This is a genomic window from Dickeya oryzae (assembly GCF_020406815.2).
GTDB lineage: Bacteria > Pseudomonadota > Gammaproteobacteria > Enterobacterales > Enterobacteriaceae > Dickeya > Dickeya oryzae.
Window position 1 is genome coordinate 4,325,355 of record NZ_CP162670.1, and the last position, 56,504, is coordinate 4,381,858.

Annotated in this window: 59 protein-coding genes (2 of these 59 cut by a window edge); 36 read left to right on the forward strand and 23 right to left on the reverse strand. The window is 54.8% G+C overall.

Going from position 1 to position 56,504, the window contains the following annotated elements:
• Window positions 1–581, forward strand: the 3' portion of a protein-coding gene (gene degS / locus LF929_RS19015; RefSeq protein ID WP_038909439.1) for an outer membrane-stress sensor serine endopeptidase DegS. Its footprint begins 484 nt before the window's first position; 581 of the gene's 1,065 nt are visible here — the last part of the coding sequence; its start codon lies off the left edge, out of view; the stop codon is at window positions 579–581.
• A 52-nt stretch (window positions 582–633) separates the two neighbouring features.
• On the opposite strand, the gene murA is transcribed toward degS, so the two are convergent.
• The 7 genes from murA to mlaF form a co-directional block, all read right to left on the reverse strand.
• Window positions 634–1,896, reverse strand: coding sequence for a UDP-N-acetylglucosamine 1-carboxyvinyltransferase (gene murA, locus LF929_RS19020; protein WP_012883047.1), 1,263 nt, complete (start codon window positions 1,894–1,896; stop codon window positions 634–636).
• A gap of 53 nt (window positions 1,897–1,949) precedes the next feature.
• Window positions 1,950–2,204, reverse strand: coding sequence for a BolA family iron metabolism protein IbaG (ibaG, locus tag LF929_RS19025; RefSeq protein WP_012883046.1), 255 nt, complete (start codon window positions 2,202–2,204; stop codon window positions 1,950–1,952).
• A gap of 143 nt (window positions 2,205–2,347) precedes the next feature.
• Window positions 2,348–2,641 (reverse strand): lipid asymmetry maintenance protein MlaB, encoded by a 294-nt coding sequence (gene mlaB, locus LF929_RS19030; protein ID WP_210174474.1) that lies wholly within the window; start codon window positions 2,639–2,641, stop codon window positions 2,348–2,350.
• Complete coding sequence (gene mlaC, locus LF929_RS19035) at window positions 2,634–3,266, reverse strand: phospholipid-binding protein MlaC (protein WP_038903084.1); 633 nt, start codon at window positions 3,264–3,266, stop codon at window positions 2,634–2,636. The genes mlaB and mlaC overlap by 8 nt, the downstream gene beginning before the upstream one ends.
• Window positions 3,267–3,277: 11 nt before the next feature.
• On the reverse strand, window positions 3,278–3,877 hold the full coding sequence (gene mlaD / locus LF929_RS19040; protein ID WP_038903083.1) for an outer membrane lipid asymmetry maintenance protein MlaD: 600 nt from the start codon (window positions 3,875–3,877) through the stop codon (window positions 3,278–3,280).
• A gap of 4 nt (window positions 3,878–3,881) precedes the next feature.
• The gene (gene mlaE, locus LF929_RS19045) at window positions 3,882–4,664 is read right to left on the reverse strand and encodes a lipid asymmetry maintenance ABC transporter permease subunit MlaE (protein ID WP_016943096.1); all 783 of its coding nucleotides are present in this window, start codon (window positions 4,662–4,664) and stop codon (window positions 3,882–3,884) included.
• 3 nt (window positions 4,665–4,667) lie between these two features.
• The gene (mlaF, locus tag LF929_RS19050; protein ID WP_038903081.1) at window positions 4,668–5,477 is read right to left on the reverse strand and encodes a phospholipid ABC transporter ATP-binding protein MlaF; all 810 of its coding nucleotides are present in this window, start codon (window positions 5,475–5,477) and stop codon (window positions 4,668–4,670) included.
• A 278-nt stretch (window positions 5,478–5,755) separates the two neighbouring features.
• Here mlaF and LF929_RS19055 point away from each other — a divergent pair, with 278 nt between their 5' ends.
• From LF929_RS19055 to rnk, 12 genes are all read left to right on the forward strand, one after another.
• Window positions 5,756–6,718 carry a calcium/sodium antiporter gene (locus LF929_RS19055; protein ID WP_038903080.1) on the forward strand — a complete coding sequence of 321 codons (963 nt, stop codon included), beginning with the start codon at window positions 5,756–5,758 and terminating at the stop codon, window positions 6,716–6,718.
• Between the two features lie 30 nt (window positions 6,719–6,748).
• Complete coding sequence (kdsD, locus tag LF929_RS19060) at window positions 6,749–7,735, forward strand: arabinose-5-phosphate isomerase KdsD (protein WP_210177018.1); 987 nt, start codon at window positions 6,749–6,751, stop codon at window positions 7,733–7,735.
• 49 nt (window positions 7,736–7,784) lie between these two features.
• Window positions 7,785–8,351: a 3-deoxy-manno-octulosonate-8-phosphatase KdsC gene (kdsC, locus tag LF929_RS19065; protein WP_016943100.1), complete on the forward strand. Its 567-nt coding sequence runs from the start codon at window positions 7,785–7,787 to the stop codon at window positions 8,349–8,351.
• A complete protein-coding gene (gene lptC / locus LF929_RS19070; protein ID WP_019843565.1) occupies window positions 8,348–8,917 on the forward strand; it encodes an LPS export ABC transporter periplasmic protein LptC in 570 nt (189 codons plus the stop codon). The genes kdsC and lptC overlap by 4 nt, the downstream gene beginning before the upstream one ends.
• Window positions 8,895–9,473: a lipopolysaccharide ABC transporter substrate-binding protein LptA gene (gene lptA / locus LF929_RS19075; protein ID WP_012883036.1), complete on the forward strand. Its 579-nt coding sequence runs from the start codon at window positions 8,895–8,897 to the stop codon at window positions 9,471–9,473. The genes lptC and lptA overlap by 23 nt, the downstream gene beginning before the upstream one ends.
• A gap of 15 nt (window positions 9,474–9,488) precedes the next feature.
• Window positions 9,489–10,214 (forward strand): LPS export ABC transporter ATP-binding protein, encoded by a 726-nt coding sequence (gene lptB / locus LF929_RS19080; protein ID WP_012883035.1) that lies wholly within the window; start codon window positions 9,489–9,491, stop codon window positions 10,212–10,214.
• Window positions 10,215–10,262: 48 nt separating this feature from the next.
• A complete protein-coding gene (rpoN, locus tag LF929_RS19085) occupies window positions 10,263–11,696 on the forward strand; it encodes an RNA polymerase factor sigma-54 (RefSeq protein ID WP_038906789.1) in 1,434 nt (477 codons plus the stop codon).
• 24 nt (window positions 11,697–11,720) lie between these two features.
• Window positions 11,721–12,008 carry a ribosome hibernation promoting factor gene (hpf, locus tag LF929_RS19090; RefSeq protein WP_016943105.1) on the forward strand — a complete coding sequence of 96 codons (288 nt, stop codon included), beginning with the start codon at window positions 11,721–11,723 and terminating at the stop codon, window positions 12,006–12,008.
• Window positions 12,009–12,101: 93 nt separating this feature from the next.
• Window positions 12,102–12,593: a PTS IIA-like nitrogen regulatory protein PtsN gene (gene ptsN / locus LF929_RS19095; RefSeq protein ID WP_016943107.1), complete on the forward strand. Its 492-nt coding sequence runs from the start codon at window positions 12,102–12,104 to the stop codon at window positions 12,591–12,593.
• A gap of 137 nt (window positions 12,594–12,730) precedes the next feature.
• Window positions 12,731–13,585 carry an RNase adapter RapZ gene (gene rapZ, locus LF929_RS19100; protein WP_012883031.1) on the forward strand — a complete coding sequence of 285 codons (855 nt, stop codon included), beginning with the start codon at window positions 12,731–12,733 and terminating at the stop codon, window positions 13,583–13,585.
• A complete protein-coding gene (npr, locus tag LF929_RS19105) occupies window positions 13,582–13,854 on the forward strand; it encodes a PTS phosphocarrier protein NPr (RefSeq protein ID WP_015848125.1) in 273 nt (90 codons plus the stop codon). The genes rapZ and npr overlap by 4 nt, the downstream gene beginning before the upstream one ends.
• A gap of 190 nt (window positions 13,855–14,044) precedes the next feature.
• A complete protein-coding gene (gene rnk / locus LF929_RS19110; RefSeq protein WP_226093063.1) occupies window positions 14,045–14,455 on the forward strand; it encodes a nucleoside diphosphate kinase regulator in 411 nt (136 codons plus the stop codon).
• A 62-nt stretch (window positions 14,456–14,517) separates the two neighbouring features.
• On the opposite strand, the gene pmbA is transcribed toward rnk, so the two are convergent.
• Window positions 14,518–15,858: a metalloprotease PmbA gene (gene pmbA, locus LF929_RS19115; RefSeq protein ID WP_029456542.1), complete on the reverse strand. Its 1,341-nt coding sequence runs from the start codon at window positions 15,856–15,858 to the stop codon at window positions 14,518–14,520.
• 190 nt (window positions 15,859–16,048) lie between these two features.
• Here pmbA and yjgA point away from each other — a divergent pair, with 190 nt between their 5' ends.
• Window positions 16,049–16,597 carry a ribosome biogenesis factor YjgA gene (yjgA, locus tag LF929_RS19120; protein WP_012883027.1) on the forward strand — a complete coding sequence of 183 codons (549 nt, stop codon included), beginning with the start codon at window positions 16,049–16,051 and terminating at the stop codon, window positions 16,595–16,597.
• Between the two features lie 60 nt (window positions 16,598–16,657).
• Here yjgA and LF929_RS19125 read toward each other — a convergent pair whose 3' ends face one another.
• Complete coding sequence (locus tag LF929_RS19125; protein ID WP_226093062.1) at window positions 16,658–17,284, reverse strand: LysE family translocator; 627 nt, start codon at window positions 17,282–17,284, stop codon at window positions 16,658–16,660.
• Window positions 17,285–17,399: 115 nt separating this feature from the next.
• Here LF929_RS19125 and LF929_RS19130 point away from each other — a divergent pair, with 115 nt between their 5' ends.
• Window positions 17,400–17,900 (forward strand): DUF1543 domain-containing protein, encoded by a 501-nt coding sequence (locus tag LF929_RS19130; RefSeq protein ID WP_210174480.1) that lies wholly within the window; start codon window positions 17,400–17,402, stop codon window positions 17,898–17,900.
• Between the two features lie 6 nt (window positions 17,901–17,906).
• Here LF929_RS19130 and aaeB read toward each other — a convergent pair whose 3' ends face one another.
• The 3 genes from aaeB to aaeX are packed head-to-tail and all read right to left on the reverse strand — an operon-like array spanning window position 17,907 to window position 21,030.
• The gene (gene aaeB, locus LF929_RS19135) at window positions 17,907–19,859 is read right to left on the reverse strand and encodes a p-hydroxybenzoic acid efflux pump subunit AaeB (RefSeq protein WP_210174481.1); all 1,953 of its coding nucleotides are present in this window, start codon (window positions 19,857–19,859) and stop codon (window positions 17,907–17,909) included.
• A 12-nt stretch (window positions 19,860–19,871) separates the two neighbouring features.
• Window positions 19,872–20,795 (reverse strand): p-hydroxybenzoic acid efflux pump subunit AaeA, encoded by a 924-nt coding sequence (gene aaeA / locus LF929_RS19140; RefSeq protein ID WP_080647255.1) that lies wholly within the window; start codon window positions 20,793–20,795, stop codon window positions 19,872–19,874.
• A gap of 31 nt (window positions 20,796–20,826) precedes the next feature.
• Window positions 20,827–21,030: a p-hydroxybenzoic acid efflux pump operon protein AaeX gene (gene aaeX / locus LF929_RS19145; RefSeq protein ID WP_038906785.1), complete on the reverse strand. Its 204-nt coding sequence runs from the start codon at window positions 21,028–21,030 to the stop codon at window positions 20,827–20,829.
• A 342-nt stretch (window positions 21,031–21,372) separates the two neighbouring features.
• On the opposite strand from aaeX, the gene aaeR reads away from it, so the two are divergent.
• Window positions 21,373–22,317 (forward strand): HTH-type transcriptional activator AaeR, encoded by a 945-nt coding sequence (gene aaeR, locus LF929_RS19150; RefSeq protein ID WP_210174482.1) that lies wholly within the window; start codon window positions 21,373–21,375, stop codon window positions 22,315–22,317.
• Between the two features lie 45 nt (window positions 22,318–22,362).
• On the opposite strand, the gene tldD is transcribed toward aaeR, so the two are convergent.
• From tldD to csrD, 8 genes are all read right to left on the reverse strand, one after another.
• Window positions 22,363–23,808: a metalloprotease TldD gene (gene tldD, locus LF929_RS19155; protein ID WP_210177013.1), complete on the reverse strand. Its 1,446-nt coding sequence runs from the start codon at window positions 23,806–23,808 to the stop codon at window positions 22,363–22,365.
• Between the two features lie 46 nt (window positions 23,809–23,854).
• Window positions 23,855–27,691, reverse strand: a complete 3,837-nt coding sequence (gene yhdP / locus LF929_RS19160) for an AsmA2 domain-containing protein YhdP (protein WP_210177052.1) — start codon at window positions 27,689–27,691, stop codon at window positions 23,855–23,857.
• Between the two features lie 110 nt (window positions 27,692–27,801).
• Window positions 27,802–29,271, reverse strand: a complete 1,470-nt coding sequence (rng, locus tag LF929_RS19165) for a ribonuclease G (RefSeq protein ID WP_012883018.1) — start codon at window positions 29,269–29,271, stop codon at window positions 27,802–27,804.
• Window positions 29,261–29,854: a nucleoside triphosphate pyrophosphatase gene (locus LF929_RS19170; RefSeq protein WP_038906783.1), complete on the reverse strand. Its 594-nt coding sequence runs from the start codon at window positions 29,852–29,854 to the stop codon at window positions 29,261–29,263. Before LF929_RS19170 ends, rng begins: the two co-directional genes overlap by 11 nt.
• Window positions 29,855–29,878: 24 nt before the next feature.
• Entirely contained in the window at window positions 29,879–30,367 is a 489-nt protein-coding gene (mreD, locus tag LF929_RS19175) for a rod shape-determining protein MreD (protein WP_016943119.1), read from the reverse strand.
• Window positions 30,364–31,494, reverse strand: coding sequence for a rod shape-determining protein MreC (gene mreC / locus LF929_RS19180; RefSeq protein ID WP_210174484.1), 1,131 nt, complete (start codon window positions 31,492–31,494; stop codon window positions 30,364–30,366). Before mreC ends, mreD begins: the two co-directional genes overlap by 4 nt.
• Window positions 31,495–31,596: 102 nt before the next feature.
• Complete coding sequence (gene mreB, locus LF929_RS19185; protein ID WP_012883014.1) at window positions 31,597–32,640, reverse strand: rod shape-determining protein MreB; 1,044 nt, start codon at window positions 32,638–32,640, stop codon at window positions 31,597–31,599.
• A 314-nt stretch (window positions 32,641–32,954) separates the two neighbouring features.
• On the reverse strand, window positions 32,955–34,901 hold the full coding sequence (gene csrD / locus LF929_RS19190) for an RNase E specificity factor CsrD (RefSeq protein ID WP_038906781.1): 1,947 nt from the start codon (window positions 34,899–34,901) through the stop codon (window positions 32,955–32,957).
• A gap of 152 nt (window positions 34,902–35,053) precedes the next feature.
• Here csrD and LF929_RS19195 point away from each other — a divergent pair, with 152 nt between their 5' ends.
• From LF929_RS19195 to fis, 11 genes are all read left to right on the forward strand, one after another.
• On the forward strand, window positions 35,054–36,040 hold the full coding sequence (locus LF929_RS19195) for an MDR family oxidoreductase (RefSeq protein ID WP_226093061.1): 987 nt from the start codon (window positions 35,054–35,056) through the stop codon (window positions 36,038–36,040).
• Window positions 36,041–36,242: 202 nt separating this feature from the next.
• Complete coding sequence (gene msrP, locus LF929_RS19200) at window positions 36,243–37,244, forward strand: protein-methionine-sulfoxide reductase catalytic subunit MsrP (protein ID WP_012883011.1); 1,002 nt, start codon at window positions 36,243–36,245, stop codon at window positions 37,242–37,244.
• A 63-nt stretch (window positions 37,245–37,307) separates the two neighbouring features.
• Window positions 37,308–37,907, forward strand: a complete 600-nt coding sequence (msrQ, locus tag LF929_RS19205; protein ID WP_038906779.1) for a protein-methionine-sulfoxide reductase heme-binding subunit MsrQ — start codon at window positions 37,308–37,310, stop codon at window positions 37,905–37,907.
• Window positions 37,908–38,146: 239 nt separating this feature from the next.
• Window positions 38,147–38,599, forward strand: coding sequence for a type II 3-dehydroquinate dehydratase (gene aroQ / locus LF929_RS19210; protein ID WP_012883009.1), 453 nt, complete (start codon window positions 38,147–38,149; stop codon window positions 38,597–38,599).
• Window positions 38,600–38,634: 35 nt separating this feature from the next.
• The gene (accB, locus tag LF929_RS19215) at window positions 38,635–39,102 is read left to right on the forward strand and encodes an acetyl-CoA carboxylase biotin carboxyl carrier protein (RefSeq protein ID WP_038906777.1); all 468 of its coding nucleotides are present in this window, start codon (window positions 38,635–38,637) and stop codon (window positions 39,100–39,102) included.
• Between the two features lie 11 nt (window positions 39,103–39,113).
• A complete protein-coding gene (gene accC / locus LF929_RS19220) occupies window positions 39,114–40,457 on the forward strand; it encodes an acetyl-CoA carboxylase biotin carboxylase subunit (RefSeq protein WP_012883007.1) in 1,344 nt (447 codons plus the stop codon).
• A 173-nt stretch (window positions 40,458–40,630) separates the two neighbouring features.
• Window positions 40,631–40,873 (forward strand): YhdT family protein, encoded by a 243-nt coding sequence (locus LF929_RS19225; protein WP_016943127.1) that lies wholly within the window; start codon window positions 40,631–40,633, stop codon window positions 40,871–40,873.
• On the forward strand, window positions 40,863–42,314 hold the full coding sequence (panF, locus tag LF929_RS19230) for a sodium/pantothenate symporter (protein WP_038903058.1): 1,452 nt from the start codon (window positions 40,863–40,865) through the stop codon (window positions 42,312–42,314). Before LF929_RS19225 ends, panF begins: the two co-directional genes overlap by 11 nt.
• A gap of 14 nt (window positions 42,315–42,328) precedes the next feature.
• Window positions 42,329–43,216 carry a 50S ribosomal protein L11 methyltransferase gene (gene prmA, locus LF929_RS19235; RefSeq protein WP_038906776.1) on the forward strand — a complete coding sequence of 296 codons (888 nt, stop codon included), beginning with the start codon at window positions 42,329–42,331 and terminating at the stop codon, window positions 43,214–43,216.
• A gap of 333 nt (window positions 43,217–43,549) precedes the next feature.
• On the forward strand, window positions 43,550–44,515 hold the full coding sequence (gene dusB / locus LF929_RS19240) for a tRNA dihydrouridine synthase DusB (RefSeq protein ID WP_016943130.1): 966 nt from the start codon (window positions 43,550–43,552) through the stop codon (window positions 44,513–44,515).
• A 23-nt stretch (window positions 44,516–44,538) separates the two neighbouring features.
• On the forward strand, window positions 44,539–44,835 hold the full coding sequence (gene fis, locus LF929_RS19245) for a DNA-binding transcriptional regulator Fis (protein ID WP_012883002.1): 297 nt from the start codon (window positions 44,539–44,541) through the stop codon (window positions 44,833–44,835).
• A gap of 84 nt (window positions 44,836–44,919) precedes the next feature.
• Here fis and LF929_RS19250 read toward each other — a convergent pair whose 3' ends face one another.
• A complete protein-coding gene (locus LF929_RS19250; RefSeq protein ID WP_246753598.1) occupies window positions 44,920–45,303 on the reverse strand; it encodes an SDR family NAD(P)-dependent oxidoreductase in 384 nt (127 codons plus the stop codon).
• On the reverse strand, window positions 45,218–45,700 hold the full coding sequence (locus LF929_RS19255) for an SDR family NAD(P)-dependent oxidoreductase (protein WP_246753599.1): 483 nt from the start codon (window positions 45,698–45,700) through the stop codon (window positions 45,218–45,220). Before LF929_RS19255 ends, LF929_RS19250 begins: the two co-directional genes overlap by 86 nt.
• 247 nt (window positions 45,701–45,947) lie before the next feature.
• Between LF929_RS19255 and LF929_RS19260 the strand changes: the two genes are divergently transcribed.
• The 4 genes from LF929_RS19260 to LF929_RS19275 are packed head-to-tail and all read left to right on the forward strand — an operon-like array spanning window position 45,948 to window position 50,197.
• The gene (locus LF929_RS19260; protein WP_226093060.1) at window positions 45,948–46,580 is read left to right on the forward strand and encodes a molecular chaperone; all 633 of its coding nucleotides are present in this window, start codon (window positions 45,948–45,950) and stop codon (window positions 46,578–46,580) included.
• A complete protein-coding gene (locus tag LF929_RS19265; RefSeq protein WP_210174487.1) occupies window positions 46,573–48,870 on the forward strand; it encodes a molybdopterin-dependent oxidoreductase in 2,298 nt (765 codons plus the stop codon). The genes LF929_RS19260 and LF929_RS19265 overlap by 8 nt, the downstream gene beginning before the upstream one ends.
• Window positions 48,867–49,421 (forward strand): 4Fe-4S dicluster domain-containing protein, encoded by a 555-nt coding sequence (locus tag LF929_RS19270; RefSeq protein WP_210174488.1) that lies wholly within the window; start codon window positions 48,867–48,869, stop codon window positions 49,419–49,421. The genes LF929_RS19265 and LF929_RS19270 overlap by 4 nt, the downstream gene beginning before the upstream one ends.
• Window positions 49,422–49,423: 2 nt before the next feature.
• Entirely contained in the window at window positions 49,424–50,197 is a 774-nt protein-coding gene (locus LF929_RS19275; protein ID WP_038903051.1) for a DmsC/YnfH family molybdoenzyme membrane anchor subunit, read from the forward strand.
• A gap of 84 nt (window positions 50,198–50,281) precedes the next feature.
• On the opposite strand, the gene LF929_RS19280 is transcribed toward LF929_RS19275, so the two are convergent.
• Window positions 50,282–51,424 carry an endonuclease/exonuclease/phosphatase family protein gene (locus LF929_RS19280; RefSeq protein ID WP_210174489.1) on the reverse strand — a complete coding sequence of 381 codons (1,143 nt, stop codon included), beginning with the start codon at window positions 51,422–51,424 and terminating at the stop codon, window positions 50,282–50,284.
• Between the two features lie 245 nt (window positions 51,425–51,669).
• On the opposite strand from LF929_RS19280, the gene LF929_RS19285 reads away from it, so the two are divergent.
• From LF929_RS19285 to LF929_RS19305, 5 genes are all read left to right on the forward strand, one after another.
• Window positions 51,670–52,440 carry an amino acid ABC transporter substrate-binding protein gene (locus tag LF929_RS19285; protein ID WP_038906770.1) on the forward strand — a complete coding sequence of 257 codons (771 nt, stop codon included), beginning with the start codon at window positions 51,670–51,672 and terminating at the stop codon, window positions 52,438–52,440.
• A gap of 27 nt (window positions 52,441–52,467) precedes the next feature.
• On the forward strand, window positions 52,468–53,133 hold the full coding sequence (locus LF929_RS19290; protein ID WP_038906769.1) for an amino acid ABC transporter permease: 666 nt from the start codon (window positions 52,468–52,470) through the stop codon (window positions 53,131–53,133).
• Between the two features lie 122 nt (window positions 53,134–53,255).
• Window positions 53,256–53,948, forward strand: coding sequence for a CTP synthase (locus LF929_RS19295; protein ID WP_210174490.1), 693 nt, complete (start codon window positions 53,256–53,258; stop codon window positions 53,946–53,948).
• Window positions 53,949–54,248: 300 nt separating this feature from the next.
• Complete coding sequence (locus tag LF929_RS19300; RefSeq protein WP_023638688.1) at window positions 54,249–55,274, forward strand: amino acid ABC transporter substrate-binding protein; 1,026 nt, start codon at window positions 54,249–54,251, stop codon at window positions 55,272–55,274.
• A 72-nt stretch (window positions 55,275–55,346) separates the two neighbouring features.
• Window positions 55,347–56,504: the 5' portion of an amino acid ABC transporter permease gene (locus LF929_RS19305; protein WP_012882991.1), read on the forward strand. The gene runs 21 nt beyond the window's last position; only the first 1,158 of its 1,179 coding nucleotides appear in the window; it begins with the start codon at window positions 55,347–55,349; the stop codon falls past the right edge of the window.

Genomic DNA, 56,504 nt, shown 5'->3' on the forward strand with positions numbered 1-56,504 from the left:
ACCTGGGGCAGACGGTGACACAAGGGATCATCAGTGCTACCGGTCGGGTAGGATTAAGTGCGTCCGGCCGACAGAATTTTCTGCAAACTGACGCGTCCATCAACCACGGCAACTCGGGTGGCGCGCTGGTTAATACACTTGGCGAACTGGTTGGCATCAATACCTTATCATTTGATAAAAGCGATGATGGCGGCACGCCGGAAGGTATCGGTTTTGCGATTCCCGTCGCGCTGGCAACCAAGATCATGAATAAACTGATCCGCGATGGACGCGTGATTCGGGGTTATTTCGGTATCCGAGGGGCGCAACGCGAACGGCTGGGTAATCAAGTCACTGGCCTTGAGCGGTTGCAAGGTATCGTCGTCAACGAGGTCGATGCTGGCGGGCCTGCGGATAAAGCGGGGATTAAAAAAGGTGACCTGCTGCTGGAAGTGAACAATAAACCCGCGCGTTCCGTAATAGAAACCATGGATCAGGTGGCGGAGATTCGGCCGGGTTCAGTGATTCCTGTCGTTATTTCCCGTGATAATCAGGAAATAAAACTGAATATCACGATTCAGGAACACCCACCCAGCGATTAAATCGCGCCGGGTACGCCGGGTGATGCGATAGCAGAGCACCCGGCTATAACGATTAGTCGTTAGCGCTCACGCGCTCAATATTAGCGCCTAACGCACGCAACTTGTCTTCGATACGCTCATAGCCACGATCGATATGATAGATGCGATCGACCAGTGTCGTGCCTTGCGCAAGACATCCCGCCAGCACCAGACTTGCCGATGCTCGCAGGTCAGTTGCCATCACCTGTGCACCGGAGAGACGGCTGACACCATGACAAATCACGGTGTTGCTCTCGATTTCCGCCTGTGCTCCCATACGAATCAGTTCGGGGATATGCATAAAGCGGTTTTCGAAAATGGTTTCGGTGATAACGCCAGTACCTTCCGCCACCAGGTTCAGCAGGCTGAACTGTGCCTGCATGTCGGTCGGGAATCCCGGATGCGGAGCGGTACGCACATTCACCGCTTTCGGCCGACGGCCATGCATATCCAGGCTTATCCAGTCATCACCAATTTCGATATCAGCACCCGCCTCACGCAGTTTGGACAACACGGCATCCAGCGTATCCGGACGAGTGTGACGGCATACGACCTTGCCGCCGGAGACCGCCGCCGCGACCAAAAACGTGCCAGTCTCAATACGATCCGGCAGTACGCGGTATACCCCGCCCCCCAGACGATCCACGCCGTCGATAACGATCTTGTCGCTACCCGCGCCACTGATTTTGGCACCCAGCGTATTCAGGAAGTTCGCCGTATCAACAATTTCAGGCTCGCGCGCCGCGTTCTCAATAATGGTTTTACCCACCGCCAGCGTGGCGGCACTCATGATGGTCACCGTCGCGCCAACGCTGACTTTGTCCATCACGATGTGTGCACCTTTCAACCGGCCATCAACCGTCGCCTTCACATACCCTTCTTCCAGCGTGATGTGCGCGCCAAGTTGTTCCAGACCATTGATGTGCAAATCGACCGGACGGGCACCAATAGCACAACCACCCGGCAGCGACACCTGCCCTTGCCCAAAACGCGCCACCAGCGGGCCCAATGCCCAAATAGAAGCACGCATGGTTTTCACCAGGTCATACGGTGCACAGAACACATTCACCGAACTGGCATCAACATGCACAGAACCATTGCGCTCAACACGAGCGCCTAATTGGCTCAGTAACTTCATGGTGGTGTCGATATCACGCAGTTTGGGAACGTTTTGAATTTCTACCGGCTCTTCAGCCAGCAGGGCAGCGAACAGGATAGGCAGGGCGGCGTTTTTTGCGCCGGAAATAGTAACTTCACCAGCGAGCCGGGTTGGCCCCTGCACACGAAATTTATCCATAGTGACGATTTCTCAATATTCAGACTCAATAGCATGGCCGGATGGCCGCTAACTTACAGACCGCTTAGTTTACGGTCGCGTTGCCACTCTTCAGGGGTATAAGCCTTGATCGACAACGCATGAATGCGATTATCCGCGATGTATTCCATCAGCGGCGCATAGACCGCCTGCTGCTGTTTTACGCGGCTCATACCCTTGAACAACTCACCTATCACAATGACCTGAAAGTGGCTGCCGTCGCCAGAAACATGCGCATCTTCAAGCGCCAGCGCTTTCATCAGCACGTCTTTAATTTCGTCGTTTTCCATTGCTCTCGATTCTACGTCAGGGGGATGATAAACAGGGTGGTATCTTAGATGAATCTGTCGCTATCTTAAACAAAAGAAATCCCCCTTGCGCACAGGCGACAAGGGGGAACCTTAATCATGAAAGCGCACAGCGACAGGTCGACTCAATGGACCGGAATGATTTCATTCAGGTTATACAGTTGAATCAACGTACGCAGTCGCTCACTGGCACCGGTAATCGTCATCGGCGTTCCCTGCTGTTCCTGCTGGTGATAAAAATGCACCAACAGAGCCAGTCCCGCGGAATCGACCCGTTCTACCTGGCCGACATCCAGCACCCGGCTATCTGCCAGCAACGCATTACGCTGCTGCCAAAGCGGCAGTAAACTGTTTCGATCCAGACTGCCTTCCAGATACAGCGTGCCGTCAGTCTGTCGCCACTGCAGTGCATCAGCCATTTTTCTGATCCAGCGTAATCGGCTGCTGAGCCGCCGATTGCAGTTGCTTCGTCAACCCATCCACACCACTCTGACGCAACGTGGATGCCCATTCGTTCTGCTTAGTGGTAATCATGCTCACCCCTTCGGCGATCATGTCATAAGCCTGCCAGTAGCCGGTTTTGGTGTTTTTACGCCACTGAAAATCCAGACGAATCGGCGGACGACCACCATTGTCAATAATAGTGACGCGGATAGAAACAATCTCGGCATTGCCCAGCGGCTGCTCCGGTGCAATCTCATAAGTCTGGCCATGGTAAGACGCCAGCGCCTGACCATAGGCTTGCTCCAGATACGATTCAAACGCCGTGAAATAGGCTTCACGCTGTTCCGGCGTGGCACTCTTGTAATACTGCCCCAGCACCAGCGCACCGGCGTATTTTATCTGCACATAAGGCAGCAGTTCTTCGCGTACCACGGTGCGCAGATAGTTAGGGTCCTGCTGAATATGCGACTGTTCGTTTTTAAGACGATCGAAGGTTTTCTGCGCCGCATCGCGCATCAGGCTGTAAGGATTGGTTTGATCCGCTGCACTGACAAACGGGGCCACGACCAACAAAGCCACCATCAATAAACGTTTTAACATGCTGTGTCCTCTTAAGGCTGTTGGGCCGGTTTTTCGCTGGCTTCAGGTTTTGCAGTATCACCGTTTTTCTCAGCCGGTTTAGACGCGGCCGGTTCGGTATGCCCCTGATTCGCATTGTTCTGGCTGGCATTGTCAGTATTGTTGCCACCGCTCTTATATAGGAATTGACCGATAAGATCCTCCAGAACCATAGCAGGCTTGGTATCCTGAATTGTCCCGCCGTCCTGCAGAATCGAGGTACCCATGTCCTCGTCTTCAAAACCAATATTCAACGCCAGGTACTGTTCCCCCAGCAGACCAGAGGTACGAACCGCCAGCGAACTGGTATCCGGAATGTGGTTGTAGCGCTTATCGATATCCATCGCTACCCGCGGCAGATAGGTCTTGGTATCCAGCGAAATGTCCACAACACGACCAATCACCACACCACCGACTTTTACCGGCGAACGCACCTTGAGGCCGCCAATATTGTCGAACGTGGCATACAAACGGTAAGTCTGCTGTTGCCCGAGTGATTTCAGGTCTGCCACCTTCAGGCATAAAAAGATGATGGCGCACAGTGCGATCAGCATGAACACGCCAACCCCTATTTCATGTTTCTTTGTTTGCATCGACTTATTTCCCAAACATCAGTGCCGTCAGCACAAAATCCAATCCCAGTACCGCCAGCGACGAGTGCACCACCGTGCGGGTCGTCGCGCGGCTGATGCCTTCTGACGTCGGAATCGCGTCATAACCGTTAAACAGCGCAATCCAGGTAACGGTAATGGCAAACACCAGGCTCTTAATCACACAGTTAAGTAGGTCTTTCTGCCATTCCACCGCGTTTTGCATCGCCGACCAGAAAAAGCCGCTGTCGATCCCTTTCCAGTCCACGCCAACCAGTGCGCCGCCCCAAATACCTACGGCGACAAAAATCACCGTCAGCAAAGGCATGGAAATTACCCCGGCCCAAAACCGCGGCGCGACGACACGGCGCAACGGGTCTACCGCCATCATTTCCATACTGGATAACTGCTCGGTCGCCTTCATCAGTCCGATTTCCGCCGTCAGGGCAGAACCGGCACGCCCGGCGAACAACAACGCCGTCACCACCGGCCCCAGCTCACGCAACAATGACAGCGCCACCATCATGCCCAGGCTGGCTTCCGCACTGTAGGTGGTCAGGACCAGATAGCCTTGAAGACCCAATACCATGCCGATAAACAAACCGGAGACCATAATGATCAGCAATGATTGCACGCCAACGTTATAGAGTTGCTTATGCAACAGCGGCCACTGTCTGGCCGGTTCCGGCTTGCCCACCAGCGCATTGAACAACATCAGCCCGGCACGCCCGAAAGAGGCGCAAGCCTGAATGCCAACACGTCCCAGCGACGCTAATGCCTGTACTAGCATGAATTACTTACTCCCCAAACCTAACAGCCCACGTTGGTAATCGCCCGCCGGATAGCGGAACGGTACCGGGCCATCGGCGATGCCATCGAGAAACTGCCTGACACGCGGATCGCCATTCTGCTGCAATTCAGCCGGTGCGCCCTGTGCCACGACACGCTGATCGGCAATAATGTAGGCATGATCGGCGATACTCAAGACTTCCGGCACATCGTGAGACACCACGATACAGGTCACACCAAGCGCGTGATTTAATTCATCAATGAGCTTCACCAGCACCCCCATGGTGATCGGGTCCTGACCAACAAAAGGCTCATCAAACATAATCATTTGCGGGTCCAGCGCAATCGCACGCGCCAGTGCGGCACGCCTTGCCATACCGCCAGACAGCTCTGACGGCATCAGTTGCGCCGCGCCGCGTAATCCCACCGCTTCCAGCTTCATCATCACCGTGCTCTGTAGCAACGGTTCAGGCAGTTGCGTATGCTCCCGTAGCGGCCAGGCAACATTGTCAAACACATTCAGGTCGGTAAATAACGCGCCGGACTGAAACAACATGCTCATTTTCTTACGCGTTTCATACAAACGAGAACGGGAAAGCGTCGGAATATTTTCCCCGTCGAACCAGATTTCGCCGCTGTCTGGTTGCAGTTGACCGCCAATCAACCGCAACAGCGTGGTTTTACCGATACCGGACGGCCCCATGATGGCCGTAATTTTTTGCTTTGGCACATTCAGCGAGACATCCGAAAAAATCGGCCTGCTGCCTCGCCGGAAACTGAGCCCGCGAATTTCTACCAGATTTTCGTGGTTCATGGTCTATTCCTCAACGGTAACCCATAGTGGCCGCCCGTTTTCACATTTTCGCACCGTTACGCCCTGAAATCGCTTTTCAGAGTGTTACGCTTACTCTTCACTGTTACAGAATCAGGACACGAGGTCGTGACCAAAATTGCCATTGGTTTTACTTTTTCGCCCTGCGCAGTCAGAATTAGCGCCAACGAGGAAAAATGGCGGTTTTGTTTATTATTCGTCCAGAAATACTGGTTTGTGCGCCAATAAACCGGTGATTATACCTGAATAAAGGACGCTGCATGCTTTTTGCGACAGTACTGTTAATTGTTGGTTTAGTGTTACTGGTTTATGGCGCCGACCGAGTGGTGTATGGCGCGGCGGTACTGGCGCGCACATTGGGTGTACCGCCGATGATTATCGGCATGACGATAGTAGGCATGGGAACCTCGCTGCCCGAATTGATGGTCTCGGTGACCGCCGCGCTCAACCATCAGACCGACATGGCGGTAGGTAATGTATTAGGGTCGAATATCGCCAACATCCTGTTGATCCTCGGCAGCGCCGTGCTAATCCGCCCGCTGACGTTGCATTCCACGCTGCTGCGTCAGGAACTCCCACCGATGCTGGTGGTCACGCTGCTGTGTGGTGTTCTGCTGCATGACAGTTTCCTCAGCCGCCTGGACGGCGTGATCCTGCTGCTGACCGCCTGCGGTTGTATCCTGTTGATGTTACGTATGGCCCACGCTGCTCAGCGGCGTGGTGACGACAGCCTGACACGCGAACAAATGGCTGAGTTGCCCAGAGAGAACAACCAAACCGTGGCGTTGTTATGGTTGCTACTCGGCCTGATTATTCTGCCGATGTCGGCGCGTATTGTGATCGATAACGCCACAGTTATCGCTAATTACTTTAATATCAGCGAACTGACCATTGGGCTCACCGTGTTGGCCGTCGGCACCAGCCTGCCGGAATTGGCGACCGCTATCGTCGGCACATTAAAAAAAGAAGACGACATCGCGCTCGGTAACCTGATTGGTTCGAATATCTTTAATATCGTAATAGTGCTGGGCGTGCCCGCTCTCTTGTCCCCTGGCGCGGTAAATCCGCTCGCGTTTACACGCGATTACTGGGTGATGCTGGGTGTCAGCGCGCTCCTGACGGTTCTCTGTCTCCGCCAGAAACGGCGCATCGGTCAGGGTGCTGGCGCATTGCTGTTGTGTGCGTTCATCGCGTACCTTTCGGTGCTGTTCTTGTTCTCATAGCCAGAGCATTGGCAACGCAGGATGTTTTACATGTCACATTTCGAGTTACAACCGGGTTTCGACTTCCAGAGTGCGGGTCGGCAGGTTTTAGCCATCGAGCGCGACAGCCTCGCGCAGTTGGATCAGTACATTGACGACAATTTCTCCCGCGCCTGCGAGAAAATGTTTTATTGCCACGGTAAAGTCGTGGTGATGGGCATGGGGAAATCCGGTCATATCGGTTGCAAGATGGCCGCGACCTTCGCCAGTACTGGCACACCGGCTTTCTTTGTTCACCCCGGCGAAGCCAGCCACGGTGATTTGGGGATGATCACCGCCCAAGATATTGTGATCGCCATTTCCAACTCGGGTGAATCTCATGAGATTCTGGCGCTCATCCCGGTGTTAAAACGCCTGCAAGTGTGTCTTATCTGCATGACGGGTAACCCGGAAAGCACCATGGCGAAAGCCGCCGACATCCATCTTTGCGTCCACGTCTCCCAGGAAGCCTGCCCGCTGGGTCTGGCACCGACCTCTAGTACCACCGCGGCACTGGTGATGGGTGACGCGCTGGCGGTGGCGTTATTGAAAGCGCGCGGCTTTACGGCTGAAGACTTTGCGCTATCCCACCCCGGTGGCGCACTGGGTCGCAAACTGCTGTTGCGAATCAACGATATCATGCACACTGGCGACGAAATCCCCCGTGTCGGTCAAGACGCCTCGCTGCGCGACGCATTGCTGGAGATTACCCGCAAGAATCTGGGGATGACGGTCATTTGCGGTCCGGATGATCGCATCGAAGGCATTTTTACCGACGGTGACTTGCGCCGGGTGTTCGATATGAATATCGACCTCAACAGTGCCGGTATCGCCGATGTGATGACGCGCGGTGGTATTCGGGTGACGCCGCACACACTGGCGGTGGATGCCCTGAATCTGATGCAGTCCCGCCATATTACCTCGCTGCTGGTCGCAGAGGGCGATCGCCTGCTGGGGATTGTCCACATGCACGATATGCTGCGCGCAGGTGTGGTATAAACCTGACGCGCGCACGCCGCAGAGAATGAAAAACCAAGGATACGAGTGAATGAGTGAAACCCGGTCGCAAACCGATACCTGTTACGGGCCTGTCGATACCCTGGTAATGCAGCGTGCCCGTGATATACGTCTGTTAATCTGCGATGTCGACGGTGTCCTGTCTGATGGCCTGATTTACATGGGAAATCAGGGCGAAGAGCTGAAAACCTTTCATGTCCGCGACGGTTATGGCATTCGCTGCCTGCTGACGTCGGATATCGACGTGGCGATTATCACCGGCCGCTCATCGCAGTTACTCATCGACCGCTGCCAGACATTGGGAATACGCCACTTATATCAGGGGCAATCAGATAAGATTTTGGCCTTCCGCGAGCTGTTGGATACACTGTCGCTCACTGCCAGCCAGGTGGCGTATATCGGCGACGATCTGATCGACTGGCCGGTGATGGCCGAGGTAGGGTTAAGCGTCGCCGTAGCGGACGCCCACCCACTGTTGCTACCCCGAGCGCATTACGTCACGCGTATCGGCGGCGGCCATGGCGCAGTACGAGAGATTTGCGATCTTATTCTGCTGGCACAGGGTAAACTGGACTTTGCCAAAGGGCTGTCGATATGAGTAAAACGAAACGCTGGCTGACGTTGTTGCTGGCATTGATTGCGCTGGTGCTTATCGGGTTAAATTTGACGACCCGACGGGAAGGAAGCGGGCCGACTGAAGTACAAAATAATGACCCGGCCTACACCATGCAGCAAAACACCACGATGGTGTATGACCCGACCGGGAAACTGAGTTACAGGCTGGTAGCCGAAAAAGCCGAGCACTACAACGCCGAACAAGTCAGCTGGTTTACTCAACCGGTAGCGACCATGTTCAATGAACAAGCTATCGCGACCTGGTCGGTGCGCGCGGATCGCGCCAAGCTGACAAAAGATCGCATGTTGTATCTGTACGGTCACGTCGAGGTCACCAGCCTGACCGACGATTCGCAGTTAAAGCGGATTAAAACGGATAATGCACAGATTAATCTGGTTACGCAGGACGTGACGTCAGATGATGAGGTCACCCTGTACGGTGCCAGCTTTACCTCTAACGGACTGAAAATGCGCGGAAACCTGCGCAGCAAAACCGCTGAGTTGATCGATAAGGTAAAATCCTATTATGAAATCCAACCAAAAAATTAATGTGTTACACAGCATCCTGATCGCCAGCTCGCTTTTTGCCGTCAGTATTCCGGCACTGGCACTCACCGGAGATACCGAGCAACCGATCCACATTACGTCCGACCAGCAGGCGCTGGATATGCAAGGCAATGTCGTGACGTTTACCGGCAACGTTATCGTCACGCAGGGGTCGATAAAAGCACAGGCCGACAAAGTCGTCGTAACCCGTCCCAACGGCCAGCAAGGCCATGAAATTATCGAAGGCTACGGCAATCCGGCGACCTTCTACCAAATGCAGGACAACGGTAAACCCGTTAAAGGTCATGCACAGAAAATACGCTATGAAATGGACAAGCAACTGGTCACGTTGACCGGCAATGCTTATCTGGAACAGTTGGACAGCAACGTCAAGGGCGACCGTATCACCTATCTGGTACAGCAACAGCAGATGGAAGCGTTCAGCGACAAAGGCAAACGAGTCACTACCGTGCTGGTCCCAACACAATTGCAGGACAAAGGCGCGCAAAATGGCGCCAAGCCCGGCAGCAACACCGGCAAGCCCACCAAACAACAGTGAGTAACGCGCTAACCCATGGCAACACTAATCGCCGAAAATCTGGCCAAGGCGTATAAAGGCCGCAAAGTGGTGGAAAACGTCAGCCTGAATGTCAATTCCGGCGAGATCGTTGGGCTGCTTGGCCCGAATGGGGCCGGCAAGACAACCACTTTCTATATGGTTGTCGGTATCGTCCCGCGCGACGAAGGCCGTATCGTAATCGACGATGAGGACATCAGCCTGCTGCCGCTGCACGATCGCGCCCGCCGCGGTATTGGTTACCTGCCGCAGGAAGCCTCGATTTTCCGGCGACTGAGCGTCTACGACAACCTGATGGCGGTACTGGAGATCAGAAAAGATCTGACCCGCGAGCAACAGCAGGATCGCGCCAACGAACTGATGGAAGAGTTTCATATTGTTCACCTGCGCGATAGTCTGGGACAATCGTTGTCCGGTGGTGAACGCCGTCGGGTGGAAATCGCCCGGGCGCTGGCTGCCAACCCCAAATTCATCCTGCTGGACGAACCCTTTGCGGGGGTAGATCCGATTTCGGTTCTCGACATCAAGAAAATCATTGAGCATTTGCGCGATAGTGGGTTAGGCGTACTGATTACCGACCATAATGTCCGTGAAACGCTCGATGTCTGTGAACGTGCCTATATCGTGAGTCAGGGCCAGCTTATTGCCCACGGCTCCCCGATGGATATACTGGCGAATGAGCAGGTAAAACGAGTCTATCTGGGCGAAGGCTTCCGACTCTAACCACGTCATGTTTTAGGTTGATAATTCAAAAGGAAGTTAACGCGCGTTATGAAGCAAGGTTTGCAACTCAGGCTCAGCCAGCAACTGGCTATGACACCGCAGTTACAGCAGGCCATCCGCCTGCTGCAGTTGTCCACGCTTGAACTCCAGCAGGAAATCCAACAGGCGCTGGAAAGCAACCCGTTGCTGGAGCAGGCCGATATTCATGACGAAGTAGAGACCCAGGAAATCAGTGACAGCGAAACGCTGGACACCCGCGAGGCGCTGGAACAAAAAGAGATGCCCGACGAGTTACCGCTCGACGCCGCCTGGGATGAAATCTACACCGCCGGTACGCCCTCCGGCACCAGCACTGACTACCGTGATGAGGAATTACCGGTCTATCAGGGTGAAACCACGCAGACACTGCAGGATTACCTGATGTGGCAGGTGGAACTGACGCCGTTTTCCGATACCGATGCCGCTATCGCTACGTCCATCGTCGACGCGGTAGACAACACCGGTTACCTGACGGTATCGCTGGATGACATCCGTGAGAGCATCGGCAATGAAGAGGTGACGCTGGAAGAAGTAGAGGCGGTGCTCAAACGTGTGCAACGTTTTGACCCTGTCGGCGTGGCCGCCCGCGATTTGCGCGAATGCCTGCTGGTACAGCTATCGCAGTTCAACAGCGACATTCCCCGCCTGAGCGAAGCCAGGCTGATTGTCAGCGACTATCTCGATTTACTCGCCAACCATGACTTCCGCACCCTGATCCGTACCAGTCGCCTCAAAGAAGACGTATTGAAAGAAGCATTGGCGCTGATTCAGTCACTGGATCCACGCCCCGGGCAGTCTATCAATACCGGCGAATCCGAGTATGTCATACCAGACGTCCTGGTGCGCAAGGTCCAGGGTCACTGGACGGTAGAACTCAACACCGACAGCGTGCCACGACTGCAAATCAACCAACAGTATGCCGCGCTTGGCAACAATGCGCGTAACGACAGCGACGGGCAGTTCATTCGCAGTCACTTGCAGGAAGCGCGCTGGCTCATCAAGAGTCTGGAAAGCCGTAACGATACCCTGTTGAAAGTCACCCGCTGTATTGTGGAGCAACAACAGGCGTTCTTCGAACACGGTGAAGAATGTATGAAACCCATGGTGCTGGCGGATATCGCCCAGGCTGTGGATATGCATGAGTCCACCATTTCCCGCGTGACGACCCAGAAATTTCTGCACAGTCCGCGTGGTATTTTTGAGCTGAAGTATTTCTTTTCCAGCCACGTCAATACCGACAACGGCGGCGAAGCCTCATCCACCGCTATCCGTGCGCTGGTAAAAAAACTTATTGCAGCGGAAAATCCCGCTAAACCGCTGAGCGACAGCAAGCTGACCACGCTGCTTTCCGAACAGGGAATCATTGTGGCGCGCCGTACTGTCGCCAAGTATCGAGAGTCTTTATCTATCCCGCCGTCAAACCAACGTAAACAGCTGGTTTGACCCCTACATGAGAAGGAAGACGATATGCAGCTTAACATTACCGGACACCACGTCGAAATCACGGATGCTATGCGCGAATTCGTGACCTCAAAATTCGCCAAACTTGAGCAATACTTTGATCGTATCAATCAGGTGTACGTGGTACTGAAAGTGGAAAAGATCCTGCACATTGCAGATGCCACGATCCATGTCAACGGAGGTGAACTGCATGCCACATCGGAAGCGGGTGATATGTATGCCGCCATCGATCTACTGATCGACAAGCTGGCAAGGCAGTTAAACAAACATAAGGATAAACTGAAACAGCACTGATGTTGCCGTTTCAGGTGCAGGGACAGCAACCAGCCTGCTTGCTTTATGGCAGGCTGGTAACCGAAGGCAACCGTGTCGTTAAGTGAACGCATCATGAACAACGAGCCCGTTATGCAACTTAGCACCGTCCTCCGTAAGGAGTGTACGCGTAGCGCCGTCCACTGTCAGAGCAAAAAGCGCGCGCTGGAAATTATCAGTGAACTGGCCGCCAGACAGCTCAATTTGCCGCCGCAGATGGTGTTTGAAGCCATTCTGACCCGCGAGCGCATGGGCAGTACCGGAATCGGCAATGGTATCGCCATTCCGCACGGTAAGCTGGAGGACGACAATACGCTCGGTGCAGTCGGCGTCTTTATCCAGTTGGAACAACCGATAGCGTTTGATGCCATCGATAACCAGCCGGTCGATCTGCTTTTTGCCTTGCTGGTTCCCACTGAACAATGTAAAACCCATTTGCATACGCTATCGCTTGTCGCCAAACGACTGGCGGATAAAACCGTGTGTAAGCGCCTGCGCGCTGCCCAAAGCGATGAAGAGCTCTATCAGATCATGATCGAAGCGGATGATCTGCCCGACCAGCCCTGACGGCAGGCTTCGGACGTTATCCAACGTATGAATGGCTCAGGTGTAAGCCTGACAGATGCCGGCCTGGCCGGGAAAACGAAGTTAGCTAACTGTGGCGGCGGACATTCACCATCCCGCTGCCAAGGGGGAGTCGTCAGATGGTGCTGATGATTGTCAGTGGTCGCTCAGGCTCGGGAAAATCCGTAGCGTTGCGCGCGCTGGAAGACATGGGTTTCTATTGTGTAGATAACCTGCCGGTGGTGCTGTTGCCCGAGCTGGCGCAAACGCTGGCGGAACGGAATATTTCCGCTGCTGTCAGCATTGACGTGCGTAACCTGCCGGAAACGCCAGAAGTGCTGGAACATGCCCTGACTCGTCTGCCACAGAGCTTTTCACCGCAATTGCTGTTTCTGGATGCCGATCGCAACACCCTGATTCGGCGTTACAGCGACACCCGCCGTCTGCATCCTCTTTCCAGCAAAAACCTGTCGCTGGAAAGCGCTATCGACGAAGAAAATGACCTGCTGGAGCCGCTGCGCTCCCGTGCCGACCTTATCATCGATACGTCGGAAATGTCGGTACATGAACTGGCGGAAATGTTGCGTACCCGTTTGCTCGGCAAGCGCGAGCGTGAACTGACCATGGTATTCGAGTCATTTGGCTACAAACATGGCATTCCGATTGATGCCGACTACGTGTTTGACGTGCGTTTCCTGCCAAACCCGCACTGGGATCCCAAATTGCGTCCGATGACAGGTCTGGATAAACCGGTGGCGGCATTTCTTGACCGACACACCGAAGTCCACAATTTTATTTATCAGACCCGCAGCTACCTGGAACTGTGGCTGCCGATGCTGGAAACCAACAATCGCAGCTACCTTACCGTCGCTATCGGTTGTACCGGCGGTAAACACCGCTCCGTCTACATCGCTGAACAACTGGCGGACTACTTTCGCTCCCGTGGCAAGAATGTGCAGTCACGCCACCGAACGCTGGAAAAACGTAAATCATGACCGTCAGGCAAACTGTTGAAGTGAAAAACCGCTTAGGGATGCACGCGCGCCCGGCCATGAAACTGTTCGAGCTGGTGCAAAGTTTTGATGCTGAGGTGTTATTACGCAACGAAAGCGGCACCGAAGCTGATGCCAGTAGCGTCATTGCCATGCTGATGCTGGATTCCGCCAAAGGCCGCCATATCGAAGTGGAGGTCACCGGCCCGGATGAAGAGCAAGCGCTGGCTGCGGTCATTCAGCTGTTTGAAGCCGGGTTTGACGAAGATTAATCTGCCGCTGTCCCCTCCGATGGCGTAAGTCGCCATCTGTGATCCCTGTCTATTCCTGTTTATGCGGTACGTTTTTATGCGGTAAGTTCCCTGCATCCCTGATACCATCGGATTAACTTATACCCATTTATGCCCCTGCCCTTCACGGCGGGGGTGTTGTTATCTGCTATTGCAAAAACTGGAGAAACATATGGACAAACCGCACCTGACGATTAGCGAGCTGGATGCCGAACGCCTGGATGCGCTGCTGGAACAACCCGCTTTTGCCGATACAGAGGTTGCGCAGGCTCTGAGCGGGGAACTGGATCGGGCGGACATCGTTCAGCCGGTCGAGATGCCCGCTGATGTCGTCACCATGAACAGCAGAGTCCGGTTCCGCGATCTACTCACCGCAGAAGAACATATCCGCACGCTGGTCTATCCGGCCAGCCTGAAGGACAGCCGGGAACAAATTTCGGTGATGGCACCATTGGGGGCGGCACTGCTCGGCATGCATGTCGGCAACAGCATTGCGTGGCCGCTGCCTAACGGCGAAGAAACGCGTATTGAAGTAATTGAGCTGCTCTACCAGCCGGAAGCAGCAGGTGAGTACCACCGCTAATCAAACCGTTATCTGCCAAACGGCTGCCCTGATATCGGGCAGCCGATCAATAAAGCCAGACGTTATACCCCAGCAATCTTCATCGACGGCAGTAACACCGAACCGCACTGGATGTTACTGCGCGTTTCGATATCATCCCCGATGGTCACCATATTACGCAGCATATCTTTCAGGTTACCGGCAATCGTGATTTCACTCACCGGGTACTGAATTTCGCCGTTTTCTACCCAGAAACCGGAAGCACCGCGGGAATAATCCCCGGTGACCGCGCTGACCCCTTGCCCCATCAAACTGGTGACCAGCAGGCCGGTACCCAGCTCCTTGAGCATGCCGTCAAAATCCAGCCCACGTCCGGCAATGTGCCAGTTATGAATGCCACCCGCATGGCCAGTGCTCTTCATGCCCAATTTCCGACCCGCATAGGTCGTCAGCAACCAGGTTTGCAGCACGCCGTCTTTGACTATATCCCGCTGTTCGGTACGCACGCCCTCGCTGTCAAACGGCGTGGAGGCTAACCCTTTGCGCAAATGCGGCAACTCCTGAATGGTCAGCCATTCCGGCAAAATCTGTTTGCCCAGGCTATCCAACAGGAAAGTGGATTTCCGGTAGACGTTGCCACCACTGATAGCACCGACTAAATGACCGAACAGACCAGTTGCCACCTCGGCGGCGAACATCACCGGGGCCTGCATCGTCGCCAGCTTACGCGGCGACAGACGTGCCAGTGTACGGCGTGCGCACTCTTGCCCAACCCATGCCGGAGATTGCAAGTCGCCCAGCGCACGACCGATGGTGTAAGCGTAATCGCGCTCCATATCGCCGTTGTGCTCGGCAATGACGCTAACCGACATGGAATGGCGACTGGAACAGTAGCTCTGCAACATACCGTGGCTGTTGCCGAATACCTTGATACCGTAATGACTGTTGAAGCTGCCGCCTTCGGTATTGGTGATGCGTTTATCGGCTTTCAGCGCCGCCTGCTCGGCGGCGGCGGCCAGTTCGATACCGCGATCGGCATCCAATTCCGCAGGGTGGAATAAATCCAGGTCTGGCGCGTCAAACGCCAGTAGCTCCTTGTCTGCCGGACCGGCAAAAGGGTCAACCGAGGTATAACGGGCAATATCCAGCGCCGCCTGCACTGTGCGTGCGATAGCGTCCGGACTCATATCCGTGGATGACGCGCTGCCTTTACGCTGCTGATAGTAAACGGTAATGCCAAGCGCGCCATCGCTGTTGAATTCGACGTTTTCAACTTCACCATACCGGGAGCTGACGCTGATACCGGTTGTTTTCGTGACGGCAACTTCCGCCGCATCAGAACCGGCACGGGCCAGTTCCAGCGCCTGTGATACCGCCTGTTCCAGCACTTTACGCTGTTCTGCAACCTGAGTGATTATTGTCATCGATTTGCCATAATGAGTAAGAAAACATTCAGATAATCTATGATGCAACGAATGCCGTCCGCCTGCTATTCGTTACCTGACCTCAGTTTTACCATGAGGTAACCTGTGATTGAGTCTAACAGGATCGGCGGACAATTTCGCACAAAGCCCATAACCTGATAGGATCAGCCTCTTTTATTGGGGAGCTACCATGAACAAACATCCCGAAGACTGGCAGGACGAGATTCCTGACGCCAGCCAGGACGATGAAGACGAAGAGATAATCTGGGTCAGCAAAAGCGAGATTAAACGCGATGCCGAAGCCCTTAAAGCGCTGGGTACCGAATTGGTCGAACTGGGTAAAAACGCGCTGGAACGCATTCCACTGGATGACGATCTGCGCGCCGCGATTGAACTGGCACAGCGCATCACCAAAGAAGGCCGCCGCCGCCAGTTGCAGTTGATCGGCAAAATGCTGCGCGCCCGCGACCCTGAGCCGATTCAGACCGCACTGGACAAACTGCGTAACCGTCATAACCAGCAGGTATCACTATTCCACAAGCTGGAACAATTGCGCGACAGGTTGATAGCCGAAGGTGACGGCGCAGTTCCCGACATCCTTGCGCTTTACCCGCAGGCCGACCGCCAGCAACTGCGCTCGCTGGTGCGTAACGCCCAAAAAGAAAAAGCGGCCAACAAGCCCCCCAAATCAGCCCGGCAGATTTTCCAGTATCTACGCGAACTGGCAGAAGCGGAGTGATTTCAGACCGGCCTCGGTGAGACTGCCAACAAACAGCCTCACCGACACCGGGTAGGGGAATTATTTGGTTGATGCCACCAGTGCGGAGCCTGCAAAAATAAACAGGGTGCCGGTGGCACGGTTAAACAACCGCAAGCGTCGTGGGTGAGCAAACAGCGTGGAGACACGGTTCCCCATACAGGCGTAAGTAAACATGATGCTGCAATCCAGCACCGCCCAGGTCAACGCCAGCAATGCAAACTGCATCGCCTGCGGCGCACCCGTATCGATAAAATTGGGAAACAGTGCGGCAAAAAACAGGATGTCTTTGGGATTACTGACGCCCACCATAAAACCACGTCGATACAACCCCAGCGCCCCTGGTGCACTCTCTTCTACCTCAGAGGAAGGCGTCAGGGTGTTTTCCTGCGTTCGCCAGGCGGAAATACCGAGCCAAATCAGGTAGAACGCCCCCACGACTTTTAGTACCAGAAACGCCGTCGCCGATGCTGCCAGCACCGCCCCTAATCCCAGTGCCGACGCGGTCATCAGCAACAGTGAACCGGTCGCACCGCCCAATATAGTCGCCAGTGCACGTCGTTGCCCGTAGCGCAAACCATGCGTCATACTGAGTAAGGCCGATGGCCCCGGAACCGCAATCAACACGGTGATCACACCGAGGTAAACCAGCCAAAGATGCAGTGTCATTATCCTGTTTTCCGTTGATATCAATTTATTTTACAAGCGGTTAATTCAACCGTTTTGTTACACAATCAGTAATACAGCGAAAATAGCAGACCCAAACCAGGAGGAACCACGGCGCATGACAACGCTATTTATGTATTACGTGGGCGGGCGCGCCCAGGGTGCGAATATCGAATTGCATGACATCCAGTTCGCCGCAGTGGAACACCCGCAAGACGGTTTTCCCTTCTTAAAAGCCAACTGGTTCGGCGATAAAAACCAGATCCACGTCGATAGCTATACCCCCTGCCATTGGGCAGACGGCTATGATATCACGCTCAGCCGCCAGCCGTTTCAGGGCAGAGAAAAACTCTGGTTCATCAACATGGGGGGCTATCTGCCGCACAATCCGGCGGAGGTGCATCAGTTCGGGCTGTTTGTCGCAACGAACGCGGAGCTGGCTAAACAACGGGCCAAAGCGGTACTACTGACCGACGTGTTCCAGCAGCACAAGGACGACCTGCGCGATGTGGACGACTGCCTGCCGCTCACGCTGCTGGACCGCTGGTATATCCACCTCACCGCTAGCCCTGCCGGGCAGGTTTCATCGCCGCAGTGGCAGGGTTATCACCCACTGTAAGCGGGATCAGTCGCCAAGCGCATGCTTATGACGATGCAACAGTACCGTCAGGCGGCCAACCGCATCAATCGCCTCATCCGACACCTGATGGTCGCGCAACAGTTGCTGGTACTCATCCATTTGTGCCAGTAATCGGGAAAAATGTTGGCTACGGTCGCGGGTGGCACCAATGACCTGCTCGGCCGTCGCACGCATCTGGCGATGAAAAGCGGACAGCGTCGGGCTGACCGGCAGCACCAACGTCCGCAGGCGCTGGTGCATCATGATAAGCGACAGCGCCAGACGATATTTACCGATTTCACCGGGAAACAGGTTGAGCAACAAAAACAGGTGCTGGTACAGCGCGGGCAGGTGGTTCTCCTGACGCCGTGCCGGTCGGGTCGATAACGCCGATACTGCGCCAAACACGAACCGGTTAAGCAGTGTACGGCCCGTTTGTTCACGGGTATTGTCACGAATAAGCAAGATAACGCTCAATGCCAGAATACAGCCGATCACCTGACCAATCGCATTATCCAGAAACTGGGACAGATTGAATTTCATCGGGTTGCTGAGTACCAGAATGTTGATGGTACTGGCCAACGCCCCCAGCGACCCCAGGCGTCGTTTCTGTACCTCAATACCTATCACAAACGCGACACCGCCGAGGCTCAAACAAAGTAACAGCAGGCTTTGCTGGGTAGACGGCAACACCAGCATGAACATCAACGCGCCCAGCGGCAGTGCCACCAGCGTACCGATCAGAAAGTCTTTTGCTGCCATCAGTGGATTGGGTAAGCGCATCGCCAGCGAGGTCACCACCGCCAGCATCACCATACAAACGCTGCCCGATGTCCAGCCGGTCCACAACCAGAACAGGCATCCGAGTCCTGTGGCGACAGTCGTACGTACGCCGTTGATCATGGCATGGTGGGTTTCCGCCGAGCTGGCCTTGACCGGGATATCAGCCTCCAGTAGTGCCGCTTCACTCTGGCTGATGCGTACGTTAGTTTTCACGCCTTTCGCCAATAATTGGTAGCGTGCCGCCGCCCCCAGCCAGCTCACCAGTGTTGGCGGCAGACTGCGGCTGTGCGCCGCTGCCAGATGGCGTAACTGCCGTAAACGCCGCTGTACATCGGCGGGGGTCTCTGCCGGTTGCTCCAGCATCACGGCGATCGCCCCTTTGACGGCGTCTGGGTGGTCTTGCAGCGTCAGTCGGGTTTCGCACGCCTGGGTAATCATGACCCAGGATTGGGTCAACAGCGTGGTTATGCGGCGGCTGGCACCCTGCCAACGTGACGATTCCAGCATCAGTACACTACGCATCCCGTTGATAGCATGCGTTTTACGCACCAGACCGTTCCAGACGACGTCCAGTTCCTCTTTTGATATGCCATTCACACAACGTTGCAGCAAGTGGTATTGCCCTACCAACAGCTCTTCCACCGCACGGTCGATCTCCTGTTTGATCGATCGGGGCGAAAACAGCAGGTCGGCCAGAATGGCACAAACGATACCCAGCACGATTTCGCTGCACCGTTCCACCGCAAATTGCAAAATACGCAACGGCTCGCTCTGGCTGGTCACGACAATAATCAGCGTCGTGTATCCCGCCAGCGCAAACACATAAGCGTTCTCTACTTTTACCAGCGACGAAATCCATACACAGACACCGGCCCACAAGCAGCACAGCAGCAGCATCAACGCGGGAGCACGAATAGTGGCGATGATAATCACCAACGCGCCAATACAGCCGATAAACGTGCCGATCACCCTGAGCATGCCACGGTGACGAATGGCACCAGAAAACGGGTCTCCGCCAGCCACAAAAGCCGGCGCGGCCGCCACAATGGCAGCGGTCAATGCCGCCCAGCGCGGGGTGTCCAGTTGCAGGTGAAAACCCAGCACCAGCGACAATACGATGGCGGTACTGAGTTTGAACGCAAACCGCAGACGCAAAAACGCGGGACTATTGATCATAAGAAAGCTCGCTTAGCCAAACTCACGCAGGCGGTGCAGCAGTTGCAACAGCGGCGACATCGGCGTGGTGTTGCGGGTATGTTCACCGGTCACCACCACGGTGGCGGTGGTTCCAGCCGGATACAGGTCGCCCCATTGCTGATCGAGGCGAATTTTTACCGGTACCCGTTGCGCCAGCCGCACCCATTCCAGGTTGGAGTCCACCGTCGCCAGACCTTTGATATCAGAGGAACTGCTGCTGTTGGTGACCCCCGCCGCTATGCTATCCACCGAGCCGAACAAAATCTGGTTGCTGCCCAGCGGCGTGATTTCCACCCGATAACCGGGGCGTACACCCGCCAGCTTGGTTTCTTCCATGTAGGCCAGCAGATAGAACGAATCTTTCTTCACCAGTGCTACCGCCGTAGAACCACGGGTAATGAACTCACCGGCATGCACATGTAAATTAGTGACCCAGCCATCCGACGGGGCTCTCACCACCGTGCGCGCCAAATCGAGCTTCGCCTGTTCCAGTTCAGCCTGTGCCTTCGCCAGTTGGTGCTGTGTAGTCTGCAACGCATTGCCGGATTGTTCTATTTCTTCGCGCGACATCGCCTGTACGCCTAAGTGTAAACGGCGCGCCGACTCTCGTTTTTTCTCATCGACCAGCGCCTGATAATAGCCCACATCAGCCTGAGCCTCTTCCAGCGCCTGCTGGTAACGTGGTTGATCGATGACGAACAACACATCGCCTTGTTTCACCGGCTGGTTATCCTGCACTTTTACCTCGGTCAACAGGCCGCTGACATCGGGGGCTATCGCGACGACATCGGCGCTAAAACGGGCGTCACGCGTCCAGGGGGATTCGGTGTAAAACGACCATACGCGCACCAGTGCTACCGCCGCCAACAACACCAGCAACAGTGTTATTGCCATGCGGCTGAATTTTTTGACCATCACTTTCACAACAGATGTTTTCACAACAACCTCAAAGACCGAAACGGAACAGCAGATAGAACAGGCAGATAAACAGTGCGGTATTAAACAAGGCTGGGTGCCACACCAGATCGTAGATACCGGTGGGATGCAGCAACCGGATACAGGCAAAAAATAACGCCAGCGCCACCAGCAGTACAAAAAATACTGGCGGAAACGACAAACCAAACAGCACCATCACAGGGAGTGAATTCATCCTCTTTTCCTTATATGTCCCATTTATCCCTCGCCACATCTGCCGTTCTCGCCCATTTCCTGAAACAGCGAGAGGAAGGGAAAAACAGAATGAACGTCTGTTCCTGCCAATAGGGTTACGGATAAAGACAGAGCATTAACTGAATAATCACGATGGCGGATTCTGATGTAATGGGTATCACTTGCAATACCAGGTCAGCATTTTTAACATTTTGAAACAGCCACCGCAGTGAAGACTGCGTAATCAAGGCCACGCGTGTAGCCAGACAGGCTATATTATGAAACGTTATTATTATGTTATCTACGCAGTGTGATCTAAATCACTTTTAAGCAAGGATTAACAATGGAACGATTAAAGAGTATGTCAGTGTTCGCCAAAGTGGTGGAATTCGGCTCGTTTACCGCCGCCGCACGCCAGTTGGCGATGAGCGTCTCTGCCGTCAGTCAGGCGGTAACCCGGTTGGAAGATGAGCTACAGGTGAAACTGCTCAACCGCAGCACCCGTAGCATCGGGCTGACGGAAGCGGGCAGGATTTATTACCATGGCTGCCGCCGTATGTTGCACGAAGCACAGGAAGTGCATGAGCAGTTATACGCCTTCAATAACACGCCAATCGGCACATTGCGTATCGGCAGTTCCTCTACCATGGCGCAAAACGTACTGGCTACGATGACCACAGAAATGCTAAAGGAGTACCCCGGATTGTCGGTTAATCTGGTGTGTGGGATCCCCGCGCCGGACCTGATTGCCGATGGGCTGGATATCGTTATTCGGGTCGGTGCGTTGCAGGATTCCAGCTTGTACAGCACTCGCCTTGGTTCGATGCCCATGGTGGTGTGCGCCGCCAAAAGCTACCTTGCCCAGCATGCCGCGCCGGAAAAACCCGGTGATGTGAGCAACGCGTCCTGGCTTGAATACAGTGTTCGCCCGGACAGTGAATTCGAGCTGATCGCCCCGGAGGGCATCACCACCCAATTGACACCGCAAGGGCGCTTCGTCACTAATGACCCGGTTACACTGATTCGCTGGTTGAAAAACGGTGCAGGCATTGCGTATATGCCGTTAATGTGGGTATTTGAAGAGATCAAAAGTGGAGAAATAGAGATCCTCTTTTCACGCTACCACTCCGATCCACGCCCGGTGTACGCGCTCTATACCCGCCGCGACAATCTGCCGCTGAAAGTACAGGTGTGCATCAACTACCTGACCGAGTACTTCAACAAGGTGGCGCTGATTTATCAGGGATACCGGCAGGAACACCCGCAAACCGGGCTGCCGCAGAAATAATTCAGGCCGCACAGGCGGCCTGAATTAACGATGCCGGGGAGCGACTTAAGCGGTACCGCCTACCGTAATGCTGTCCAGCTTCAGCGTCGGCTGACCGACGCCGACCGGCAGGCTTTGCCCTTCTTTGCCGCACACCCCGACGCCTCTATCCAACGCCAGATCGTTGCCAACCATCGAGATCTGCTGCATGGCCTCAATGCCGGAGCCAATTAACGTCGCCCCTTTCACCGGCGTGGTCACGCGCCCCTTCTCAATCAAATACGCTTCAGACGTGGAGAACACAAATTTACCGGAGGTGATATCCACCTGACCACCGCCAAAATTCGGTGCATACAGACCATATTCCACGCTGGCGATGATCTCCTCGGGGGTTGATTGACCCGCCAGCATGTAGGTGTTGGTCATCCTTGGCATCGGCAGATGCGCGTAAGACTCGCGGCGGCCATTGCCGGTCAGCGCGACGCCCATCAGACGGGCATTCAGTTTATCCTGCATGTAGCCTTTGAGAATGCCGTTTTCGATCAGCACATTGTATTGACCGGGAACGCCCTCATCATCCATCGCCAGTGAACCACGACGCCCTTCCAGCGTGCCATCATCCACCACCGTACACAGCTCGGACGCCACCAGTTTGCCGACCTGACCGCTGAACACCGAGGTACCACGACGGTTAAAATCGCCTTCCAGACCGTGCCCGACCGCTTCGTGCAACAACACGCCCGGCCAGCCTGCGCCCAGCACCACCGGCATCGACCCGGCAGGTGCCGCGACCGCCGACAAATTCACCAGCGCCATACGCACCGCTTCTTTAGCCCAGGCTTCCGCCCGCGCTTCGCCATCGGCCTGCTGCCAGAAATAATCGTAACCGGTACGTGCACCACCGCCGCTCGAACCACGTTCACGACGGCCATCCTCTTCCACCAACACACTGACGGACAAGCGTACCAACGGACGGACATCCGCCGCCAGCGTGCCGTCGGTAGCGGCCACCAATACCAGTTCATACACGCCGGTTAAACTGGCGGTGACTTCCTGTACGCGCGAATCGGCCGCTCGGGCGGTGGCGTCAACGCGTTGCAACAGGGCAATCTTATCTTCACGACTCAGACTATCGAGTGGATTAGCCTGCGGGTACAGGCCGCGATGCGGCACCTCACCCAGCGTTTTCACCGTGCCGTTACCCTGCTCACGCACAATGCTGCGTGCCGCTTGCGCGCTTTGCTGCAACGCATTGAGCGTTATCTGGTCGGCGTAGGCAAAACCGGTCTTTTCCCCGCTGATAGCGCGGATCCCGACCCCTTGATCGATATGATAAGAACCGTCCTTGATAATGCGGTCTTCCAGCACCCAGGACTCGTGGTAGCTCGACTGAAAATACAGATCGGCGTAATCAAGACGCCGCTCACTCAACGTGCCCAGAATGGACTGTAAATCCTGATGGCTCAGTTTATTGGCCGTGAGTAATTGCTCACTGACAAATGTCAGACTCATAGAATGTCACTCTTATTGTCAATGTCATCAGATAACCAGACCGCCGTTACTGGCCTGCCGCACCGGCGGCGTTGGCTTTTTGCGGTTCACGCACTACTTCCTGAATCTTCGGTTGATCCACACTACCGGAAATGTGGTAACGAATCAGGGAAATTTTACTCCACAGCGGCCCCAGCACTTTACTGGCGGCAAATACCGCCGCCCCGATAACCGGGTTCACCGCAAAGGCCGTGGCCACACCGACGGTAGCGGAAATTTCCGGTGCCACCACCGCCTCCATCGAAATATCACGCTTCACCAGGTCAACATCACCTTTCATGGCGATATCCGCTTCGAGGCCGTCCACCAGCAGATTATCGGTGTGCAGCACGCCATCTTTTATCCACGCCGTGCTGCGAACCGAATCAAAGTAAAACCCTTTACCAAACGTATCGCTGAAATCAAACTGTAGCTTACGCAGCAGCGCATCGAAACTCACCAGACGTAATAATTGCCCGGCCTGACCGGTGCCGACGTTAACAATCTCACCCTTGCCGATATCGGTTTTCAAAATACCGCTCAGGCTCGGGATATGCGGTGCCCACGGCGAGCCGCGCCAGTACAGGTCATAGTCAATTTTGAACGCCCCGGCGCGCAGCGGTGTTGCCAGCCCCAGCCAGTCAGCGTTATCACTCAGGTTGTTGCCAGACAACTGTCCTTTTATCGACGTGCGGGTGCCTTCGCCGCTTTCCTGCCAGCTGCCATCCAGCGTTAATTTGGCTTTGCCGTTATCAACCAGCCCGTTGGTCAGCACCAGCTTGTTGGGTTCTGGCTGTAATGCGCCTCTCACCTGCCCGATATTCTGCCCCATCAGCCAACATTCACGGCACTCGAACTGCAGTGCCGGTAAGTCTTCAAAGCGCATACTGGGATCGTTGAGCGGTGATTTTTTCTCCGCCAGCGCGGCTGGGTTGGTGGCGTCATCCCCCTGCCATTGCGGGTTGTAATACAAATAGCGCACATCGCTGCGCCACTGCCCGGCAGCGGGAATAAGCAATCGGCCGTCAATCTCCCTACCGGTAGCGGTGATTTCACGGCCGTCGTTCTGGGTACGACTGGTAAACATCAGGTCATGCCATTGCTGACCCAGCACCTTCAATTCCGGCGTCGTCAGCACAACCCGCTCTGGCCACTGGAAACGGCTGGCCCCTGCCTGCATGCCAGCGGCGTTGCGCACACCGGGCAACAGCGCCAGCCAGCGCTCGCCGTCCAACGGCGGCAATGCCAGTGTTAGCGATGAATCGTCCGGCAGCGAAGGCGGTTTCGCGCCTTCCTGCCAGGCAGCTCGTACCAGCATGACTTTGCTGTCTTTCAGCAGCCACTGGCTGTTGAAAGACTGTTTTTTCCCCAGGGTACCGCCAAGCGAGAAACCTCGCTCATCCCCTTTGGCATTCACCTGCAGCCCCAAGGCGCTGCCTCCCGCTTTATTCAAGGGCGACGGTAAGTGGCTACTTACTTCCTTGAGATCACCCTGCACGGCAACGTCATAACTGGCGGGGCCGCGACGTGGCAGTGTGACCTGTACGGTGCTCTGCCAGCCGGTATTGCCGTCTAACGACGCGGCTACCGGTTTGGGCAGCCCCGGCAGGCGGGACAACGCCCAACGGCCCTGTAACCCAACATTCACCAGAAACGCCTTTTCCTGCTCCTGGGTCGAAAAGTTGAACGTGAGCGGCTGCTCAAGCCAGCGCGCCTGCAACGTCTGGCTGGCAAGATTACCGTTATCGTAGTGGAATCGCCCGCTGACTGACTGGAGTGAGACATCCAATGGCTTGATAAACAGCGGGTTATTATTTAACGCAACATCGCCACTGGCTTTTACCTGCCCACCATTGAGCGGAATATCCAGATGCAGGTTACCCTGAACCTCTCCGCCAATCTGGATCTGTGTCAGCGCGCTGCCAATCGAGTCCTTCATGGGTGTTTGAGCGAAGTAATCGCTCACTTCTTTACCGCTGCCGCTGATATCACCGTCGATCAACAGCTTCTCTTTGCTGTAATCCGGAATGATGGCGTTGATGTTGCGCCCATCGGCATCGCCCAGCTTTATCTGCGGTGCCTGCATCCACAAGCCGTTGTTAAGGAAATTCAGTGTGATATTCAGGTTATCCAGCGCAGGCCAGCCGGGCTGAAACTCAAAGCGTGATTTCTCAAGCGGCACCCAAACCTGAAATTGCCCTTCCTGATGCTCGAACGGAAACTGCGCCGGATTCCCCGCGAATACCAGTGTGGCGTTGTCCACCTGACCTGATTTGATAGCACCCGTCAGGTAATCCACCAGGTTTTTACCCATAAAATACTCGGGGTAGTAGCGCCAGGCGTCAGCCGCGTCACCAAGCCGGATACCGGCAAGAATATCCAGCCGGGGTTCCCCCTGAGCCGGGTGACGGTAATGGAAACCCCCATTGGCCCACAGCGAATGGGAGCGCACGTCCAGCCCCTGCCCCCACAATTCCCAGCCTTGTGCATCATTACGCCAGTCCAGCGTGGCGTTCGCCTGCTGAATATCCAGCGGTGCACGGAACATGTCCTGATACGGTAACGTGCTCTGCGTCAGGCTCACCTGCGTCCGCCCACGCGCCAGACTCCCCACCGCATCACCAGAGACATGATTAGCCCCTGGCAGCAATTGCCAGTTTTTCCAACCGACATCCTGCCAGCTCACCTGAAAACGGGTTTGCTCCGGTTGTTGTAACGGAATATCCAACGCCAGCGTGGTCAGTTGCCCTTGCGGTTGCAACGCCTGCCAGCGGGTTTTTAACTCCGGCGTGGTGGTACTGAGCAGTGGCAGCAACGGCCCCAGCCGCTCCAACGCCAGGTGACGACCACGAATACGCAACTCAGCGGAGCGATCAGGCCCCAGCAGTTGGGTATCTTCCGGCAGCCACAGCGCAGACAGTTGCCCTTTCGGCCACGCGACACCATCGGTGGACAGATTCAGCGACGGTACATCCAACTGCCAACCGTTCTGATAACGACCGACGTGCAACGCCAGGCCGTTAACCCCTAACAGATGCAATGTGTCGCCATCACGCCAACTGGCATCCCCCTGATTGAGCAGTAGATCGCCGCCGTAGATATCGCCTTCTCGCACCTGCAACCAGGCTGCCAGACTGAACCTGGCACTCTCCAGACCGGTGTTACTGCGGATCCAACGGCCCAGCCACGGTTTCATATCGATGTTATCGGCTTGCAGATACACCACGCCGTTATTCAGCCAGCCCTGTTCATCACGCAAATCCATGCGGACCTGCACCACACCGTGCTGGCCATTGAAACTCGATAAACTAATCTGCCCTTCCGCACGGTGTCGGTTTTTACCGTTCAGCCAGGTCAATTGGGGGATTTGTAACTCAGCCTGAGTGCCCGACGGAGTCAGAAAGCGGATACGGCTATTGCGTAGATCGAAGTGATCGAACTGGCGCAGAAACAGTGAGCCAAGTTGATCCGGCTCCCAGCTGCGGGTGCGCTGTCTCTCAGGGTCGAGCGGTTTTTTGAGGTCGAGTTGCAGGTGATAAAACGTAAGATCGCGGAATTTCCACTTCAAATGCAGTAATGACTGCCAGACATCCAGCGCCACTGAAATGCGTTCGGATTGCCACTCGGCATCGGGATGATGAATACGCAGGTTAGTGATATCCAGCGTCGGCCCAAAGGTTTCCCAACTGCCGCTGAGGCTATCCACTTCCATCGGCAAACCGGTGGCAGACTGTGCCCAGGCCACGATCTGTGGCCGGAAAGTATCCAACGTCGGCAGCACCATTCTCAGGCCGCTGACCAGCAACGCAGCCAGCACAACCAGAACGGCCCCCGTCGCTGCTACTATTCCAGGCAATCGCTTTATGCCGGGCAGTCGCCTCACACCTGTCTCCTTCATTATTCATCACCGGCGACGAGCGAAAACCGTCACAGAGAAAACCCGTCAACCGGTATCCGGCGACGGGCGGCATGACGTTACATCATGACCACATCAAACTGTTCCTGACTGTACAGGGGTTCTATCTGAACCTTGACCTGTTTGCCGACGAAAATTTCCACCTCCGCCAGCGCATGTGATTCGTCGCTTTTCAGTGCCTCGCCCACCGCAGGTGAAGCGTAGACCAGGAAACGATCAGAGTCATAGGCATGATGCACACGCACGACTTCGCGCATGATTTCATAGCACACGGTTTCCACGGTTTTGACCGACCCACGACCGTGGCAGGTTGGACACTCGCTGCATAACACATGTTCTATGCTCTCACGGGTGCGCTTGCGCGTCATCTCCACCAGTCCCAATTGAGAGAAGCCGCTGATACCGGTTTTGACCCGATCCTTGCTGAGTGCCTGCTCCAGCGAATGCAGTACGCGGCGGCGGTGATCTTCATTCGCCATATCGATGAAATCGATGATGATAATGCCACCCAGATTGCGCAGCCGAAGCTGACGAGCGATCGCCTGCGTCGCTTCGATATTGGTGTTAAAAATAGTTTCGTCCAGATTGCGGTGACCTACAAACGCACCGGTATTGATGTCGATGGTAGTCATCGCTTCCGTCTGGTCGATAATCAGGTAGCCACCGGATTTCAGTTCCACTTTGCGATCCAGCGCCCGCTGAATCTCGTTTTCGACGTCGTACAGGTCGAAAATCGGCTGTTTGCCGCTGTAGTGCTCCAGCTTGCTGGTCATTTCCGGGATGTATTCCGCGGTGAATTCCAGCAGGGAATCGTACGTCAGCTTCGAATCAACGCGGATGCGATCCAGCGATGCACCGGCAAAATCCCGCAAAATACGGTGCGCCAGCGCCAGCTCGCCATATAATTTGCACTTGGTCTGGTTGCGTTTTTTGCGCTCCATCACCTTGGTCCACAGGCGCTTGAGGAACGCCGCGTCCTGTGCCAGTTCTTCTTCACCCACACCTTCAGCCGCGGTACGGATAATAAAACCGCCTTGCTCGTCGCAATAATCGGCCACCGTCTTTTTCAGGCGCTCGCGCTCAGCTTCACTTTCAATACGCTGAGAGACGCCGACATGCGAAGCCCCCGGCATGAAAACCAGATAACGCGACGGCAACGTGATATCGGTGGTCAGGCGCGCACCCTTGGTACCAAGCGGGTCTTTCACCACCTGTACCATCAAATCCTGCCCCTGACGCACCAGCTCGGCGATATCGCGTACATGAAAGTTTTTCTGCTCGTCGCCCGCTACGCATTCGGTATGCGGCATGATATCGGACGCGTGCAGAAACGCCGCCTTATCCAGACCGATATCGACGAAGGCAGCCTGCATCCCCGGCAACACACGGCTGACGCGGCCTTTATAAATATTGCCGACAATCCCGCGCCGGGCTTCACGTTCAATATGGATTTCCTGCAAGATGCCGCCGTCAATATAGGCGACACGCGTTTCTGAAGGGGTAATATTTACCAGCAATTCAGCGGTCATGGGTTCCTCGTTCTTTACGCTGTGCAGAAAAATGTGTGAACAATTCAAGCGTTTCCACCAATGGCAACCCTACCACGGCGTGGTAACTCCCGAAAATCGATTTAACGAAACATCCGCCTTTTCCCTGAATACCGTAAGCGCCCGCTTTATCCATCGGTTCGCCGCTGGCGATATAGCGTCTGATCTCATCATCGGCAAGCGTGCGGAATTGCACCTCGGTGACGACACGCGCCGATACGCTCTCACTGCGGTCTGCCAGCGTCAGCGCTGTCATCACCTGATGACGCTGACCCGACAACGACCGCAGAATGCGAACGGCATCGTCTTCATCCCGGGGCTTTTCCAGCACCTGACCGTTTAGCACCACAATCGTATCCGCACCCAGCACTGGCAAATCCAGCGGTGCCGCCGCGACGCCAGCCGACGCCTTGTCGTGCGCCAGACGGCTGACATACTGTTCCGGCGCTTCACCGGGCTGACGTTGCTCGGCGACATCAGTCTTCACGATATCGAACGACAACTCCAGCAGGGTTAGCAACTCTCGACGGCGGGGCGACGCAGAAGCCAGATACAGATCGATCATCACATTTCTCTTATTATTTTCTGGTTATTGAATAGCAAACTGGCGACGAATCTTGCGCATCAGCAGGAACAGCCACGGCCACAACACCCCGTCGACCACACTATTCCAGAAAATTTCCGGTCGTAAAGAGACATTGATCACCAGGAACTCAGCCCAAAACACCACTAAATCCAGCACCAGCGACAGCAGCATAACGATCAACGCCTGCTGCCATAACGCCATGTTACGGAACAACTGGAATTTGAACGCCACCAGATAGGCGACGATGCTAAGTCCCAACGCCCGAACCCCCAGCGTAGAACCGAGAATCAGGTCGGTTACCATGCCCAGAACAAACCCGGTTCCGACGTTAACCCGGTGCGGCAACGCCATCACCCAGTAAATCAACACCAGCGTCAGCCAGGAAGGACGGTACATGTAAAGATCGTCCGGCCAGGGCATGATCTGCAAGACCATCGCGACCAGAAAAGAGAGCCAGATAATCCAGTAACCTTGACGATGATAGCTACTCATCGGTTTCCTCCCGACGTAGCGGGCGCAGGCGTCGTTCCCTGTGGCGGCGTCGCCTGATTCGTCGGTTTAGATGGCGTATTACCATTCGCTTTCACGGATGAGGATCTCGTCGGTGACGCTTTCGCTGGAGCGGCTTTCGCAGGCGGTGCGGGCGGGCCGACAAAATCAGGCGCTGGCGTATTGGCTGACGCTGGCGCAGGCGGCCCCATTTCTTCCGGCGATGGCAGTACGTGCGGCATCATCTGCATCAGACGCTCATTCGCCACCTGATGCACCTCATCTGGCGGCAACGCAGCACGGGAATTGCTGTCTACACCCCACATCAGCAACAGATAACGCAAACGCTGCAATTCAGCGGTCGGGTGTGCCTGAATCACCGTATAAGCGCGCTGAGTATCCACCTTCACGGACGAGACCACGGCGACCGGGTACCCTTCCGGAAAACGTCCTCCCAAACCGGAGGTGACCAGAACATCGCCCACACGGATGTCGGTATTGTTGGGCAGGTGTTCCAGTTGCAAATCTTCGTTGCAGCCATTACCGGCGGCGATAACGCGGATATCGTTGCGCAGCACCTGAATCGGCAGCGCATGAGAGGCGTCACAAATCAGCAGTACGCGGCTGGTAAATTGCCCTACGGCGACAACCTGCCCCACCACACCTTTATCACTGATGACTGGCTGCCCTTCGTACACGCCGTTGACATTCCCTTTGTCGATCACCACTTGATCGCTGTAAGGGTCGGTACCCGAGGAGAGCACCTGCGTGACCATCTTCTGCTCTTCCTGACGCAGCGGGGAACCCAGCAGTTCACGCAAACGGGCGTTTTCCTGACGGAATTGCCCCATCAACAACAGATCGCTGTTTTTCAGCAACAATTCCTGGCGCAGCGCTGTGTTTTCGCGCTCCAGTTGCTCGCGGGAGGTCAGATCGGCAGACAGTTTATCCAGCATGGCACGCGGGCCATTAGCCAGAAAATAGAAGGGGCTGACGGCAGTGTCCATGTACGTTCTGATTTTGACAAACGTACCGAGCCGACTGTCAGCAAAGATAATCACAATTGCGGTAATGACAGTAAGAAAAAGGCGCAGTTGCAGGGAGGGGCCCCGGCTAAAAATCGGCTTCATAAAATTGCGTATTCCTCGACAATAAAAAGGGGGCTACCACGCGGGATGAATCCAACAGATTTTCATCCATGCGATAGGTCCCCCTTATTTATTCTGGCCGGTTTATTCTTCGCTGAACAAATCGCCGCCATGCATGTCGATCATTTCCAACGCTTTACCACCGCCGCGCGCTACGCAGGTCAACGGGTCTTCCGCCACCACGACCGGAATGCCGGTTTCTTCCATCAGCAGGCGATCAAGGTTGCGCAGCAACGCGCCACCGCCGGTCAACACCATACCGCGCTCAGAAATATCGGACGCCAATTCCGGCGGGCACTGCTCCAGTGCCACCATGACGGCGCTAACGATACCGGTCAGCGGTTCCTGCAACGCTTCCAGAATTTCATTGGAGTTGAGGTTGAAACCGCGTGGTACGCCTTCTGCCAGGTTACGACCGCGCACTTCGATTTCGCGCACTTCGTCGCCCGGATAGGCAGAACCGATTTCATGCTTAATACGTTCAGCAGTAGCTTCACCGATCAACGAGCCGTAGTTACGGCGCACATAGTTGATGATGGCTTCATCGAAACGGTCACCACCGATACGCACAGAGGAGGAGTACACCACGCCGTTCAGGGAGATCACCGCGACTTCGGTCGTACCACCACCGATATCCACCACCATAGAACCGGTTGCTTCAGATACCGGCAAACCTGCACCAATTGCGGCCGCCATCGGTTCCTCGATCAGGAACACTTCACGGGCACCAGCGCCCTGAGCGGATTCGCGGATAGCACGACGTTCAACCTGGGTTGCGCCTACCGGCACACACACCAGCACACGCGGGCTCGGGCGCATAAAGCTGTTGCTGTGCACCTGCTTGATGAAATGCTGCAGCATTTTTTCGGTAACGAAGAAATCGGCGATCACACCGTCTTTCATCGGACGAATGGCTGCAATATTACCCGGTGTACGGCCCAACATTTGTTTGGCTTCATGACCAACGGCGGCCACGCTTTTAGGAGAACCGGCACGATCCTGGCGAATAGCCACCACGGAAGGCTCGTTCAGTACAATGCCTTGTCCTTTTACATAAATCAGGGTATTGGCGGTACCCAGGTCGATGGACAAGTCGTTGGAAAACATGCCACGAAATTTCTTAAACATAACTAAAGGATAATCCTGCAAGCTGGGGGCGGAAATGAAATCCGCTTACTGTACCAACCACACGCAGCAGCGACAAGGCGCTAACCGGTTCTGCTACGGTGAAAAAATGATGTTTACGTAAATTGCCATGATAATGAATGCCTGCAGAACGGCTACCCTTCTGGCAGCGACTGGGGTTCTCACGAGCTGCCCCCGAAAATTGCACGAACCACCGACATAAAATCTAACATTTTCGTGCGTGCCAGCCCGTTCAGCAAACCGGTCAGCGACGCTATGGCGCCGACATTCTACGCTAGTTTATTCGGATTTTGACATCAAACATGCGTGCGTGGTGAATATTTTTTCAGCGTGTTACTCACCGGTTCCGACAACGCGAACAGATCACCCTGTCCACCGCAAACGCCTTTATCCAGCAACGTCTGCCACTCCTCACGCGTACGCACACCGGAGGCGAACACATGGGCGTTTGTGCCCTTGCACGCTTCGGTCAGGCTGCTGACAAACAGCTGATTCTCTGGCCGCTTATCCAGACTACGCACCAACCCCGGATGGAGCTTGATCACCTCCACCTGTAACGACTTGATGTAGGCGGTGCTGACCAGCGTCAGCCCGGCCTGCGTCACCGCCAGTCGGCACCCCAGACCCGTTATCATCGCCAGTATCGGGCGCAAACGGCCGATATATTGACACACATCCGCCTCGGCAAGTTCAAACAATAATCGCGTACGTTGCTTTTTCGGACACTGGAGTAAAGTTTCGCGCAGCCAGCGTAGGAACGGCCGTTGCAACAGCGAATCCACCGTAATGGGGAAAGCCAGTACCGAATCCTGCCAGCTGACGGTCAGGGCAATCACCCGGCTGATCAACTGCCGGTCATAACCGGAGGTCAGGCCAAGCTGACGCACCAGCGGCATGTACTCAGCCTCCAGCAGTTCCTGGGTGCCATCATAAATTCTGCTAAACATTTCCCGGTGGTGTACCCCGCCCTCACGGGTGATCGCCGGTTTTTGATACAGACGCGGCCCGCCACGCAACAAGGTATGTTCCAGCAGTGTTCGCCACCTCACGCTACCCCGGCCTTTTTCCGGCACCCGTCGGTCATACACACACCATCCATTCCCCCCCTGTAATACCGCGTTGCGGGTCGCGTCCTCCACACTTTCCATTACCTGTTCGGTGCTTTGTCCGCCGTGGTAGGCGGAGATGCCGATGTGCAAAATGTCTTCCCGATCGATAAGCGAGGTCGTCGGCAAGATATCGATGGCTTTCACCAGTTGGCTGGCGATGTTATCCGCTTCTTTCAGATTGCAATGCGGCAACAGTACCGTGAAATCGCTGTGGTAATAGCGCGCCAGCAGCGCGGCGGGGTAGCGTAAAACAAACGTAGACAACAGGTTAATCAGGGTATTGCGATACTCATCCAGCACCCCGCCATAACCGTGTGTTTCCTGCAAGGTGTCAAAGTCTGGCAGGCGGATCATCATCACCACGCCGTGGGTGCCGACATCTTCCGTGTCGTCCAGTTGCGTCGCGAGCTGATTTTCAAAAAATAACCGGTTATTCAAGCCGGTTTGCGAATCCTGCGCCGCGAATGATCGAATCAGGGTATCGACCCGGCTACGGGCCTCACGCGCTTCCGCCAAATCCAGCAGCAATTGGTCCAGCGCACCGCTGGCCATCGCTGGCCACTCATGCACCGAGCCATGCATCACGGTATCGCGCTCACCAGCCAAAATCCGCCGGGCGCGGGCCTCTAACTGCTCCTGCCCGGCCATCTGCCGTCGCAGCCAGCGCACGCCATGAAAGACGATTATCGCGATCAGCAGTATCGTCAACACAATCGACAACGTGGATTTAAGATAACGTGGCATGCCAAATAACGGATCAACGTAGGTGACGTTGACCTTGACGTCCGCGTGGTGCAACAGCGATAAGCTGGTGTGACGGTACAGCAAGGCTCGCTCCCCACCGTCAGACATCATTTCTGGCAACCGTAGCCAGTAGAGCCGTTCATGGCCGTCGCGCAGATCCAGTTCAACAATGCCAGCCGCCTTCATCACCGCAGGCAACCAGAACTGGATATTATCGGGAGCCTGAACCAACAGAGCCTGATCAATGCTCGCCGCCACAGCCCTGAGCTGATGATCCATGCGTTGCTGGCTATAACACACAAAACTAAAAATGCTACTGGCCAACACCAGACCTACGGCCAGTGTCGTCAGCAGCGTCATTACTATTGATATTCTGGCAGTCAACCCCATCCCTGCGCCTAACTCCGTATCAATGAATTGAAAAGTGCTTTCATGAGAGACTTTGTGTGTTGTTTGCGATTTATCAGTTCGCATACTACCCGTTACAAATATAGTCCTTAAATGATTTACCTCTATTTTTGTCCCCGATAAGGAGAGTTTTTATGCGCGCAATCGTGCTCGGGCAGCAAGATGGCCAGACAGTGGCCAACGTTAGCACTATTGAACCATCACAATTACCTGATGGCGATGTCACTGTCGACGTCGATTGGTCCGGCATTAATTATAAGGATGCATTGGCGATTACTGGCAAAGGTAAAATCATTCGCCAGTTCCCGATGGTGCCGGGCATCGATTTTGCCGGCACCGTGCGTCACAGCGCTCATCCGGATTTTCAGGCCGGGCAGTCTGTGGTACTGACCGGTTGGGGCGTGGGTGAAAATCATTGGGGTGGTCTGGCAGAACAGGCTCGCGTCCAGGCTGACTGGCTGGTGCCATTGCCACAGGGCCTGACACCGCGTCAGGCGATGATCATCGGCACTGCCGGGTTTACCGCGATGCTGTGCGTAATGGCGTTGGAAGAAGGGGGCGTCACCCCAGCGAGTGGCGATGTGATCGTCAGCGGTGCCAGCGGCGGCGTCGGCAGCACGGCGATTGCACTGTTGCATGCGTTGGGATATCAGGTAACAGCTATCAGCGGCCGGGCGGACAATAGCGCCTATCTGCAGCAACTTGGCGCCCATCAGGTACTGGACCGCGCAGAATTCGCCGCAGCCGGTCGTCCACTGGAAAAACAGCGTTGGGCGGGTGCTATCGACACGGCAGGCGACCAGGTACTGGCAACGCTGCTGGCCCAAATGCATTATGGTGCCACCGTTGCCGCCTGCGGGCTGGCGGCTGGCGTCTCACTGCCCACCACTGTGATGCCATTCATTCTGCGCAACGTGCGCCTGCAAGGTGTCGATTCGGTGATGACGCCACGCGCACGCCGTCAGGAAGCCTGGCGTCGTCTGGCGACACTGCTGCCAGCCTCCTTCTACGAGCAGGTGACTCAGGAAATCTCGCTGGAGCAGGTTCCCGCCACCGCTGCTGCGCTATTGGAAAATCGGATAACCGGCCGTACGCTGGTGCGCATCGGTAGCGCACACTGAAAACCCTCAGGACGGGCCATCTCTCGCCCGTCTTTATTCCCATTTTGTAAAAACCGGTAAAATATACCGCCCGCTAAAAAAGAACGATTCCCCGCCACATTATTTCACCGCATACTGCTTCCACGCCCATCACTCACCAGCAGGGCGTAGCGTTAACGCGAATCCCCAGCCAGACACCAATAATCAAAAGCGGGAGTTCACCATGTCCAGACATCGCAAACTGACTGGCGCCGACGTGACGCCAGAATCGTTGTTCTATCAGCGCCGCACCGTTCTTAAGGCGTTGGGGCTGACCGCCGCCACGCTGAGCCTGTCGCCCGCCGCACGTGCCGACCTGCTCAACTGGTTCCAGGGAAAACGAGCCCCTGCCGCCCCACCCGGTAAGCCGCTGACATTTAGCCAGCCGCCACAGTGGCACCCTGATCTGGCGCTAACGCCGGAAGACAAAGTCACCGGTTATAACAATTTCTATGAATTCGGTCTGGATAAAGCCGACCCTGCCGCTAACGCGGGTGGTCTCAAGACTGAAGGATGGACGGTGCGGATCGACGGTGAAGTCGCCAAACCCATCACGCTGGATATCGACGATATTCGCCGCCGTTTCCCGCTGGAAGAACGCATCTACCGTTTTCGCTGCGTCGAAGCCTGGTCGATGGTGATCCCGTGGGTCGGGTTTGAGTTATCTCAATTGATAAAACTGGCTGAACCGACCAGCCATGCCCGTTATGTCGCTTTTCAAACCCTGTATGACCCGGCACAAATGCCCGGCCAAAAAGATAGCTTTATGGGGGGCGGCCTCGATTACCCCTATGTCGAAGGGTTGCGTTTAGACGAAGCCATGCACCCGCTGGCCTTCCTGGCCGTTGGTGTTTACGGCAAGACGCTGCCACCGCAAAACGGCGCGCCGATACGGCTGGTCACACCGTGGAAATACGGTTTCAAGAACATAAAGTCCATCGTGCATATCAGCCTGACACGTCAACAACCGCCCTCAACCTGGAATCTGGCGGCACCTAATGAGTACGGGTTTTACGCCAACGTTAACCCTAATGTCGATCATCCTCGCTGGTCGCAAGCCAGTGAACGGGTCATCGGTGCCGGTGGGTTACTGAACGTTCAGCGTCAGCCGACGTTATTGTTCAACGGCTATGCCGATCAGGTCGCCTCGCTGTATCAGGGGCTGGATTTACGGGCCAACTTTTGATCGACTCAACCTATGACTCCCGCCGCGTTGCGGGCGTTCATCCCTATACAGGAACATGACGGTATGCGTCTGACCTCCCGACACATCATCGCCCTGAAAGTCGTGCTGCATCTGGCGGCGCTCCTGCCGCTACTCTGGCTGGTATTCGCCGTTAATCAGGGTGCGTTCAGCGCCGATCCGGCAAAAGATATCCAGCATTTTACCGGCAGGATGGCACTGAAACTGCTGCTGGCAACACTGATGGTGACGCCGCTGGCACGCTACGGTAAACAGCCGCTGCTGATCCGCTGCCGCCGTCTGCTGGGGCTGTGGTGTTTCGCCTGGGCCTGCCTGCATCTGCTCAGCTATGCGCTGCTGGAGTTAGGGGTTAATCATCTCGACTTGTTGGGAAAAGAGATTCTTCTGCGCCCTTATCTGATGCTCGGCATGGCCAGTTGGCTGATACTGCTGGCATTAACCGTGACCTCCACCCAGTCAGCACAGCGAAAACTGGGATCAGGCTGGCAAAAGCTGCACAATCTCATTTATCTGGTCGCGATCTTAGCACCTGTTCATTATCTTTGGTCGGTAAAATCGCTGTCGCCATTACCGATCATGTACGCTTCCGTTGCCGTCATCTTGCTGCTTTTTCGCTACCAGAAGTTGCGCCGATGGCGTCGTTAATCAGCACTATCTGTACGCAGAAGACGGTATTTTTCACGTATTTTCGTAAAATTTTGTCAATAGCATCGCGGGTAACTCCGCAGATAAGACCAGTATTTGGCTGCTAACTGCTACGATATGGCTATAATGTTCAAACCGTGCGGATGGAAAGGGACATTTTCGCTCCGCAAAGGGTGACAAACGGATAGCTTCGCGTTATGTTGTGCGCCACTGAGCCAATCGAGGGAGATAGCAGCACAATGGCAGACAAGTTTCACATTTTGCTCCTTAACGGTCCAAACCTGAATCTGCTGGGAACCCGTGAGCCGGATAAATACGGTCATACGACGCTGGCGGAGATCGTGAGCCGACTGGAACAAGATGCGGCAGCGCTGAACGTGCGGCTTTCCCACCTGCAGTCAAATGCGGAACATGAGCTGATTGACCGTATCCATCAGGCCAGAGGAAACACTGACTTCATTCTGATTAACCCGGCAGCATTTACCCACACCAGTGTGGCGCTACGGGATGCTCTGTTGGCGGTCGCCATCCCGTTTATCGAGATCCACCTGACTAACGTGTACGCACGTGAACCTTTCCGTCACCACTCTTACCTGTCTGATGTGTCAGCCGGGGTGATCTGCGGTCTGGGGGCAGATGGATACCATTATGGTTTACAGACAGCGGTAAAACGCCTGTCAACGTCCAATTAACCATTTCCAATTAACAAGAGTACGGAACCACATTCATGGATATTCGTAAAATCAAGAAACTGATCGAACTGGTTGAAGAATCCGGCATCGCCGAACTGGAAATCTCCGAAGGTGAAGAGTCGGTACGCATCAGTCGTGCTCCGGCACCGGGTAGCTACCCGATGATGCAACAGGCCTACGCACCGATGCCGCAGCAGTTCGCACCAGCGGCCGCTCCGGTAGCCGCGCCAGCCGCTGCTGCTGAAGCCGCTGCACCCGCCGCCATCAGCGGTCATGTGGTACGTTCACCGATGGTAGGTACCTTCTACCGTACGCCGAGCCCGGACGCGAAACCGTTCGTGGAAATCGGCCAGCAGGTCAAAGTCGGCGATACCCTGTGCATCGTTGAAGCCATGAAAATGATGAACCAGATCGAAGCAGACAAAGCGGGTGTGGTGAAAGCCATTCTGGTTGAAAGCGGCCAGCCGGTTGAATTTGACGAGCCATTGGTTGTCATCGAATAACGAGGCTTACCATGCTAGATAAAATTGTCATCGCCAACCGTGGTGAGATTGCGTTGCGCATTTTGCGTGCCTGTAAAGAGCTGGGCATCAAAACCGTCGCTGTGCATTCCACTGCGGACCGCGATCTGAAACACGTATTGCTGGCGGACGAAACCGTGTGTATCGGTCCGGCTCCGTCAACAAAAAGCTACCTGAATATTCCGGCTATTATCGCAGCAGCGGAAATCACCGGTGCAGTGGCTATCCACCCGGGTTACGGTTTCCTGTCTGAAAACGCTGACTTCGCTGAGCAGGTTGAACGTTCCGGTTTTATCTTCATCGGCCCGCGCGCTGACACCATCCGTCTGATGGGCGACAAAGTGTCTGCCATCAGCGCCATGAAAAAAGCCGGTGTTCCCTGTGTACCGGGTTCTGACGGCCCGCTGGGCGACGACATGGATAAGAACCGCGCTATCGGTAAGCGCATCGGTTATCCGGTCATTATCAAAGCCTCTGGCGGCGGCGGCGGTCGCGGTATGCGTGTCGTGCGTAGCGAAAAAGAGCTGGAACAATCGATCGCGATGACCCGCGCGGAAGCGAAAGCGGCGTTCAACAACGACATGGTCTACATGGAAAAATACCTGGAAAACCCGCGTCACGTGGAAATCCAGGTACTGGCCGATGGTCAGGGCAACGCCATTTATCTGGCGGAGCGCGACTGTTCCATGCAGCGTCGTCACCAGAAAGTGGTGGAAGAAGCGCCAGCACCGGGTATTACCTCCGATCTGCGTCGCTATATCGGTGAACGTTGTGCCAAGGCGTGTGTCGACATCAACTACCGTGGTGCCGGTACCTTCGAGTTCCTGTTTGAAAACGGCGAGTTCTATTTCATTGAAATGAACACCCGTATTCAGGTAGAGCACCCGGTAACCGAAATGATCACCGGTGTGGACCTGATCAAAGAGCAGTTGCGTATTGCTGCCGGTCAGCCGCTGTCCATCAAGCAGGAAGAAGTGAAAGTGCGTGGTCATGCGGTGGAATGCCGTATCAACGCTGAAGACCCGAACACCTTCATGCCAAGCCCAGGTAAAATCACCCGTTTCCACGCACCGGGCGGTTTTGGCGTACGTTGGGAATCGCACATTTATGCGGGCTATACCGTACCACCGCATTACGATTCCATGATCGGCAAACTGATCACTTACGGTGAAAGCCGCGACATCGCCATTTCCCGTATGAAGAATGCGTTGGCTGAGTTGATCATCGATGGCATCAAAACCAACGTGGAATTGCAGATGCGCATCATGTCCGACGAAAACTTCCAGCATGGTGGGACTAACATCCACTATCTGGAGAAGAAACTCGGTCTGCAGTAATTATCTGCCCCAATAAAACGGGTCGGCCTGCGTCGGCCCGTTTTTGTTTCCCACGACTCACCGCGTTCTACGCCACTACACCAATTTTCGCTGGGCAATTGGCTAACATGCCGTAAAATCCCCTGTTTTGTGTCACCTATAACACTGATTCCTGCAGGACTTGAGGGGAAATCATGGATAAACGCTTTCTTCAGGCTCACCGCGAAGCTCGCTGGTCACTGGTGCTAACGCTGGCCTATCTGGTGGCCTGGGTTCTCTTTGCCTATCTACCCGACAACCATCCCGGCCTGACGGGCCTGCCGCACTGGTTCGAGCTGGCCTGCCTGCTGCTGCCGCTACTGTTCATCGGTCTGTGCTGGCTGATGGTACGCGTCATCTTCCGCGACATATCACTGGAGAATCACGATGCAAAGTGATGTCATCCTGCCGTTGATAGCTTACCTGTTATTGGTATTCGGTCTGTCCGTTTATGCCTGGCGGCGTCGCCAGCAGGGTAACTTTCTCACCGAGTACTTTATCGGCAACCGTTCGATGGGCGGCTTCGTACTGGCGATGACGCTGATAGGCACGTATGTCAGCGCCAGCTCGTTTATCGGCGGCCCCGGCGCGGCCTATAAATACGGGCTAGGCTGGGTACTGTTGTCGATGATTCAGGTACCGACGATGCTATTGTCACTGAGCATTCTCGGTAAGAAATTCGCGATTCTGGCCCGCCGCTATAACGCCATCACACTGAATGACATGCTCTACGCCCGCTACGGCAGCCGCTTACTGGTCTGGTTTGCCAGCCTGAGCCTGCTGGTGGCGTTTATCGGCGCGATGGCGGTGCAGTTCATCGGCGGTGCCCGGTTGCTGGAAACCGTGGCGCATGTGCCCTATAACATCGGACTGTTGATTTTCGGCATTACCATCCTGCTCTACACCGCGTTCGGCGGCTTTCGCGCCAGTGTACTGAATGACGCGTTACAGGGCATCGTGATGCTGATAGGCACGCTGCTGCTGCTGGCTGGCGTGATCTACGCCGCAGGCGGATTGCCCGCCGCCGTCGGCAAACTGGCGCAGATCAACCCGGCGTTGGTCGATCCACATGGCAGCAACCAGATCCTGTCCGCCCCGTTCATGACCTCGTTCTGGATACTGGTGTGTTTTGGCGTGATTGGCCTGCCCAATACCGCCGTGCGCTGCATTTCCTATCGCGATAGCAAAGCGCTACACCGCGGTATCCTGATCGGTACGGTGGTTATCAGCGTACTGATGCTGGGGATGCATCTGGCTGGTGCGCTGGGGAGAGCTATCCTGCCGAACCTGACCATTCCGGATCAGGTATTGCCGGAACTGATGCTCACCGTGCTGCCGCCACTGGCCGCCGGGATCTTTTTGGCCGCACCGACAGCAGCCATTATGTCGAACATTAACGCGCATTTGCTCCAGGCTTCCGCCACGATCGTGAAAGATCTCTACCTGAACGTCTATCCTCAGAAGATAAGCAACGAGCGTTATATCCGCCATCTATCCAGCCTGACCACCCTGCTGCTCGGCTTGCTGGTACTGCTGGCGTCATGGCGACCGCCGGAAATGATCATCTGGCTGAACCTGCTGGCGTTTGGCGGGCTGGAAGCGGTATTCCTGTGGCCGCTGGTGCTGGGCCTCTACTGGGAACGCGCTAACGCCGCAGGCGCGCTGAGTTCGATGTTCAGTGGGGCTATCAGCTATACCCTGCTCGCCAGCTTCAATATCCAGCTGGCGGGCTTTCATCCGATTGTGCCATCGCTGCTGTTAAGCCTGGTGGCGTTTATTCTGGGTAACCGCTTAGGGCGTCAGCCTGCATCAGCGGTTGCCGCATCTTCATCACTTTGAGGTCAGAGGCTGCTATGCCGTGGATTCAACTGAAAATTAATACTTCCGGCGCACATGCGGAGCAATTAGGCGACGCGCTGTCTGAAAGCGGCGCCGTCTCAGTCACGTTTCAGGACACGCATGACACGCCGGTGTTTGAACCCCTGCCGGGTGAAACCCGTTTGTGGGGCGATACCGATGTGATCGGCCTGTACGACGCCGAAACCGACATGGCCGAGGTGGTCGCTATACTGGAGCAGGAGCCGCTGCTCGGTGCCGGTTTCCAGCACAAAATCGAACAACTGGAAGACAAAGACTGGGAACGGGAATGGATGGAAAACTTTCATCCCATGCAGTTCGGCAAGCGCCTGTGGATTTGCCCAAGCTGGCGTGACGTACCGGACCCGAATGCGGTCAATGTCATGCTGGACCCCGGTCTGGCATTCGGCACCGGCACCCATCCCACGACGTCGTTGTGCCTGCAATGGCTCGACGGGCTGGATCTGGCTGGCAAAACCGTCATCGATTTTGGTTGCGGCTCCGGCATTCTGGCCATCGCCGCGCTAAAACTCGGTGCCACGCACGCTATCGGCATCGATATCGACCCGCAGGCGATTCAGGCCAGCCGTGATAACGCGCAGCGTAACGGCGTGTCTGAACGGCTGGAGCTGTACCTGCCAAAGGATCAACCCAAAGACTTATCTGCCGATGTGGTAGTCGCCAATATCCTGGCGGGCCCGCTGCGCGAGCTGGCACCGCTTATCAGCGTGTTGCCAAAAGCAGGTGGCCATCTCGGTCTGTCCGGCATTCTGGCCTCACAGGCACAGAGTGTGGCGCAAGCCTATGAAGCGCAATTCCAGCTCGACCCGGTAGCGGAAAAAGAAGAGTGGTGCCGCATCACTGGTATGCGTAAACCACTCTAATCCCGTGGTATTCACCTGACGGAACATCGCCGTTGCGTCAGGTGATTCGTACGGATATTTCGTTGGACAAACGGACTCCCCTTGCCATCAATCACTGTTTCTATGCGGTGAAACAGCATATTCAGGCGGATGTTTAATTTCTCCGGCATGTACACAAAATCAGCGAAATAAAAATAACCTTTTGTTAATAAAGGAAAAATAAAAATAGCGCAGTAGCAATGCAACATTTCCTTGATCTGTTCCGCTCAATTGCTCAAAGTTTGGCCTTTCCTATCGCGTAAAAAATGCGTAATATACGCGCCCTTGCAGGCACAGTATGGTCACTCTTTGTCTATGCGCATTGGACAATTTCAGCTTCCCAATCGTTTGATTGCCGCCCCGATGGCGGGCGTAAGCGATCGCCCTTTCCGGGCACTCTGTTACGCGATGGGCGCTGGAATGACGGTTTCCGAGATGCTCTCTTCCAATCCGGAGGTATGGCGTTCGGACAAATCGCGCTTGCGCATGGTGCATAGCGATGAGCCCGGTATCCGAGCAGTACAGATAGCTGGCGGTGATCCGGATGAAATGGCGGAAGCGGCGAGAATCAACGCCGAAAGCGGCGCGCAGATCATCGACATCAACATGGGATGCCCGGCCAAAAAGGTTAACCGCAAGATGGCGGGTTCCGCGCTGTTGCAGTATCCAGCGTTGGTCAAGCAGATCCTGACAGCGGTAGTAAACGCTGTCGATGTACCGGTCACGTTGAAGATTCGTACCGGCTGGGCACCAGAGCACCGTAACTGTGTAGAGATTGCCAAATTGGCTGAAGATTGTGGTATTCAGGCGCTGACCGTTCATGGACGCACGCGTGCGTGTTTGTTCAATGGCGAGGCGGAATACGACAGCATTCGGACAGTTAAGCAGAGTGTTTCCATTCCCGTTATCGCGAATGGCGACATTACTGACCCGCGCAAAGCCAGAGCGGTTCTTGATTACACCGGGGCTGATGCCCTGATGATAGGACGAGCTGCTCAGGGAAGACCCTGGATCTTTCGGGAAATCCAGCATTATCTGGACACAGGGGAGTTGCTGCCGCCCCTGCCACTGGCAGAGGTCAAGCACTTGTTGATCGGGCATATACGGGAATTGCACGACTTTTATGGTCCAGGCAAGGGATTTCGTATAGCACGTAAGCACGTGTCCTGGTATCTCCAGGAGCACGCCCCAAACGACCAGTTTAGGCGCACATTCAACGCCATAGAGGACGCCAGCGAACAGCTGGAGGCGTTGAAGGCATATTTTGAAAATCTTGCGTAAACAGAAAAAGAGCTGACAGAACTATGTTCGAACAACGCGTGAATTCTGACGTACTGACCGTTTCCACTGTAAACTCTCAGGCTCAGGTAACCCAAAAACCCCTGCGCGACTCGGTTAAACAGGCACTGAAGAACTATTTCGCTCAACTGAATGGTCAGGATGTGAATGACCTGTATGAGCTGGTACTGGCTGAAGTAGAACAGCCGCTGTTGGACATGGTGATGCAATACACCCGCGGTAACCAGACCCGCGCTGCCCTGATGATGGGTATCAACCGCGGTACGCTGCGTAAGAAACTGAAAAAATACGGCATGAACTGATACTCATCTGTTCATCTCTGAAGAAAGGCGCTTCCTTCACGGTAAGCGCCTTTTTTATTGGCGGTATCACGTGTAGCCTGCGGTTTACAGACACGAGCCTCCTGACGCATCCAACACCTGCCCCGTTATCCAACGGGCATCCGCCGAGGCAAGAAACACCGCCACCGCCGCGACATCCTGCGGTTGACCAAGACGCGAGAAAACGGAATAACGCTCCGCTTTCTGGCGAATGGCCGCATCTTCCAGCATCGTTTTCACCATCTCGGTTTCCGTCACACCGGGGGCAATCGCATTAACAGTAATATGGCGTGCGCCGTATTCCGGTGCCAGCGAGAGGGTCAGGACATTAATGGCACCTTTTGACGCGGCATATACCGCCCGGTTAGCCGCCGCAATTCGGGTACGGGCAGAAGAGATGTTGATAATGCTCCCCCCTGAACGCAGATACGGTCCGGCAGACTGGAGCAAGAAAAAGGGGGGCCGTCACGTTAATCGCCATGACCTTGTCGTACAGATCATCTGAGGTGTCTTCCACCGTCGCCAGGGGGGAGATACCGGCGTTCTTAACCAGAATATCCAGGCCACCACCCCCAGCCTGCTCAAGCGCCTGGTGGAATCGCGCCCAGAGCGCCCGGCTTTGTTGCTTCGGATCAACGGCGAAGTCAGCGGGTATCACCACCGCCTGCGCCCCCAGTTCTCGCGCTCTTAGTGCGGTTTCCTGTGCTGCGTGTGAATCGTCAATATCATGAATACCAATAAAAGCGGCACCCTCCGCCGCCAATCGTTCAACAATCGCTTTTCCAATGCCACGGGAACCACCCATCACCAACGCGGTTTTACCTTCCACCCGATACTGATTTGTCATTCCCTTTTCTCCACTCTGCCGATGAGAAAACGCCCCTGTCATCACACAGGTAGCCTGGATAGGCGGTGGACTATTTAACGCACATCCTTTTTTCGCCTGCCAACGGCAAACTGTGATCACAATCGCATCAACAGATTATTGTCGCGTCACCAACAAATATCAGTACAAACCATGTGGTTAATCAAAAAATGAACGATCCACATAGTTTTATATTGTGATTATTCATCAGTACATGAGAACGTCCGTTATGAATACGCACACCCCCTCCTTTAGTGAAGAGAACCCTTCTGTGCCGTCTTCAATACCGCTTGCGCCTTTCTCCCGTGAGGAGTGGGTATCAATCGGCATGTGCCTGCGTGATTTTTTTGCGTTTCCGGTATCTGGCTCGCTGTCTTCGGTCTGTACAAGGCTTCATCCCCTCTGTCAGCACCGGGTGATGCTGCCAGTTAACCTGACGCAGGATGACTGGCTGCAAGTCGAGTATGACTTTAACCGGTTGTTCGTCGGCCCAATGACGCTGCCAGCGCCACCTTATGCCGGTATTTATCTGCATGCAGAGCCGCAAGTGATGGGGAAATGTACGCTGGAAGTCCGTCAGCTGTACCACCAACTCGGGTATGAGGTCCCGCAGGAGAACTGCCTTCCTGACGACCATATCGCTTACGAGATTGACGCCTGTTTACTGCTCTTTTCCTGCCTCTCTCCCACACCAGCACAGCATGACGCCCTGTACTGGCTGGCCCATGACCATCTGGGACAGTGGTTACCGCGTTTTATCGATCGCATCAACAACCATGCGCCAACACCGGTAATTTCATCGGTGGTCGACGTGCTATCGCTTTGGTTTTTCGATTTGCAACGGAGAACATCACATGCGTGACACCCCCAATTCCCCCGACAGACGGCGATTTATAAAAACACTCGCCATTACTGGTGTTGCGGCCAGCTTACCCGGTGGCTTGTTACTGCCTCGTCAGGCTCGTGCGCAAGCGCCTATTCCTTACAACCCGAACAGCTATACAATTTTCCGGAACTCATGTCCGCGAAACTGCTATGACACGTGCAGCCTGAAAACCTATGTGAAAGATGGCGTTATCGCCTACATTGACGGCGCAAAAGAGTCTACCTTCACCCACGGAATGCCTTGCCTTAAAGGGCTCACCTACCCTCGCCGCGTCTACAGCCCTGACCGGATCAAATACCCGATGATTCAGGATGGCCGCGGCTCAGGAAAATGGCGTCGTATCTCCTGGGACGAAGCGATGGAGCGTATCGCTAACAAGATCCTGGAAATCAAAAAGAAAGACGGCTCATTACTCGGTCTGGCGCTCACCAAGTATTCAGGAAACCTCGGCATCCTCAACTATGGCGTTGAAGGCATGATGTCCTCGCTGGGCTATACCACCCGCTTTGTCGGTACGCCGTGCTGGCCCGCTGGTATTGATGCCCAGAGCTACGACATGGGCGATATGTGGTGCAACGACCCTGAAGATTTGGCCAAATCCAAATACATCATTGTCTGGGGTGCTAACCCGGCCTGGTGCTCCCTGCACAGTATGAAATACCTCTATCAGGCGCGGGAGCGCGGAGCCAAAGTGGTGGTCATCGACCCCATTTTGACCCAGACCGCCGCCAAAGCAGATCTGTACTTACGGATCCGCCCCGCTTCCGATGGCGCACTGGCGCTGGGTATGGCACGACATCTGCTGGATAACGGGCTGGTTGATAACGAATTTGTCACGCAATATTCGCTGGGGTTCCCAGAGTTTGCGCAATACCTGCGGGAAAATGTCACGGTTGAATGGGCATCTGAACAATGTGGCTTGCCCGCACAGACGATTCGTCAGCTTGCAGAAGAATTTACTGCCGTCAAACCCGCGACAATCTGGATAGGCTACGGTATGCAGCGACACATCAATGGCGGCGCCAATGTGCGAGCCATTGACGCGTTGGTCGCCATGAGCGGCAACATCGGTCTGGAGGGCGGTGGCGCTCGCTACGGCCACCTCTACACCTGGGGGTTCAACTACCACGCCATGATGCAGAAACAACCCGCCGGTTCTGTCGGTTTTACTGGTCAGAGCGGGCCTAAAGGGGAGTTCGACTTCGGCGCTAAAGAAGCATCCAGCTATACCGATCGCAGCCTGAATATCAATAAAACCGCACAATCAATACTGGATACCAACGATCCGCCGATTCGCATGCTATGGGTGTCTTGCAAAAACCCACTCTCCCAGGACTTCGACCATAACAAGATGTTGAAAGCCTTCAATAAACTGGAGATGGTGGTCTGCGTAGATCAATTCTTCAATCAGACTGTGGAGCAGGCCGATATCGTGTTACCGGCGACCACACAGATGGAAGAGTGGAATATCTCGGTATCGTATTGGCACTACTGGCTGACTATCAATCAGCCAGCGATTAAACCGATGTACGAGTGCAAATCCGACCTGGACATCGCGGCTGCGCTTTCGCGCACCATGAACCGGTTATCTCCCGGCTCCTGCACCTTCCCGCAGGATATTGACGGCAAAGAATGGGTGGCAAAAGAGTTTAACGACAGTATCTACAAGCTGTTTGGTATCTCGTCATGGGAAACGTTGCTGGATGGTCCGGTCAAAGCCAAACTTCCACACCCGGCAGCCTGGCATGATCGCAAGTTCAAGACGCCGTCCGGCAAATACGAATTTACATCGGCATTGTGTAAGGAGAATGGTCATACCCTGCTGCCCGAGTACCGGCCGGGAAGAGAGAAAAATTTACCGTTTCAGCTCTTTACCCCCCACACACTATACGGCCTGCATTCTCAGTTCATCAATCTGGACTGGATGCAGGTCTTCTACCCGGAACCTTTTGTCTACCTCCACCCGGTAGCAGCGCAACAAAAAGGTATCCGTGAACTCGATTGGGTTCGCGTCTTTAATGGCATCGGAGAAGTCACCGTCAGAGCCAGACTGACCACCAACGTACCGCAAGACATGCTGCTGATGTACGAGGCCTGGTTTAACAAACAAGCGTTTAACGTACAAAACGTCGTCGATGATACCTCATCAGATATGGGAAAAATGAAGACGGGTGTGCCGGGCTCCGCCATTCACTGTCAGTTCGCGGATATCGCCTTAACGTCGGCACCAGCGCAAAACAGAGTGATGGGAGGAACCAGAGCATGAGACGCGCATTCCTGGTCGATAGTGAAAAATGTATTGGGTGCCGTGGCTGCGCCATGGCCTGCAAAAGTTTTAATCAGTTAGCGCCGGACCTGTTCTGGCGCTATGTCTACCCACTGGGGAAATCTATCTACCCGCACGAAGAGAGGGCTTTTTATTCTCTGGCGTGCAATCACTGCGAGCATCCCGCCTGTCTGGATGCCTGCCCGGTCGAAGCCTATACCAAGCGTGAAGACGGCATTGTGGTGCACGACCCGGCGCGCTGCATCGGTTGCAAAAACTGCCTGCGCAGCTGCCCCTACGGTGCCCCTAAATTCAACGAGGTCACCCACAAAGCCGAAAAATGCAGCATGTGCTATGAGCGGTTGGATGTGGGGTTACAGACAGCCTGCGTTGAAGCCTGTCCGGTGGGCGCATTAACCATGATAGACCTTGACGAACAGGCCGTTCCCGCCAACGCCGTACAATACCCGCCGGGTTACCCGGTTATGCCATCGCTGAACCCCGGAACGCGTTTCATCATGCCTCGCACGCCAAAACAGGCTGGAGAATAATCATGGAACACTATGAGCTACCTTTGGTTTTCTTTACATCATTAAGCCAAACCGCTGTTGGCATGGCACTGTTTTTGGCCTGGCGGCGTCTGTGCGATCACGCGGTGCCACAACGCAAAGCCTGGTTCATCACCGGCGTGGTGCTAGCCGTGTCATTGATTGGCGCGACCTTCCATCTGGCAGACCCGTTGCACGGTTATAACGCCTTTATCAATCTCAAGCATTCATGGCTTAGCCGGGAAATTCTGGCGGCAGTACTCTTTGCTGCCACTATCGCACTGGCACTGTTGACTGATGGAAAACAGGTGACGGTGATAGCGGCCGCCGTGATGGGGATCGTGCTGGTGATTGTACAGGGGCTGACCTACGCAGCACCTGCGATGATCGCTATCAACAATGGGCTCCCGATGATTTTATATTTGCTGACGGCCTGGGTGATGGGCGCGGCGGCTCTCCCGCTACTGGATAAAACATCGGCCATTTCGCCCCTGCGTCACGGATTAACGTTGCTGATTCTGGCGCTGATCGCCGCACCGTTAATCTGGCGTAGTGGCGGAACGATCATGCGTATGACATCAGAGCAATGGGGGTCATCGCCATTTTTCTGGAGTGGGTTAGTCTGCTTTATCATTGCATTCGGCTTATCCTGCCAGCGGCAAAAAACAGCCGTTTCCGTCGCAACGGTCGTGATTGCGCTGCTGGGTATCTTCCTGAGTCGACTGACATTCTTTGGCGATACCATCAGCACTATCATCAACATCGGACAGCCTTACTGACAGAGAAAACACACAGACGACACTGACAAAAACCAACGGGCCTGCCAAACAGCGGGCCCGTTGGTTTCGCAGTACTCATCCTGCTCAGTTCAGATCACATTCCACCCAGATAGCGGCGTGATCCGAAGCGGCGGTCTCCCAGGAGGTCACCGTCGGGAACGGTGTCACCGGATCCGCCCCTTCTTTCGCGGCAATCTTATCGATGTTATAGATACCGCGCCGCTCAATGCCACAGTCGACCTTTGCCTGATGTAACGGCGTGGAAATGAAAATATAGTCCAGTTGGTTCAAACGCTCGCCAGGCTTACCGCCGGAGAAGTAATAGGTATAGCGTGCTGTTTCCGGCAAAGCGGGATCGACCACCGGGTGTAAATCCGGCACGGAAAACAGCGGCGCCAGGCTGTGCCAGGGGTTGGCACTATCCTCGTTTAAGTCCCCCATCACCACCACATACTCTTGCTGCAGGTTGTATCCGCGTACGATATCGGCCACACGCTCCGCCTGAGCGTGCCGCCGTCTGGCAGCCCGCTCGCGTTCTTCATCGTTACGCCCGTTCTGGCTTTTGAAGTGGTTACACAGCACATGCACCGGCTGCGTCAGGCCAATATCGATCGTCACTTCCAGACAATCACGGCTAAACAGCGGGGAAAACGACGCGCTGGTATCAAAAATGTGGGTGCGTAGTTGGGTAATGCGGTGGCGCGTCAGGCAGGCCACATCAATACCACGCGGATCATTCGGGCTATCTATCATGACATACTGGGCAAAGGCCTGGTCTGCCAGAATCTGCTGGTTGAAATCATGCAGCACCGCCATATTTTCCACTTCGGCCGCGCACAGGATGTCAGCCTTCAACGCGTTGATTACCAGCCCGGTATTTTTTCGCTGCTGGTCGCTAAATGCCTCGGAACGAAAAACCAGCTCGCCTAACCAATCACCTCGTCCCCGGCAGCTTTTGTTAATCCGAAAGCCGGTCTTGCCAGCTTCACTTTTCCAGCTACCCAGCGAGCCGCCATCAACGCGCAGGTCGATATAAGGCTGGAGATTACTGGTCAGGGTAAAAACCCGCTCTTTCAAAGCATCGTCATAGTTATCATTTTCCAGCAGTGTTTGTAGCTGGCGTACTTTTTCAAGCAGTTCACTGCTTTGCTGGGGGTCCGGCAGGTTAAGAATCGCGGTACGATGAAACAGGTTTTCGACGTTATAGCTGGCAAGTCTGAGCTTCATAGCTCCTCCTCAGGCAACAGACTACGGCGGGCAAGCACCAGCCTGGCAACCGATTGTTACCACCGTATATCACGACCGCCCGTCACACCAACCTGTGACACGCTGTGGTAAAAAATACAGGTACTCACTATATTCATAGCAGATATAAGCCATGTCTTTATGGACTTGGCAAACATCACGACATCACGTAAATTCGCAGCATTTCTGACTCACAACGGCAACAGCCATATCTGGCAGGAACAATGATGAAAAAATCTCGCTTAGCATTACTTACCGGCGCTTTACTGGTTACCAGCGTACTGGCTCAGGCACAGGACGACCTTAGCGCTATCAAAGCCGCCGGTGTGATTAAATTCGGTACGGAAGGCACTTACGCGCCTTACACTTACCACGATGCCTCCGGCAAGTTAGTGGGTTTCGATGTAGACGTCGGCCGTGCGGTAGCAGAAAAACTGGGCGTAAAAGCAGAATTTGTTGAAGGCCGTTGGGATGGGCTTATCGCGGGTGTGGACGCCAAACGTTATGACGCCGTCATCAACCAGGTGGGTGTCACCAAAGAACGCCAGGTAAAATATGACTTCTCCAAACCGTACATTGATGCTAAATCCGTGCTGATCGTACGGGGTGATAACACCAGCATCAAATCGTTCAACGATCTGAAAGGTCATAAATCAGCCCAAAGCCTGACCAGTAACTACTCCAAACTGGCCACCAGCTACGGTGCAGAAATCGTCCCGACCGATGGCTTTAACCAGTCGCTGGAGCTGGTGCTGAGCGGTCGTGCGCAAGCGACCCTGAACGATAACCTGTCGTTCCTGGACTTCAAAAAACACAAACCTGACGCCAATGTGAAAGTGGTCGCCACCGCAGAAAGCGGCGATCCGTCCGCCATTCTGGTACGCAAAGACCAGCCACAACTGGTTGATGCACTCAATAAAGCATTGGATCAAATCAAAGCAGACGGCACCTATAAGACGATTTCTGTGCGATACTTTGGACAAGACGTTTCCAAATAATGCATTGATATCGGAGCTATTGTAGATATGCCATCATGGCTACAACTTATGGCAGACTCCTTCTGGAGTCTGCTTTCCGCCGGTCTGACCTTCACCGTTCCTCTCGCGATTCTCTCCTTTATTCTCGGTTTGATGATCGGCGTATTGGTGGCGTTGTTACGCCTGTACGGTGCCACACCGCTCAAAAAGATCTGTGACTTTTATGTGTGGGTGATTCGCGGTACGCCGCTGTTGGTCCAGCTCTTTCTGATTTTCTATGGCTTGCCCAGTGCCGGTATCACGCTGGATGCCTTTCCGGCCGCGCTGATTGGCTTTAGCCTGAACGTGGGTGCCTATAGCTCAGAGATAGTACGTGGTGCGATTCTTTCCGTACCCAAAGGTCAGTGGAACGCTGCCTATTCGCTGGGTATGAGCGGCGCACAGGCTATTCGCTGGGTGATTGTGCCGCAGTCGGTATTCGTATCGCTGCCACCGCTGGCTAACACCTTTATTTCACTGGTCAAAGATACCTCACTGGCCGCCGTAATCACGGTGCCTGAAATGTTTCTGGCCGCGCAACGGATCGTCTCGGTTACTTATGAACCGCTCATCCTGTATATCGAAGCCGCACTCATCTACCTGATGTTCAGCACGGTACTGAGTAAATTGCAGACGCGACTGGAAAAATACTACCAACGTCACATCGTGCATTAATCAGCGTATAGCGCATTAATCCTCGCTCGGCAGGCTGTCCAGCCTGCCACGCTCATCATCAGACAAACTCGACATTTTCCCCGGTTTCCCGTAGCCTTCTTTTTTACCAGCCGGAGAATGTCATGAAACAGACTGTCAATATCGCGCTGATAGGTGATTACACCCCAACCGTCACCGCCCATCAGGCAATTCCCCCTGCTCTTGCCCTTGCTGCCCGCCAGTTAAATCTCACGATGCACTACCAATGGATAGACAGTGAACACTTGTCGATCGCACAGCTTCACGCCTTCGATGCAATTTGGTGCGTTCCTGCCAGCCCATACCGTCACGACGACAATATACTGCAAGCCATTCGGTTTGCCCGCGAAACGCCTATCCCCTTTCTGGGCACCTGTGGCGGTTGCCAGTACGCCCTGCTGGAATATGCCCGCCATGCGCTGGGATGGCTCGACGCCAACAACGCGGAAGTCACACAGGAAGGCCGATCGGTAATTACCCCGCTACAGTGCGAAATGGTGGAAAAAGAGGGTGATATCCGTCTGTTGCCTGATTCACGTATCGCCCGTGCCTACGGCCGTGAGGCGATCACCGAAGGCTACCGTTGCCGCTACGGCATTAATGAAGCGTTTCGGGATGCGTTCACCGCAGCCGACATCCGGGTGTCTGGTGTGGATGACAACGGCGATATTCGTGCCATCGAAATCATCGATCATCCCTTTTTCGTCGGTACCCTGTTTCAGCCGGAACGCGCTGCACTAAAACAGATAACGCCACCGCTGGCTATTGCTCTCCTTGAGGCAGCGGCAGCGCATTAACCGCAGTTTTTTACACAAGTTGCACCAAATTGGATCAACAGGAGAACAATTCCACCATTTTGGTGCACCCTATGCCTTTGCTTTATCCCCCCATACCACCGATTTATCCCGATTCGCCACGGATAGGATTTAGTTTTCTGCCCATCTCACCATCATGACAAGCTGGCACCGTTTTTGCTTATTGTTAATGACGGTGTCCGGCTCATCATGCCGGCCCACTGACAGACAGAGCAGGCGCAGCCATGACTGTGCCACAACACAACAAGCACATTACAATTACATTAGGCACATACGATGATTATGAAAAAAGTGATTATGTCCACGCTGGTAGCCAGCGCTTCACTGTTTGCCTTCATCAATCAGGCACACGCGGGCGCAACGCTTGATGCCATTCAGAAGAAAGGCTTCGTACAGTGTGGTATCAGCGATGGGCTTCCTGGTTTCTCGTATGCCGATGCCAACGGCAAATACTCCGGCATCGATGTTGACGTCTGCCGTGGCGTCGCAGCTGCCATTTTTGGTGATGCCAACAAAGTCAAATACACCCCACTGACAGCTAAAGAGCGTTTCACCGCCCTGCAGTCCGGCGAAGTGGATGTGCTGTCCCGTAACACCACCTGGACCTCATCCCGTGACGGTAGCATGGGCCTGCTATTCACCGGCGTGACCTACTACGACGGTATCGGCTTCCTCGCTCATAACAAAGCCGGGCTGAAAAGCGCCAAAGAACTGGACGGTGCCACCGTGTGTATCCAGGCCGGTACCGACACCGAGCTGAACGTAGCCGACTACTTCAAGACCCACAATATGAAGTACACCCCGGTGACCTTTGACCGTTCTGACGAAAGCGCCAAAGCACTGGACTCCGGCCGTTGCGATACGCTGGCTTCCGATCAGTCTCAGTTGTACGCCCTGCGTATCAAACTGGGTAAACCGGCCGACTTCGTCGTGTTGCCGGAAGTGATCTCCAAAGAACCGTTGGGACCGGTTGTACGTCGTGGTGACGAAGACTGGTTTGCCATTGTTCGCTGGACACTGTTTGCCATGCTGGACGCCGAAGAGATGGGTGTGACCTCTCAAAACGTCGATCAGATGGCTGCCAAGCCGACCACTCCGGACATGGCGCACCTGTTGGGTAAAGAAGGTAACTTCGGTAAAGATCTGAAATTGCCGAATGACTGGGCGTATAAAATCGTTAAGCAGGTCGGTAACTACGGTGAAGTGTTCGAGCGTAACGTAGGTCAGGGCAGTGAGCTGAAAATCAAACGCGGCCTGAACGAACTGTGGAACAAAGGCGGTATCCAGTACGCCCCTGCTGTTCGTTAATTCCTGATGCAAAAACGGGCACGTGCTGCGAACCAGCCGTGCCCTTGCTTTATCCGTCACTGAGGCTCCAACATGCTGCAACGCCCAACCGTGAAAGGTGATTTATCACTGACTAATCCAGCGGTGCGCGCCTGGTTGTATCAAATCCTTGCTGTCATCATCGTGGTGGTTGCCGCCGCTTACCTGCTGCACAATACCGTCACTAACCTCTCACAGCGTGGAATTACATCAGGTTTTGCCTTTTTAAATAACAACGCTGGCTTTGGTATCGTTCAGCACCTGATTGACTACGATCAGGATGACACCTATGCCCGCGTTTTTGTTATTGGCCTGCTTAATACATTGCTGGTTTCAGCTATCTGTATTATCTGCGCCTCACTGCTGGGGTTTATCGTCGGTCTGGCACGTCTGTCTGATAACTGGCTGCTGCGTAAACTTTCAACGATTTATATCGAAACGTTTCGTAACATCCCACCGTTACTGCAGATCTTCTTTTGGTATTTCGCGGTATTACGCAATCTGCCCGGCCCTCGTCAGGCAGTCAACGCGTTCGATACCTTTTTTCTCAGCAACCGCGGCCTGTACATTCCAGCAGCGGAGTTTGGCCCAGGCGCACTCCCATCTTTGCTTGCGCTGCTCATCTCTCTGGGATGTGCGATAGCCTTGCATCGTCGGAATAAACGCTACCATGAGCTAACCGGTCAGCAACGCCGCTACTGGCCCATTCCTATCGCAATGTTGGCGGTACTGCTGGGCCTCTCTCATCTGGTTTTTGGCCGGGCACTGCACTGGGATTTCCCGGTCCTGAAAGGATTTAACTTTAGCGGTGGCATGGTGCTTATTCCGGAACTGGCAGCGCTGGCGCTGGCGTTATCGGTGTATACCTCATCGTTTATTGCCGAGATCATTCGCTCAGGTATCCAGTCTGTTTCTCACGGGCAGCATGAAGCGGCACTGTCGCTGGGTCTGCCAAAACCGGTCACCTTACGCAAAGTTATCCTGCCACAGGCACTGCGCGTCATCATTCCGCCGTTGACCAGTCAGTATCTGAACATCGTGAAAAACTCGTCACTGGCGGCTGCCATTGGTTACCCGGATATGGTGTCGCTGTTCGCCGGTACGGTACTGAACCAGACCGGACAAGCCATTGAGACTATTGCCATCACCATGTCGGTCTACCTGATTATCAGTCTGCTGATCTCATTACTGATGAACATCTATAACCGGAAA

What these genes read in the sequence shown, in the direction of transcription:
- murA (WP_012883047.1), bottom strand. Translation starts at nt 1,896, where the DNA reads ATGGATAAATTTCGTGTGCAGGGGCCAACCCGGCTCGCTGGTGAAGTT.
- ibaG (WP_012883046.1), bottom strand. Translation starts at nt 2,204, where the DNA reads ATGGAAAACGACGAAATTAAAGACGTGCTGATGAAAGCGCTGGCGCTT.
- mlaB (WP_210174474.1), bottom strand. Translation starts at nt 2,641, where the DNA reads ATGGCTGATGCACTGCAGTGGCGACAGACTGACGGCACGCTGTATCTG.
- mlaC (WP_038903084.1), bottom strand. Translation starts at nt 3,266, where the DNA reads ATGTTAAAACGTTTATTGATGGTGGCTTTGTTGGTCGTGGCCCCGTTT.
- mlaD (WP_038903083.1), bottom strand. Translation starts at nt 3,877, where the DNA reads ATGCAAACAAAGAAACATGAAATAGGGGTTGGCGTGTTCATGCTGATC.
- mlaE (WP_016943096.1), bottom strand. Translation starts at nt 4,664, where the DNA reads ATGCTAGTACAGGCATTAGCGTCGCTGGGACGTGTTGGCATTCAGGCT.
- mlaF (WP_038903081.1), bottom strand. Translation starts at nt 5,477, where the DNA reads ATGAACCACGAAAATCTGGTAGAAATTCGCGGGCTCAGTTTCCGGCGA.
- LF929_RS19055 (WP_038903080.1), top strand. Translation starts at nt 5,756, where the DNA reads ATGCTTTTTGCGACAGTACTGTTAATTGTTGGTTTAGTGTTACTGGTT.
- kdsD (WP_210177018.1), top strand. Translation starts at nt 6,749, where the DNA reads ATGTCACATTTCGAGTTACAACCGGGTTTCGACTTCCAGAGTGCGGGT.
- kdsC (WP_016943100.1), top strand. Translation starts at nt 7,785, where the DNA reads ATGAGTGAAACCCGGTCGCAAACCGATACCTGTTACGGGCCTGTCGAT.
- lptC (WP_019843565.1), top strand. Translation starts at nt 8,348, where the DNA reads ATGAGTAAAACGAAACGCTGGCTGACGTTGTTGCTGGCATTGATTGCG.
- lptA (WP_012883036.1), top strand. Translation starts at nt 8,895, where the DNA reads ATGAAATCCAACCAAAAAATTAATGTGTTACACAGCATCCTGATCGCC.
- lptB (WP_012883035.1), top strand. Translation starts at nt 9,489, where the DNA reads ATGGCAACACTAATCGCCGAAAATCTGGCCAAGGCGTATAAAGGCCGC.
- rpoN (WP_038906789.1), top strand. Translation starts at nt 10,263, where the DNA reads ATGAAGCAAGGTTTGCAACTCAGGCTCAGCCAGCAACTGGCTATGACA.
- hpf (WP_016943105.1), top strand. Translation starts at nt 11,721, where the DNA reads ATGCAGCTTAACATTACCGGACACCACGTCGAAATCACGGATGCTATG.
- ptsN (WP_016943107.1), top strand. Translation starts at nt 12,102, where the DNA reads ATGAACAACGAGCCCGTTATGCAACTTAGCACCGTCCTCCGTAAGGAG.
- rapZ (WP_012883031.1), top strand. Translation starts at nt 12,731, where the DNA reads ATGGTGCTGATGATTGTCAGTGGTCGCTCAGGCTCGGGAAAATCCGTA.
- npr (WP_015848125.1), top strand. Translation starts at nt 13,582, where the DNA reads ATGACCGTCAGGCAAACTGTTGAAGTGAAAAACCGCTTAGGGATGCAC.
- rnk (WP_226093063.1), top strand. Translation starts at nt 14,045, where the DNA reads ATGGACAAACCGCACCTGACGATTAGCGAGCTGGATGCCGAACGCCTG.
- pmbA (WP_029456542.1), bottom strand. Translation starts at nt 15,858, where the DNA reads ATGACAATAATCACTCAGGTTGCAGAACAGCGTAAAGTGCTGGAACAG.
- yjgA (WP_012883027.1), top strand. Translation starts at nt 16,049, where the DNA reads ATGAACAAACATCCCGAAGACTGGCAGGACGAGATTCCTGACGCCAGC.
- LF929_RS19125 (WP_226093062.1), bottom strand. Translation starts at nt 17,284, where the DNA reads ATGACACTGCATCTTTGGCTGGTTTACCTCGGTGTGATCACCGTGTTG.
- LF929_RS19130 (WP_210174480.1), top strand. Translation starts at nt 17,400, where the DNA reads ATGACAACGCTATTTATGTATTACGTGGGCGGGCGCGCCCAGGGTGCG.
- aaeB (WP_210174481.1), bottom strand. Translation starts at nt 19,859, where the DNA reads ATGATCAATAGTCCCGCGTTTTTGCGTCTGCGGTTTGCGTTCAAACTC.
- aaeA (WP_080647255.1), bottom strand. Translation starts at nt 20,795, where the DNA reads ATGGTCAAAAAATTCAGCCGCATGGCAATAACACTGTTGCTGGTGTTG.
- aaeX (WP_038906785.1), bottom strand. Translation starts at nt 21,030, where the DNA reads ATGAATTCACTCCCTGTGATGGTGCTGTTTGGTTTGTCGTTTCCGCCA.
- aaeR (WP_210174482.1), top strand. Translation starts at nt 21,373, where the DNA reads ATGGAACGATTAAAGAGTATGTCAGTGTTCGCCAAAGTGGTGGAATTC.
- tldD (WP_210177013.1), bottom strand. Translation starts at nt 23,808, where the DNA reads ATGAGTCTGACATTTGTCAGTGAGCAATTACTCACGGCCAATAAACTG.
- rng (WP_012883018.1), bottom strand. Translation starts at nt 29,271, where the DNA reads ATGACCGCTGAATTGCTGGTAAATATTACCCCTTCAGAAACGCGTGTC.
- LF929_RS19170 (WP_038906783.1), bottom strand. Translation starts at nt 29,854, where the DNA reads ATGATCGATCTGTATCTGGCTTCTGCGTCGCCCCGCCGTCGAGAGTTG.
- mreD (WP_016943119.1), bottom strand. Translation starts at nt 30,367, where the DNA reads ATGAGTAGCTATCATCGTCAAGGTTACTGGATTATCTGGCTCTCTTTT.
- mreC (WP_210174484.1), bottom strand. Translation starts at nt 31,494, where the DNA reads ATGAAGCCGATTTTTAGCCGGGGCCCCTCCCTGCAACTGCGCCTTTTT.
- mreB (WP_012883014.1), bottom strand. Translation starts at nt 32,640, where the DNA reads ATGTTTAAGAAATTTCGTGGCATGTTTTCCAACGACTTGTCCATCGAC.
- csrD (WP_038906781.1), bottom strand. Translation starts at nt 34,901, where the DNA reads ATGGGGTTGACTGCCAGAATATCAATAGTAATGACGCTGCTGACGACA.
- LF929_RS19195 (WP_226093061.1), top strand. Translation starts at nt 35,054, where the DNA reads ATGCGCGCAATCGTGCTCGGGCAGCAAGATGGCCAGACAGTGGCCAAC.
- msrP (WP_012883011.1), top strand. Translation starts at nt 36,243, where the DNA reads ATGTCCAGACATCGCAAACTGACTGGCGCCGACGTGACGCCAGAATCG.
- msrQ (WP_038906779.1), top strand. Translation starts at nt 37,308, where the DNA reads ATGCGTCTGACCTCCCGACACATCATCGCCCTGAAAGTCGTGCTGCAT.
- aroQ (WP_012883009.1), top strand. Translation starts at nt 38,147, where the DNA reads ATGGCAGACAAGTTTCACATTTTGCTCCTTAACGGTCCAAACCTGAAT.
- accB (WP_038906777.1), top strand. Translation starts at nt 38,635, where the DNA reads ATGGATATTCGTAAAATCAAGAAACTGATCGAACTGGTTGAAGAATCC.
- accC (WP_012883007.1), top strand. Translation starts at nt 39,114, where the DNA reads ATGCTAGATAAAATTGTCATCGCCAACCGTGGTGAGATTGCGTTGCGC.
- LF929_RS19225 (WP_016943127.1), top strand. Translation starts at nt 40,631, where the DNA reads ATGGATAAACGCTTTCTTCAGGCTCACCGCGAAGCTCGCTGGTCACTG.
- panF (WP_038903058.1), top strand. Translation starts at nt 40,863, where the DNA reads ATGCAAAGTGATGTCATCCTGCCGTTGATAGCTTACCTGTTATTGGTA.
- prmA (WP_038906776.1), top strand. Translation starts at nt 42,329, where the DNA reads ATGCCGTGGATTCAACTGAAAATTAATACTTCCGGCGCACATGCGGAG.
- dusB (WP_016943130.1), top strand. Translation starts at nt 43,550, where the DNA reads ATGCGCATTGGACAATTTCAGCTTCCCAATCGTTTGATTGCCGCCCCG.
- fis (WP_012883002.1), top strand. Translation starts at nt 44,539, where the DNA reads ATGTTCGAACAACGCGTGAATTCTGACGTACTGACCGTTTCCACTGTA.
- LF929_RS19255 (WP_246753599.1), bottom strand. Translation starts at nt 45,700, where the DNA reads ATGACAAATCAGTATCGGGTGGAAGGTAAAACCGCGTTGGTGATGGGT.
- LF929_RS19260 (WP_226093060.1), top strand. Translation starts at nt 45,948, where the DNA reads ATGAATACGCACACCCCCTCCTTTAGTGAAGAGAACCCTTCTGTGCCG.
- LF929_RS19265 (WP_210174487.1), top strand. Translation starts at nt 46,573, where the DNA reads ATGCGTGACACCCCCAATTCCCCCGACAGACGGCGATTTATAAAAACA.
- LF929_RS19270 (WP_210174488.1), top strand. Translation starts at nt 48,867, where the DNA reads ATGAGACGCGCATTCCTGGTCGATAGTGAAAAATGTATTGGGTGCCGT.
- LF929_RS19275 (WP_038903051.1), top strand. Translation starts at nt 49,424, where the DNA reads ATGGAACACTATGAGCTACCTTTGGTTTTCTTTACATCATTAAGCCAA.
- LF929_RS19280 (WP_210174489.1), bottom strand. Translation starts at nt 51,424, where the DNA reads ATGAAGCTCAGACTTGCCAGCTATAACGTCGAAAACCTGTTTCATCGT.
- LF929_RS19285 (WP_038906770.1), top strand. Translation starts at nt 51,670, where the DNA reads ATGAAAAAATCTCGCTTAGCATTACTTACCGGCGCTTTACTGGTTACC.
- LF929_RS19290 (WP_038906769.1), top strand. Translation starts at nt 52,468, where the DNA reads ATGCCATCATGGCTACAACTTATGGCAGACTCCTTCTGGAGTCTGCTT.
- LF929_RS19295 (WP_210174490.1), top strand. Translation starts at nt 53,256, where the DNA reads ATGAAACAGACTGTCAATATCGCGCTGATAGGTGATTACACCCCAACC.
- LF929_RS19300 (WP_023638688.1), top strand. Translation starts at nt 54,249, where the DNA reads ATGAAAAAAGTGATTATGTCCACGCTGGTAGCCAGCGCTTCACTGTTT.